Genomic DNA, 57,671 nt, shown 5'->3' on the forward strand with positions numbered 1-57,671 from the left:
CAGCGAGCCGGAGCCGCATCTCGGCGGTCGCGTGCTGGCGACGCCACGCGGCAAGGTGATCGGCGGCTCGTCCTCGATCAACGGCATGGTCTATGTGCGCGGCCATGCCCGCGATTTCGACCACTGGGCCGAAGAAGGTGCAACGGGCTGGGGCTTCGCCGACGTGCTCCCCTATTTCAAGCGCATGGAGGACAATGACGGCGGCGAGGACGGCTGGCGCGGTCACAGCGGGCCGCTGCATGTGCAGCGCGGCTCGCGCAAGAATCCGCTCTATGGCGCCTTCGTCGAAGCGGGCCGCCAGGCCGGTTTCGAACTGACCGACGACTACAACGGCGCCAAGCAGGAAGGCTTTGGGCCGATGGAACAAACCATCCATGGCGGCCGCCGCTGGTCGGCGGCATCGGCCTATCTGAAGCCGGCTCTCAAACGCGGGAATGTTAGCCTGCTCAAGGGTTTCGCCCGCCGGGTGATCATAGAGAATCAACGCGCCATCGGCGTCGAGATCGAAGCTCACAAACAGATTCAAATCGTTAAGGCGCGACGTGAGGTGATCATCGCCGCCTCGTCGATCAACTCGCCAAAAATCTTGATGCTGTCCGGCATTGGACCGTCCGAGCATTTGCGCGAAAACGGCATCGCCGTCGTCGCCGACCGGCCCGGCGTCGGCCGCAATTTGCAGGACCATATGGAGCTTTATATCCAGCAGGAATCGACCAAGCCGATCACGCTGAATTCGGTGCTGAATCCGTTCTCGAAAGCATTGATTGGCGCGCAGTGGCTGTTCTTCAAGTCGGGCCTTGGCGCCACCAACCATTTCGAGGCGGCCGCTTTCGTGCGCTCGCGCGCCGGCGTCGACTATCCTGATATCCAGTACCACTTCATCCCGGCGGCGGTGCGCTATGACGGCAAGGCGGCGGCCAAGTCGCATGGTTTCCAGGCGCATGTCGGGCCGATGCGGTCGAAATCGCGCGGATCGGTGACACTGCGCTCGCCGGACCCGAAAGCACAGCCGGTGATCCGCTTCAACTACATGTCGCATCCGGACGACTGGGTGGAGTTCCGCCACTGCATCCGGCTGACCCGCGAAATCTTCGGCCAGTCGGCGTTCGACGCCTATCGCGGGCAGGAAATCTCGCCGGGCAGCCATGTGCAGTCGGACGACGATCTCGATGTCTTCATTCGTGACCATGCCGAGAGCGCCTACCATCCCTGCGGCACCTGCAAGATGGGCCGCGCCGATGAGATGATGAGCGTCGTCGATCCGGAATGCCGGGTCATCGGCGTCGACGGCCTGCGGGTCGCCGATTCCTCGATCTTCCCGCGCGTCACCAATGGCAATCTCAACGCGCCTTCGATCATGACCGGCGAGAAGGCGTCCGACCACATCCTTGGCCGCACGCCGCTGGCGCCGTCCAACCAGGAACCATGGATCAATCCGCGCTGGCAGACCTCGGACAGATAGCGCATGATCGACACGACAAATCGAGCTGCCCGATAGATTGAGCCGCCCATTTGGGCGCCGGACCACTTGGAGACCCCCCCATGCGCGCCCAGCCCACGGCATCGCACTATGTCAACGGACGCTACATAGAGGACGAAGGCGGCGCGCCGCTGCCGGTGATCTATCCGGCAACTGGCGAGGTCATCGCCACCCTGCATTCGGCGACGCCGAACGTGCTGGAGCTCGCCATCGAGGCCGCGCGGGCCGCGCAGCCGGCCTGGGCGCGGCTGAAGCCGGTCGAGCGCGGCCGCATCCTGCGCCGCGCCGCCGACATTCTGCGTGCCCGCAACGCCGATCTCGCCCGCATCGAGACGCTCGATACCGGCAAGGCGATCCAGGAGACGCTGGTGGCGGACGCACCATCGGCGGCAGACTGCCTTGAATATTTCGGCGGCGCGGTCGCCGCTTACAATGGCGAGTCCGTCGACCTCGGCGGACCTTTCGCCTACACGCGGCGCGAGGCGCTTGGCGTCTGCGTCGGCATCGGCGCCTGGAACTACCCGATCCAGATCGCCGGCTGGAAATCGGCACCGGCGCTCGCCATGGGCAACGCCATGGTGTTCAAACCATCGGAAAACACGCCGCTGTCGGCGCTGGCGCTGGCCGAGATCTACAGCGAGGCCGGCCTGCCCGACGGGCTGTTCAACGTCGTGCAGGGCTATGGCGATGTCGGCGCCGGGCTTGTCGGCCATGATGTCGTTGCCAAGGTTTCGGTGACCGGCTCGGTGCCGACCGGCCGCAAGGTGCTGTCGCTGGCCGGCTCGAAGATGAAGCACGCGACGATGGAACTCGGCGGCAAGTCGCCGCTGATCGTCTTCGACGATGCCGACATCGAAAACGCCATCGGCGGCGCCATGCTCGGCAATTTCTACTCGACCGGCCAGATCTGCTCCAACGGCACGCGCGTCTTCGTCCAAAGCGGCATCCACGACCGCTTCGTCGACCGTCTGATCGAGCGGACGAAAAAGATCCGCATCGGCGATCCGCTCGATCCCGAAACCCAGATGGGGCCGCTGGTCTCAAAGGCGCAGCACGACAAGGTTGTCGGCTATATCGCGATCGGCAAGCAGGATGGCGCCACGCTGGCCTGCGGCGGCAATGTGCCTTCGCTGCAAGGTTTTGACGGCGGCTTCTTCGTCGAGCCCACGGTCTTCACCGGCGTCACCGATAATATGCGGATCGCGCGCGAGGAGATTTTCGGGCCGGTCATGAGCGTGCTGAAATTCGACGGCGAAGACGAGGTGATCGACCGCGCCAACGACACCGAATTCGGCCTTGCCGCCGGCGTATTCACCCGCGACCTGTCGCGCGCCCACCGTGTCATCGCCGAATTGCAAGCCGGCACGTGCTGGATCAACGCCTACAATCTGACGCCAGTGGAAATCCCGTTCGGCGGCTTCAAGCAATCCGGCATCGGCCGCGAGAATTCGCTTGCGGCACTGGCGCTCTATTCGCAGCTGAAGTCGATCTATGTCGAGACCGGGGATGTCGCGAGCCCATATTGAATTGGCGATAGGCGAAAGCCGACGTGACAGCTGATCTCCCCCTTGCGGGGGAGATGTCCGGCAGGACAGAGGGGGGTGTGAAGGATCGCCGACCTTGCTCTGATCCATTCACCCTGAACATGCGTGGTGATCGTGAATAGGTGAGAGGCCGGCGGGACAGCACCCCCCTCTGCCTTGCCAGGCATCTCCCCCGCAAGGGGGGAGATTGGCAGCTTCAGCCGCTCAACCTTGTCTTCTCCGCCGTCCCATCCAGATACTGCGTCAACGCGCAGACCAGGTGATAAAAGATACTGGCCGGAACATCCGATGCCAGCGAACGGCCGCGTTCGTCGATGCGGTCGATCCACAGGCCGAGCGGGGCCGGGTCGATGTGCCAGCGGAACAGCCGGCCGACACGTTCCTCGATCTCCGGCTTGAGATCGGGTCCGCCCGAGCCGTCCAGCGCAATCGCCGCCTTGACCGCTTCGGCCTGTGGCCAGCTGCGCGAGATCAGGTCGAGCGGAAGCCCCTGCCGCGAGACGGCGCCATAGGCAAGGCCGGTGGCGCGGTTGAGGCCGTTGGCGATGGCCGAGGCATAGAGTTTCCTGGCAAAGCCGCTCAACTCGGCCTGGCCGCTGCGGCCGGCGAAATCGACCAGCAGCGAAGCCCATTCGAAGTGATGGCCAGGCTCGGTCCACGCGCCCTTCTCGCCGGCTGACGGCTTCCACTCGTCATCGAAATATTCGCCCAGCGTCCAGCTTTCCCGGTCGAAGAAATGGCTGCGGAAGAGATCGATGATGCGCGCCGCGCGGCGCAGATGGGCACGCTCGCCGGTTGCCTGGTGCCAGGCCAGGAACGCTTCGAGCAGATGCATGTGCGGGTTGGAGCGCCGCTCGCCCTCGCCGTCCGATGTTTCGAGGAAGCCGGTCATGCGATGGTCCTCGAGATGGGCATCGAGGAAGGCGAAGGTTTCCTCGCCGAGCCGCAAGGCATCGGGATTGCCCGACATATGCGCATGCGCCAGCGCGAGCAGCACGCAGGAATGATCGTAGGCATCCTCGGTGGCGTCGGCAACGGAGCCGTCGACATGCAGGGTGCGCACCCAACCGCCTTTGTCGGTGCGGCCATTTCTGACCATGAACTCGATGCCGTGACTGATCAGCCGGTCGGCCGAACCGTCCCAGCCGCGCGCGCTGGCGACGGCGAAGGCATAGACCTGCCTGGCTTGGGTACGCATGCGCTTGGGCTTCATCAGCGGCGTGGCGTCGAAGCTGAGCGCTTCATGGAAACCGCCATGGCGCTGGTCGACACCCGATGTCGACCACAGCGGCAAGGTCTCCTGAAACAGCCAATGGTGCACACGCCGCCGCCAGGCGCCGCTTTCGATGACGCGGTCATGCGCGGGCGTGAACCTGGTTTCCAGCCGGCCCGACTTTTCGAGCTGCTCGACGATCTTCTTGACGTGCTGGCTGTGGCTGACCGGAGCGACGAAAGTGGCATCAGCGGTCGAAACGATGGCGACATCCTTCATGCCGATCGCCGACAGCAGGCGGCCGTCGCTGCGGATGTAGGAGTTCTCGCAATCGATGGCGACGACATCTCCGATGACGACATTGCCTCGGTCGTCGGCCGGGCCGACGTCGAGCAGCGACTGCCAGGAGCCGAGATCGTTCCAGCGGAAATCGGCCGGCACCATGGCAATGCCTTGCGCCCGCTCCATGATGGCATAGTCGACCGAGATCGAGGGGATGGCCTCATAGAGTTCCAGCGGCATGTAGAGGCCGGACAGGTCCGATATCGCCGCCTTGTAGGCAGCTTCGGTGGCCTGCCAGATGTCGGGCTCGAAGGCGGCGAAGGCATCACGCATGGCAGCGGCGCGAAACAGGAAGATGCCGGTGTTCCAGTAAAAGCTTTCCGCCTTGAGATAGGCCTGCGCCGTCGCCAGGTCCGGCTTCTCGACGAAACGCGTGACGTCGAAGATGCCGCCCTGCGCGCCCGCCACCTCGATATAGCCATAGCCGGTCTCGGGCTGTGTCGGTTTGATGCCGAACACCACGAGCCGGCCGGCGTGCGCCGCCTCGGCGCCTGCCTCGACGCTCTGCCAGAATTGCCCTGGGGTTGATATTTCGTGATCAGACGGCACGACCAGGACCAGGCTGTCGCCGAATTCGGACAGGGTGCGCAGCGTTGCGAGTGCGATCGCGGCGGCGGTGTTGCGCCCCGTGGGCTCGAACAATGGACCACCGCCCGCGAGATCGAGGCCGGCCAGGTCGGCATGGACACGATCGGCATGGCGCTCGGAGGCGATCAGGAAGATCGGCGTTTCACCGGCCGGCCTTGCCGTCAGCCGGCGCAAGGTCTTGGCCAGCATGGAGCCATCGCCGGACAGGTCGTGAAACTGCTTCGGATTGTCCTCGCGCGACAGCGGCCAGAGCCGCGAGCCGACGCCGCCGCTCATGACAAAACTGACGATCCGTTCGGTCATTCGGGGTCTCGCTCAGAAGGCCGTTGGTGGCCCGGTTGCTAGCACACAAGCCTCAAGCGGTGTTAGTCCGATCGGGAGCGCGGTGGGATGCCAGCCACGCGCGTGGCGAAAGCTGAAGAAATGCGACGGAAGTGCTGCCATTGCCGCTTGCAGGAACGGAGTGTGGCGGCTATAAGCCCGCCGACTGGTCACGGAGTGTAGCGCAGCCTGGTAGCGCACCTCGTTCGGGACGAGGGGGTCGCAGGTTCAAATCCTGCCACTCCGACCAGACAAATCAAATACTTAGCATTCCCGAAAAATGCAACCTACCTGAACTACTGCCAGTCCGCCTTGACGACATAGCGGATTAAGGCGTGCTCGACTTCAAGGACCGCTTTGCCCTTATCTTCGTCGGGCGGCGCGCCACCGTGAAACCAAAACTATATTCCAGCGAACGGGCCGTGCTGCTCTTTCGTGATGGGCTCGACACTGTCCTGAAGGAAGCTCCCGGTGAAGTCATACGCAGCCGTCCGGCCGCCTATGACAGTCCTGCTCCATTCAAGCCAGACGCGCACGACGCGATCGACGAGGAATTGGAGCGCCTCTTCCTTCGTCGCAGGGTGGCAGGGATCGCGCGCTCTTCACGACTTGAAAGCCCGCGGGCAGGAGAGACGGACCTTTGGCGACCGCCTGTCACAGGCGGAGCCTCACTGGCCTACGCCTGCCGAGTAGTAGCATCCATTCAGTCGCGTCATTTCTTCGCCCGGCACGTAGATCGCGTAGGAGGAATTAGCTGCTTCGCGAATTTCCACAGTGAACGCATCAAAGGCGCAACCGCCATCCAGTTGGCCGCCGCTCTTCTTTTCGAGCATGAAATAGCCCTCACTCTTGGCCGGGCCGATGAATGGGATCGCTGCCGTGATAGGAACCTTCACAAAGGCGACCTTCAGATTGTTTTTCGGCAAATTCTTGTCGAGCAATTGCTGCACCGTCTCCGGTACTGATTGCTTCATAGAAACATAAGAGAGTGCGACGAACCCGACCACACCAATGCACGCCAAAATAACCAGAGAAAAGATAGTCCGCATTGCTTCACCCCCACCAAGAGGTCAAGCGTTAGCCCGGCAGATGGGAGGCGTCAAATGCGCCCCAAAAATACCCCAGCGCGCTGGCTGGCTCCGAATCGAGACAGGAGGTGTCTACCGGCGCGTGCTTACGCGAAGCGAGGCCGCGAAATTGATCTTCGCCGCCCGGTACACGCATCCCGACTTTGGCGCTCAAACTGATGTCACAGCCGAAAATACGGCGAGATGAGCTGCCTGCTCGGCGCAGCCCTTCGCTTTGTCGCCAACGCGCTACACAGTGGGCTTGTTGAAAACGCGGAGACGTAGCCGGCTGCGGTTCATCGGTTATTGCGCGTGATTTTCATCTGTCGCGCGGCATTCAACAATGCCGCGCCATCTGTCTCGATCCTGTCGACAAGTTCGCTGGCCTGGTCGACGCTGATGCCTGTTTCATTGGACAGGAACCAGACGCGGAAGCTCCTGTCTTCCGATGGAAAAGGGGCGATGAACTCCCCGCCACCGTTTCGCTCTTCGGCTGGTAGCCTGCGACGCTTTCGTAGCGTCCGCTTCGGCTGGTCATCTTCCGATAAGGGGTCCATGGCCATAGCTAAAGTCGCGCTTATCGCAGGCCGAAGAAGCTCAATATCGCTACGACGATGACCACCGCTCCAACGAGCCAAATGATGTTGTTCATGATCTCTCTCCTTTCGGTTGGGGGAGCCCGCGCCTCTGGCGGAGAATGCGGGCCGACCAGCCTTCGCCGGCTGATCCTCAGCAGACACCGGGCATCTGCTGCGAGGGATAGAACCATTAGACACGCCTAATGTTCCGTCACGTGGCAAGGATCGAGAGAAATGGGTTTTTGGCCGCGGTGTTGCCTATGCGCGCACGACCGATGCGTCGGGATACATCGTTCTTGCAAGTACCCTGAGCGAGCGGCGGCTCCCTCTCAGCCTTGGGCACGCGACCGCCCGCCATTGTCTTCCTGCTGCCTTGGGAACCCGGAACCAAAGCGACCAGCCGCAGTTGTATCCAACGAAGGGCTCATCAAGATAATGGAGAAATTACAATGAAAACAATGATCATGTGCGCTTTGGCGCTTTCCATCGGAGTGCCGGCTATCGCTTCGGCGGCCGAAGCCGACGTCATCATCAAGACCCACCATCGTCACCACAGCAACGTCAAGGTCATCAACGAGGACGGCCAGCGCCTGCATCATCGTCACCATGGTACCGTTGCGTTCTACGACCATGGCCGCCGGCACCATCGTCCGGATGCCGTCATCGTGACAGGCTCCGTTTCCAAGCATCATCACCGCCATGTGGTGATCGAAAACAACGATTACTGATCGACGCCGAGGCCCGGCTCTTTGCAGCCGGGCCTGCCGGCAAATGGTCTGAAATGTGGCTGGTGATCCGGCGTGCCAATACAAAGGCATCATCACGAACTATCGTGTGAATACGACGCCATTCAGCCCTCCGAAAAGCTCGCGGAATTTCGCCTCACTGGCTTGAACACAGGCTGCTGGGTTGCTGAAATTTGAGGGTTCGCTCGCCACACGGGCGCGGCGAGCGAACCCTATCAGCGCAGGAAGGGACGTAGCTGCGCCAATCTGCAAATCATCCTGCTTGACCTCGCGGATGGTCAGCCAACGGCAATTCCAATCGCCATGAAAGTGATGGCCACCGCGAAGATCAGCGCGAGCAACCAGCGCGCTTGGTCAACACTCTTCTCCATCAGCTTCCTCCTGAACGTGCAGCGAACAACGGCTACGAATGGCGGCTGTTCCGAGCAACATCATGTGTAAGACCATTGCATTTCGCGGCCAGACCAAAGTCCTGCGCCATACCGGACTGAAGTCCAGCCAGGGAACGTTTGCGCTGCGGCCCTGTTCGATTGGCTGGGCGCGAGGACGATCAACGAGGAAGCGGAACTGGATGAACGTCACCATGCCTAACAGTGAGGCCACAAGATCCGATGCTTTGGGGACGCGCGTAGCGGACCTCAAGGCCAGAATGCAGCAGGCTCGGATTACGATGAGCGAAATGAAGACCTTCCAAAAGGTCGCTGTCATGATGGAGGATGGACGGGGCAGTATCGATGGCGACGATTTGATCGCCGCGTCCTTCGTTACCGACACGTTGCTCGACAAGAAGACGCCCTGAGACTATGCCAACAATCAGCAAGCTTTTTGAGTCCCATGCCGAAGCTGCCCGGGTTGCTGGAGCGCTGGTGGCGGTCGGTGTTCCTCGCGTTCAGATTGCGGTTATCGGGCCCTACCAGGACGAGGTCGGAGTTCTTATGTCTCCGCGTGTCATCCTTGGTGCAGTCGGTGCGGTGTTGGCCTGCCTGAGCGCCATGATCGTTTACGGCGGACTATCGGCACCAGCACTGATCTGCGCGGTCTGCGGCGGCGGTGCTGGCGGGTTGGTCGGCGCAACCATCGCCGCTACCCCAAAGCTGGATCGTCACACCGTTGCCGAGCGGATCGTCTTGGTGACGGCGCATGTCGATGACCATGAGACTGACATCGCGCAAGCAGTGCTCGGCGGTTGCGCTGCCACCGCATTCATCGCCGAAGCAGCATGACCGTTGGCCAGAGCCGACGAAAAGCCCGCCTCGGCGTCAACCGAGACGGGCCCTCTCCGTTACCAGTAATTGAATTAAGACACTCGACCGAGATCAACTTCGAGTGGCCGAAAACGTTCCCACTTTGGCCCGCAATCCACGTGATCATACAACGACGGGCACGGTTCAGCGGGAGGTTCCATCACGAGGGCAAATTGGCAAGGACTGCCAGCGCGAGCCGCCCAAGAAAACCGGGTGACGGCAATCAAAACAGGGTCCCGCCCTGTTTGACGCCATGGTCGGTCTCGGCATCATAATCGTCATTGGCCTTCTGCATTCTCTTGTAACCATCTTGGGTCACCGCAGCGGCATCGCGTAGGAAGATACCGCATGGCCGGGAGAGTGCCCCGAGACTTCTGTCGAGATCCTCCGCCGTCGATTTGTAGAGTTTTACGTGCCCATTCTCGTGGACGATCACGCCAGCCAGGAATTTGTCCCACCTCACTTGCACATCGGGCGGAACCTTCGTAGCGAGCTTCGGCAACAACACCGTCAACTTCAATGCAACGTCGACGCTTTTCATCCGGCATGTTTTGCCGGACCGCCTCCAGGTGTGATTGACAGAAGCGTCCCAGTGCGTCTCCGCGTCAAAATTTGAATGCGCGCGCCTCAGGCTGTCGAGCAACTCTGGAACGGACGTTCCAGAGACAGCAAAATATTTGGTCGTCTCCGTCACTCTCAAACGGGCATCGGCTTGCTCTGACCCCAATCCCAGCAGGGCTAGACTAATCAGAAGAACCATCGACGCATGCTTGTATCCCAAATGATTGCCCCTTCGATCGAACTCTTATCTGCTGCCCGAGCAAATCAGTATCGTCTCGACGGGGCAAGATACCAGGCGCGATGGGAACCCAGAGCCGGTCAGATCCAATCTCGTTGGCAAGGAATGTCGTTTGACGATGCGAGCGAGCCGCTCTACTTCCATGGAACAATCGGATGGCTAGAGCAGTTCACCGTTTCACGAAAACGGCAACCTGCTCTAACTCTTTGTTTTGACGCAATTCCCTAGGGAAAGCGCTACGCGCTTTTCCCGGGGAAACCGTTTCACACTTTTCCTGGAATTGCTCTAAGGGCGGCGCGGGAGCAAGGTTGGACGATGAAATTGCCTTCTACCGTTGCCTACCCGCTCACGCTGGTGCTCATACTGTTTGTCGTCGCGGGCTGCACTTCCCTCAGCGGGACGGCTGACCCGGCGAAGTACGACACGATGAGCTGCACCGAGCTTAACAGCGCGCTGGGGACCAATGCAGGCGAAATCTCGCAAACCGCGATAACCCGCGGCAAGGTCGCCAACACCAGTGTTCCGCGCTGGCTGCTTGGCGGTTCGCGTGTGAAAACCGCAGTGGCCAATCGTGAAACGGCAAGGATCGACCGGCTGAAACAGCAGCAGGATGCCATTGCCGCTGCGCGAGCGCGCAAATGTCCGAGGTCAGCGGGCTGAGCGAATAGTTGCCGCCGCGATGATTGAAGCGCGTCTCACGCGCTCAGCCGGAAGCGCGTGACATCGATCGCCGCGGCCATCAGCGTCTGCGTGTAAATATGCTGCGGGTTGCTGAAGATCGCCTCGGTCGGTCCCTCCTCGACGATCTTGCCCTGTTTCATGACGATGATGTAGTCGGCCATGGCGCGCACGACCGAGAGATCGTGGCTGATGAACAGGTAGGACAGTTCGTGATCGGCCTGCAGCTTGCGCAGCAGTTCGACGATCTGTTTCTGCACCGAACGGTCGAGCGCCGAGGTCGGCTCGTCCAGTACCACCATCTTTGGCTTCAGGATCATGGCGCGGGCAATGGCGATGCGCTGCCGCTGGCCGCCGGAGAATTCGTGCGGGTAGCGGTTGCGGGCGTTGGGATCGAGGCCGACCTCAAGCAAGGCCTCGACCGCGCGCTGGTCGCGCTGTTTGCCCGAAAGGTTTGGCTCATGCACCAGCAGGCCTTCGGTGATGACCTGGCCGACGGTCATGCGCGGCGACAGCGAGCCGAACGGATCCTGGAAGACGAGTTGCATCTGGCGCCGCAGCGGCCGCATCTGCTGCCGGTCGGCCTGGGAGATGTCGCGATCGCCGAAACGAATGAGCCCATCGCTCGGCAGCAGCCGCAGCAAGGCGCGGCCGAGCGTCGATTTGCCTGAACCGGATTCGCCGACAATGCCGATGGTCTGGTTGCGCTGCAGCCGGATCGAGATGTCATCGACGGCGCGCAGCATCAGCGGCTCGCCGGCCAGAAACCCGCCGCCGATCCTGAATGTAACTTCGACATTCCTGCCTTCGAGCACCACGGGTGCATTGGCGGGCGGAGGCGCCTTGGTTCCCGTCGGCTCGGCCGCCAGCAGCATCTTGGTGTAGGCGTGCTGCGGGTTGGCGAAGATCGCTTCGGCCTCGCCTTCCTCGACGACCTCGCCCTGGCGCATGACATAGACTCGGTCGGCGAAGCGCCGGACGATGCCGAGGTCGTGGGTGATGAAGACGATGGCCATGCCGAGCTTGCGCTGCAGTTCGGCGAGCAGCATCAGGATCTGCGCCTGGATGGTGACGTCGAGCGCGGTCGTCGGCTCGTCGGCGATCAGGATGTCGGGGGCATTGGCAAGCGCCATGGCGATCATCACGCGCTGGCGCTGGCCGCCCGACATTTCGTGCGGATAGGATTTCATCCGCCGCTCCGGATCGGGAATATGCACGAGCCGCAAAAGCTTGAGCGCCTCTTCGCGTGCGTCGGCGGCATTCAGGCCGCGATGCCGGCGGATCGGTTCGATCAGCTGGTTGCCGATCGAATAGAGCGGATCGAGCGAGGTCATCGGCTCCTGGAAGATCATGCTGATCTTGGCGCCGCGGACCTTGTTCAGGTCGGATTTGCTCAGTGTGAGCAGGTTGCGGCCGCGATAGTCGACGCTGCCGGTGGCTTCGCCGTTAGAAGCCAGCAGGCTCATCGCCGCCATCATGGTCTGGCTCTTGCCGGAGCCGGACTCGCCGACCACGGCAACGGTCTCGCCTGATTTGACGTGGATGTTTATGCCCTTCACCGCTTCGACGGCACCGTCGAGCGTGCGGAAGCGCACGCGCAGGTCCTTGACGCTGAGGATCGTTTCGGGAGTTTCCATCTCAGCGGTCCCTTGGATCGAGCGCATCGCGCAGGCCGTCGCCGACGAAATTCAGCGCAAACAGCGTCGAGACGAGGAAGAAGGCGGGGAACAGCAGCAGCCAGTTGGCGGTGCCGATGTTCTTGGCGCCGACCGAGATCAGTACGCCCCAGCTGGTCATCGGCTCCTGCACGCCGAGGCCGAGGAACGACAGGAAGCTTTCCAGGATGATGACCTGCGGCACCAGCAGCGTCATGTAGATCACCACCGGGCCGAGCAGATTGGGGATGACWTGGCGCAGCAGGATGCCGCGCTGGCCGACGCCCATGGCTTCCGCCGCCTGGACATATTCCTGGCGGCGGATCGACAGCGCCTGGCCGCGCACGATGCGCGCCATGTCGAGCCACAGCACCGCGCCGACCGCCAGGAACATCAGCACGAAGTTGCGGCCGAAGAACACCACCAGCATGATGACGAAGAAGATGAACGGCAAGGAATAGAGCACATCGACGATGCGCATCATCACCTCGTCGGTTTTGCCGCCGGAAAAGCCGGCGGCGGCGCCGTAGATCACCCCGATCACCACCGCCACGACGCCGGCGAGCAGGCCGATGGCCAGCGAGATGCGCCCGGCCATCAGCGTGCGCGAGAGAAGATCGCGGCCGGTGTTGTCGGTGCCGAACAGGAAATATTGCTGCTTGACCGATGTGCTCATCGTCACCTCGAGCCCGTCGGGCGATTTGTTCTCGATCTTGGTGTCGTCAAAGGCATCGGAGCGGTCGAGGTAGCGGATGTTGCGATCATCGATCGGTTTGGTCGAGGTGACGGTGACCGTGACGCGGCTGCCTTCCTGATGCCATTCCTTGAGGTCGACCCGCATGCGCTTGATGGCGTCCGTGAGTGCTCCCTGAATCATCTCGGGCTTCGGGTAGGCCGACAGGCTTGGCGGCATGCGGACATAGTCGGCATAGATGGTCGTGTATTGATGCGGCACGAACCAGGGGCCGAACACGCTGACGAGCCCGATCAAGGCAAGGTAATAGAGGCTGAACATGGCGGCGCGGTTGGCCTTGAGGCGCGCCCATGCATCGCCCCAGAGCGAACGGCCAACGATGGCGGGAGCTGCTGCGGCTGCGATGTCAGTCATAGCGCACCCTCGGGTCGACGACCGCGTACATGACGTCGACGATCAGGTTGAAGACGATGGTGAAGATGGCGATCACCACCACCGTTCCCATCACCAGCGTGTAGTCGCGGTTGAGCGCGGCATCGACGAAATAGCGGCCGACGCCAGGAATGGAGAAGATCGTCTCGACAATGACCGATCCGGTCAAAAGGGCCGCCGCCGCCGGGCCAGTGAATGAGACGATCGGCAGGATGGCGCCGCGCAGGGCGTGCTTGACCACCACCGACCAGTCGGAAAGGCCGAGCGCGCGTGCCGTGCGGATATGGTGGGAACGCAATGATTCGATCATCGAGCCGCGCATCAGGCGGGCAACGATGGCGATCTGCGGCAAGGCAAGGGTCAGCACCGGGCCGACTTTGTTGATGAAGGCGCCATCACCCCAGCCACCGATCGGCAGCAGCTTCCAGGTCAGCCCGAACAGCAGCTGGATCACGGGCGCGATGACGAAGGTGGGGATGGTGCTGCCCGCCGTCGCCAGCGCAATCACCGTATAGTCGCCAAGCTTGTTCTGGTTGAGGGCGGCAATGGTGCCGAGCACGGAACCGAGCAGGAGCGCCAGGATCAGCGCCGAGGCACCGAGCTGGATCGAAATGGGCAGGCCCTTGGCAAACAGTTCGGTGACGGTGAAATCCGGCATGTTGTAGCTCGGGCCGAAATTGCCGCGCAACAGATTGCCGAGATAGTGGACATATTGCAGCCAGAGCGGATCGTTGAGGCCGAACTGGGCTTCAAGGTTGGCCTTGATCTCGGGGCTCAGCCCCCGCTCCTGGTTGAATGGCCCGCCTGGCGCGACGCGCATCAGGAAGAACGCCATCGTCACGATGACGAACAGCGTCGGGATGGCGGTCAAAAGCCGCCGGAAGACGTATCGCAGCATCGGTGCCCCACTTGATCCGGAACACACCCGTCAAGTCGGACGATTGTGCTCCAGTCTTCAAATCTTCGCACCGGATTTTCCGAAAATCGATTGCGCTTCCCGGCCGATGCGATGGCAAACCAGCACCGCCGCGCCCTGAAGGACGCGGCGGCTTGGCCAGGGATCAGTCCTTGCTGACGAAACGCGACGGATGGACGTCCATCACGTTGTCGACGAAGCCATGCAGCTTCGAGGAAACGATGTCGTGGTAGCTGTAGTAGAGCAGCGGGATCTGGCCGACGTCGTCGACGAGAATGCGCTCGGCCTCGGAGAGCTCCTTCATGCGCTCCTCGGGCTTGCCGCCGGCGGCGGCCGCCTTGTCCATGGCCGCTTCGTATGGCGCGCTGTTGTAGTTCGAGTAGTTGTTGCCGCTCGCCTTGCGCGAGATGCCGAGGAAGGTCTCCGGATCCTTGTAGTCGGCGATCCAGGCGGCTCGCGCCACGTCGTAGTCGCCCTTCTGCTCAAGGAAGGAGTAGTGGGTCTTGGTGTCGGTGTTGAGCAGCGTGACGTCGACGCCGAGCGGCTTCAGCTGCTCCTGGATGGCAACCGCGGTGTTCTTATGGTTCTCCGAGGTGTTGTAGCGGATTTCCATCTTCAAGGGTTTTTCGGGCGTATAGCCGAGCTTCTCCAGGATTTTCTTGGCGGCATCCTCGCGGTCGATCTGCGGCATGTCGGCGTATTTGGCCATTGCGGGCGTGTAGCCCTCGATGCCGGGAGGCACCATCGAATAGCCGGGCAGCATCGAGTTCTGCCAGACCTTTTCGGCGATGAAGTCACGGTCGATCGCCATCGAAATGGCGTTGCGCAGCTCGGGGTTGTTCCACGGCGCCTTGTCGGTTTTGATCGCGTAATAGTAGGTACCGAGATACGGGCCGACGTGGATCTGGTCGCCGAACTTGGTCTTGAGATCGGCAAGCTGTTCGGTCGGCAGATCGTCATAGCTGTCGAGTTCGCCCGCCTCGAAGCGCTTCATCGCCGATGAACGGTCTTCGGTCGGGATGTAGTTGACCACGTCGAACTTGACGGTAGCGGCGTCCCAGAATTTCGGGTTCTTGACCAGTTTCATGTGGTCGTTGGGAACCCATTCGGCCAGCGTATAGGCGCCGTTCGAAACAAGATTGCCGGGCTTGATCCAGTCGGCGCCGAGCTTTTCAATCGAGGCCTTCGAGACCGGATAGGTCGCCTGATGGGTCAACATCTCCAGGAAGTACGGGGTCGGCGCCTTCAAGGTCACTTCCAGGGTGTTGGCGTCGATTGCCTTGACGCCCATGTCCTCGGGCTTGCCCTTCTTGGTGTTGACGTCCTCGGCACCCTTCACCGGGTACAGCATCGAGGCGTATTCGGCGCCGGTCGCCGGGTCTTCCAGCCGGTGGAAGGCGTAGACGAAGTCGTCCGCCGTCACCGGGCTGCCGTCCGACCATTGGCCGTCCTTGCGCAGCTTGAAGGTGTAGACGGTGCCGTCATCCGATACCGTCCAGCTTTCGGCGGCGCCCGGGATGAGGTTCGCCTTCTCGTCCTGCATGACCAGGCCCTGGAACAGGTCACGCAGCACATTCGCTTCATAGACCGTCGAGGTCTTGTGCGGGTCGACCGATTCCGATTCAGCGGCGGTGCCCCTGTTATAGACGGTCTCGGCGAAGGCCGGCGTGTAGAATGCCCCGGCGGCTACCGCCATGGTGGTGGCGAATACCGTCGCCTTCAGCATGTTTTTCAGCATGAAGTTCTCCCTGTCGGCGCTGCCGTCGGCGCGCCTTTTCGTGTTGACGCCCCGGAGCCGATATCTGGCCCCTTTGAGCGCGCCGCCGGTTCCCTCCGGCAGCTGGTGGCAGGAGACTAGACAGGAGGTAAGCTCTTTTCAACCGAGTACTGATTGACCCTAAGTCAATCCTCATAATCGAAGAAGCAACGGCTAAATTAGAGCCGCATTTTCAATCGCGCACATCCTCAGGTTGTGCCCGGAGTTTTCGCTTTCTGCATGCGAACTTTGGCATGCTAGTATCATGGTTCAGAACCTCATTTCCAGGGTCCGAAGGCTCGCGTTCCGGACAGACAGTTCGGGAACTTCAGCGGTCGAGTTCGCTCTGCTGTCGCCGCTCTTCATCCTTATTCTGCTCGGAATGGTTGCATATGGCATCTACTTTGGTGCCGCCAACTCGATCCAGCAGATCGCGGCCGATGCCGCCCGGACGGCCATAGCCGGTTTGAACCAGACCGAGCGCCAGACGCTGGTGGCCAGCTACCTGACCACAAATGCCGGTGGCTACCCGTTCGTGGACGCCAGCAAACTGACCTACCAGGCCAATGACAGCGTGGCTGATGGAAGCCAGTTCGTGGTGTCGATCTCGTACGATGCCCGCAACCTGCCGATCTGGAATCTTTTCCCGGGCATAGCGATGCCGGGAACCACGATCACGCGCCAGTCAACGATCAGGGTCGGAGGTATCTAAATGCTGCAGCGTGCGGGCAAGGGCATCGGCCGGCTTGCACGGTCGATGGTGGGAGACAGGAAAGCAAACTTCGCCGTCATGACCGCACTGAGCGCGCCGGTCGCGCTGGCGCTGGCCGCGGTGGCCATCGACGAAGCCTCCATCTACGGCGAGCGTCGGCAAGCCCAGGCGATGGTCGACCTGGCGGCGATCACCGCCGCCTCGAACATCAACAATGTCAACACGGCGGTCGTCACCACGCTCACCGACAACGGCATGCCTGGTGTCGTCGTTCAAGCTTCGGGCCAGACCATTGCCCCGGCTGTCGGAAAGACGGTGGTGACGGTCACGCAAGGCCGATATGCCTCGTCGACCACCAATGTCACCCAGCGCTTCCAGGCAGGCGTGACACCCTACAACGCGGTGCGTGTCACGCTGACGAAAATCCCCGCCCGCTATTTCGCCAGCTCGATCATCCCCAGTCCGGTCATCGGCACCCAAGCCACGGCGAGCATGACACCGCAGGCGACATTCTCGGTCGGATCGAGACTGCTCAGCGTCAATGGCGGCATCCTCAACGCTCTTCTGAGCGGGCTTCTCGGCGGCAACATCTCGCTCAGCGTCATGGACTATAACGGACTGATCTCAGCCGATGTCAGCGTGCTTTCCTTCATCAGTGCGCTCGGCACACAGCTGAACATCACGGCCGGTACCTATTCGGACGTGCTGGCCTCGAAGGCGACGGTCGGCCAGATCGCCACCGCCATGGCCAATGTTCCCGGCCTCGGCAACACGGCCAAGGTCGCCCTGCAGACCATCGCCTCCAAGTCGACGAGCACGGTCAAGATCCCGCTCAGCAGTCTCATCGACCTTGGTTCCGTCGGCAGCCTGGGCCTCGGGCAACAGCCGTCCGGCCTCGGCGTCGACGCAAGCGCCATGGGGATGCTGACCGCCGCCGCCGTGCTGGCGAACGGCACCAACCAGGCAGCGATCAATCTCGGCGCCGCCATCCCGGGGCTGCTCAACACCCAGCTCGCCATAGCCATTGGGGAGCCGGCGCAATCCTCGCCCTGGCTGGCGATCGACGGCATCGGCACCACCGTGCGGACGGCCCAGACGCGCATCAAACTGACGGCCTCCGTCGGTGTCGGCACGCCCGGCCTCGGCGGCGGCATCAGCCTTTTGGCCGTCAATCTGCCGCTCAATGTGGAAGTCGCCTACGCCGAGGCCAAGCTGACCGACATCACCTGTCCGACAGGGGCTTCCAGCATCAGCGTTTCCATCGCCGCACACCCCGGCATTGCCCAGCTGAACCTGGCCAACAGCAACAACCCCTCCGGCTTCGCCGATTTCAGCCAGCCACAGACCTTCACCAACGCCGAGATCGCCGATGTGAGCCTGAGGATCCTGCTGATCAACATCCCGCTGATCCAGGTGATGGGTTCGGCCGCGACGGCGATCACCAACAACAGCCCGCAGACCCTGACCTTCAACGCGACCGACATCGCCAACAAGACGATCAAGACCGTTTCGACGCGAAACATCTCGCAGTCGCTCACCACGTCGCTGGTCAACAACCTGTCGCTTTCGGTCAATGCGCTTGGTCTCGGCATCGATCTGACCGCCCTGCTCGGAACGGTCAAACCGGCAGTGGTGGCCCTGCTCAACACTGTAACGGCGCCCGTCGACGACTTGCTCTACAATGTGCTGTCGGCCCTCGGTGTCGGTGTCGGCCAGGCCGACGTGCGCGTCACCGGAGCGACCTGCGGACGCGCAGTGCTGGTTCAGTAGGGCATTCTACGGCCAAGCGGATCGCTTGGCCGTACGACTGCTGAACGCCGTCAATCGAGCCTACCAAGGAAGCGACCGAGGGCCGGCAACGAGAGCGCCTCTTCCTCGACAGCAACGCCGCCATCCAAGACAGGCGCGACAGCTCCGATATCCCCGGGCAACGGCCAATTCGCCGGCTCTCCAGCGAAATTGAAGACACAGAGCAGCCTTTCGCCGCTACCTTCGCGGATGAAGGCGAGCACGTCGCCTTCGGTGTCGAGAAATCGGATCGAACCGCTGACCAGTGCCGGATGGCGCTTTCGCAAGGCGAGCGTCGAACGGTAGGCGGACAGCACAGAATCATCGTTGCCGTTCTGCACATCCGCGGCACGGGCGCGGTGGCTGTCGGGGACCGGCAGCCAGGGCTTGCCCGTCGAGAAACCCGCATTGTCGGCGCCGGCTTCCCAGACCATCGGCGTGCGGCAGCCATCCCTCCCCTTCACGCCGGGCCAGAAGCGAATGCCGACGGGATCGCGCAGATCCTCATAGGCAAGCTCCGCTTCCTCCAGGCCGAGCTCCTCGCCCTGGTAGAGGCAGATCGAGCCGCGCAGGCAGGCGAGCAGCATGATCGAGAATCTGGCCACAGCTTCGGCATCGCCGTCCGGCCGCGTCCAGCGGCTGACATGGCGCACCACGTCATGGTTGGAAAACGCCCAGCAGACCCAGCCGTCGGCGACCGCATGTTCGAAGGCCTCGACGCAGCCGCGCACATGCGCCGCGGAAAACTGCGAACCAAGCAGGTCGAACGTGTAGCACATCTGCAGCTTGTCGCCGCCGGAGGTGTAGGCGGCCAGCGTCTGCAGCGAGCGGCCCTCATCGCCGACTTCGCCGACGGCGGCGCGGTCCTGATACTCGTCGAGCAGCGCTCGGAAGCGCCTGAGGAAAGCCAGGTTCTCCGGCTGTGTCTTGTCGAACAGATGCTCCTGGTAAAGGTAGGTGTTGGTCTCGCTGTTGGTGCCGGCGACACTCGACGCCAAAGGCGGATTGCTGCGCAGCCAGCGGTCGTGGACATAGTAGTTGACCGTGTCGAGCCGGAAACCGTCGACGCCGCGCTCGAGCCAGAAGCGCACCGTGTCCAGCAGCGCATCCTGGACCTCGCGATTGTGGAAATTCAGGTCGGGCTGCGAGGCAAGGAAATTGTGCATGTAATATTGGCGGCGGGTCGAATCCCACTCCCAGGACGGGCCACCGAATACGGACAGCCAGTTGTTGGGCGCGTTGCCATCGGGCTTGGTATCGGCCCAGACGTACCAATCAGCCCTAGGATTGTCGCGGCTGGCGCGGCTTTCGATGAACCATTCGTGCTTGTCGGATGAGTGCGACAGCACCTGGTCGATGACCACCTTCAGGCCCAGCCGATGAGCCTCGGCGACCAGAGCGTCGAAATCTTCCAGCGAACCGAACATTGGATCGACGTCGCGGTAATCCGACACGTCATAGCCCATGTCGGCCATAGGCGACTTGAAGAAGGGCGACAGCCAGACGGCATCGACGCCGAGCGAGGCGATGTGGGCAAGCCTTGCCGTGATCCCCTTGAGATCGCCGCTGCCGTTGCCGGTGGTGTCCTGGAAAGAGCGCGGATAGACCTGATAGATGACGCAGCCGCGCCACCATTCGGCTCCCTGCCCGGCCACCGGATCGGCCCAAGGGCTGGCATCGTTGTTGGCCATTACGACCCCTTCCCGGCGCGGCCCTTTGCGGCCCGACGTTCGATCATGAAATTGACGCTGCGACCCGGCAGCGGCCGTGCAAGGTCGACCGGCTGCGTTTCGATCGCCGGCTGCCATCGGAACCCATCCCGTACGGGCAAGGTGAAGACACATTGGCGGCGGTCGCCATTGACGATGACGGCAAGGCGGCCGCCGCCTGCATCGCTGAGCAGCATGACGAGGCGATGCCGGGCGGGGTCGTTCCAATCCGTCTCGGCAAGCGGCATGCCGGTCTCGGTCAGCCAGGCGACGTCGGGGATGCCTGTCGCATCGGCTGATTGTCCCGTCAGGAAAGGTGTGTCCGACAAAGCGGGGATGGCGCGGCGAAGCATGCCGAGCGCCGACGCGTAGCCCTCCAGCACCTGATCGCGACCGGCCCAGTCGAGCCAGGTGATGGCGTTGTCCTGCGCGTAGGCGTTGTTGTTGCCTTTCTGGCTGCGGCCGAATTCGTCGCCCGCGGTCAGCATGATGGTGCCGCGCGAGGCAAACAGCGTCGCAAGCAGCGCGCACTGGTCGTCGAAGCGGGCGAGGATGATCGCCGCGTCGTCCGCATCGCCCTCGACGCCGCTGTTCCACGACAGGTTCTCATTGTGGCCATCGCGGTTCTGCTCGCCATTGGCGGCGTTGTGCTTGCGCTCGTAGCGGGCGATGTCGGCCAGCGTCATGCCGTCATGGGCGGCGATGAAATTGACCGTGCGGCTGGTCTGTTGCCCTGCTTTGGCAAACACGTCGGACGAACCGGCAAGCCGTGTCGCCAGCGCTCCAAGCGCGCCGGCATCGCCGCGCCAGAAACGCCTGGCATCGTCGCGGTATCTATCGTTCCACTCGAGGAAGGGCGGCTGAAAATTGCCAAGCTGGTAGCCATCCGGCCCGATGTCCCAGGGCTCGGCGATCAACACGCGATTTGCCAGCAGCGTATCCTCGTGCATCGCCTTCAACAACGGCGCCTGGGTATCGAATGTTCCGTCGACCCGCCCCAGCACCGGCGCCAGATCGAAGCGAAAACCGTCGACGCCGGCATGGCGGACAAAGTGGCGAAGCGTGTCGAGCACCATGTCCCGCACCACCGGGTGATCGCAGGCGACCGTGTTGCCGGTGCCGGTGTCATTGACCAGCCTGCCATCCGGCAGATGCCGGTAGTAGGCCTGATTGTCGAGGCCGCGCAGCGACAGCGTCGGCCCCAGCCGGTCGCTCTCGCCTGTGTGGTTGAAGACGAGATCGAGGATGGTGCCGATGCCGGCCTGACGCAAAACCGCGACGGTGTCGCGCAATTCCGCCAGGCCGCCGGGGGCCAGGCGCGGGTCGAGCGCCATGAAGGTGACGGGGTTGTAGCCCCAGGCATTGCTCAAGCCCAGTGGCGGCAGATGCCGCTCGTCGATCGATGCCGTCACCGGCATCAGTTCGACGGCTGACACGCCGAGCTTTTTGAGATGTTCGATGATGACAGGATGAGCAAGTGCCGCGATCGTACCGCGCTGCGCTTCCGGAATGTCCGGATGCAGCTTGGTGAACGCGCGGATATTCAGCTCATAAATCAGTCCGCCCGGGCGAAACAGCGGCGGCAACACAGGCGCCGCAATGGGCAAGGCCTTGGCCACGGTCTTCGGCATCAGCGGCGCGGTGTCGGCGCCCTCGTTGCGCCGCGCGGCAAGCCGCCAGTGATAGGCATAGGGCCGGTCGATTTCGATGGCGTAGGGATCGGTGAGCAGCTTGTCGGGGTCGAACCACAGCCCACGCTCTGGCGCATAATCGCCATCGGCGCGAAAGCCGTAGCGAGTGCCGGCGGCAAGGCCGGAAACGAAGAGCGCATGGATGCCGTTGCCTTCCGGCTTCATCTCCAGCCGGTCGAGTTCACGGTTGCCCTGCCCGTCGAAGATCGACACCCAGAGGCGACGGGCCGACGCGGACCATGTGGCGAAGCGAATGCCTTCGGGGGTGACGGTGGCGCCGAGTTGGGTCACGGATGCGCCTTCCCTTCTCCCCTTGTGGGAGAAGGTGGATCGGCGCGCAGCGCCGAGACGGATGAGGGGTGCGTGACGGAACGAGGCGTTGGCAATCTGGATCGAAGAGCGCGCCAAGCTAGAGCACCCCTCATCCGACCTCGCTTCGCGAGGCCACCTTCTCCCACAAGGGGAGAAGGAAAGGCGCGCGGCACCACCCTCAAGTAATCACGCTCGGCTTATTGCGGCCGGTGTGGCTCTTGATACCGGCAATGTCGTCGGCGGCGGCGATGAGATCGGCGAGTGCAACCTGCGTGTCGAGATCGTGCCTCGCCTTGTCCGGCTCGTAGCGCTCGATATAGACGCGCAGAGTGGCGCCCGATGTGCCGGTGCCGGAAAGCCGGAAGACGACGCGCGAGCCGCCTTCGAACAGCACTCTGATGCCCTGATGCTCGCTGGTTGAGCCGTCGACCGGGTCGTGATAGGCAAAATCGTCGGCAGTGGCGATCTTCAGGCCGCGTACGCTGGTGCCTGGCAGCGAACCGAGCTTGGCACGCAGTTCATCGACCAGCGCGTTGGCACGGTCGCTCTCGACCTCTTCATAGTCGTGGCGGGAATAGTAGTTGCGCCCATAGGCGGCCCAATGCTCAGTGACGACCTGCTTGCAGCTTTCGCCGCGCACGGCAAGGATGTTGAGCCACAACAGCACGGCCCAAAGGCCGTCCTTTTCGCGGACATGGTTGGAGCCGGTGCCGGCGCTTTCCTCGCCGCAGATCGTCGCCATGCCGGCATCGAGCAGATTGCCGAAGAACTTCCAGCCGGTCGGCGTCTCATAGATGCCGATGCCGAGTTTTTCGGCGACGCGGTCAGCCGCGCCACTGGTCGGCATCGAACGGGCGATGCCTTTGAGGCCGTCCTTGTAGCCCGGCGCCAGCTGGGCATTGGCGGCCAGCATCGCAACCGAATCCGACGGGGTGACGAAGATGCCCTTGCCGATGATCAAATTGCGGTCGCCGTCGCCGTCCGAAGCCGCACCAAAATCCGGCGCGTCCGGTCCCATCATCTCATCATAGAGATGCTTGGCGTGGACCAGGTTCGGGTCGGGGTGATGGCCGCCGAAATCCGGCAGTGGCTTGTAGTTGCGGCAGGTGCCGTTCTCCGCGCCAAGCCGGCGCTCGAGGATCTCCTTGGCATAGGGACCGGTGACCGCATGCATCGCGTCGAAGCGCATGCGAAAACCGTATTTGAAATTGGCACGGATGGCGTCGAAGTCGAACAGGGTTTCCATGAGATCGGCATAGTCGGCGACCGGGTCGATGATCTCGACCGTCATGCCGCCGGCCTCGACGGTGCCGATCGTGTCGATGTCGATCTGGGCGATATCGGCAGTCTTGAAGCTCGAAATCGCCTTGGTCTTGGCGAAGATCGCATCAGTCAGCTTCTCCGGCGCCGGGCCGCCATTGCCGGCATTGTACTTGATGCCGAAATCCTCATGCGGGCCGCCGGGATTGTGGCTGGCCGACAGGATGATGCCGCCGAAGGTCTTGTATTTGCGGATGACATGCGAGGCGGCCGGCGTCGACAATATGCCGCCCTGCCCGACCATGACCTTGCCGAAGCCGTTGGCGGCGGCCATGGCGATCGCCTTCTGGATGACCTCGCGGTTGTAGAAGCGGCCGTCGCCGCCGATCACCAGCGTCTTGCCCTTGAAGCCGTCGAGCGCATCGAAGATCGACTGGATGAAGTTCTCGGCATAGTGCTCCTGCTGGAACACGGGCACCTTCTTGCGCAGGCCCGACGTGCCGGGCTTCTGGTCTGAGTAGGGTTTGGTGGGGACGGTCCGGATCATGCTTCAGGCAACCCTTTTCGAAAGCAGCAGGCGATAGAGTTCGACATATTTTTCCGCGCTCTTGTCCCATGACACATCGGCCTTCATGCCCTGGCGCTGCAGCGATTCCCAGATCACCGGATTGGCATGTGCGTCGACGAGGCGGCGGATGGCGTGCAGCATGGCAAGGCCATTGTTGGGCGCGAACTGAAAGCCGGTGGCGACGCCGGCGGAGACGGCGGCTTCATTGGCATCGATGACCGTGTCCGCCAGGCCGCCGGTGCGGGCAACGATCGGCACGCAGCCATAGCGCAGACCGTAAAGCTGGGTCAGCCCACAGGGTTCGAAGCGCGAAGGGACGATGATGGCGTCGCAGCCGCCCTGCATGGTGTGCGATAGCCCCTCGTCATAGCCAACGACCACGCCGATGCGGCCGCGGTGGCGTGCGGCGGCAGCAAGCAGCGCGCCTTCCAGTCCTGCATCGCCCGAGCCCAGTATGGCCAGCCGCGCACCGGTCGCCACGATGCCGTCAACCACCGTCGCCAATATGTCCATGCCCTTTTGCCAGGTCAGCCGGCTGATGACGCAGACGATCGGGCTGTCGTCGCGGTCGAGGCCGAAGCGGTCCTCCACCGCCGCCCTGTTGGGCGCCCGTGCCTTGAGCGTGGCGGCTGTATAGTTCGACACCAGATGCTTGTCCGTCTCCGGATCCCAAATGGCGGTGTCGATGCCGTTGACGATGCCGTAGAGATCACTGGAGCGCATGTTGATGAGGCCGTCGAGACCCATGCCGAATTCCGGCGAGCAGATTTCCTGCGCATAGGTCGGGCTCACCGTGGTGATCGCCCAGGCCGCCTGCAGGCCGGCCTTGAGGAAGCCGACGCCGCCATAATATTCGACGCCGTCGAGCGCCATCGCCACCGCCGGCAGACCGAGTTCGCCAAAGATGCCGGCGCCGAACTGGCCCTGGAAGGCGAGATTGTGGACCGTCATCATCGACGGGACGCCGACCGCCTTGCCGTAGCGCATATAGGCCAGCGTCATCGCCGACTGCCAGTCATGGGCGTGGACGATATCAGGCTGGTAGCCGGAGATGGCGCCGCCGGCGATATCGCCGCCAACCTGGCTCAGTGCCGCGAAGCGCCGCCAATTGTCCGGCCAATCCGCGCCCGCAGCATTGCCGTAGGGGCCGCCGGGGCGGTCGAACAGATGCGGCGCGTCGAGAACGAACAGCTCGAGCCCGGCAATCTGGACGGCATGGACCGAAGCCTTGCCGCCCTGCAGCAGCGGATATTGGTAGACAGCCTTCCTTTTCTTGAAGGCCGCCATCACGGTCGGAAAGCCCGGAATGAGCGTGCGCATTGTCACGCCCTTGGCTGCGAGCGCGATGGGCAGCGCGCCGGTCACGTCGGCAAGCCCGCCGGTCTTGATCAGCGGGAAAATCTCGGGCGTGACCGACAGAACCTGCATGCGTTTATGGTCCGATCCTGTCTAACTCTTGGTTCCAAGCAATTCCGGACGGAAACCGTCTCACACTTTCCTGGAATGCTCTACAGCTTCAACTTGTCGATCATATCCTGCGTGACCAGGCAGATGCCCTTTTCGGAAACACGAAAACGCTTGGCGTCGAGAACCGGATCTTCGCCAACGACCAGCCCTTCCGGTATCCTAACACCATGGTCGATGACCACGCGCTTCAACTTTGCGTTCCGGCCGACATGAACGTCGGGCAGCATGACGACCTCTTCCAGCGTCGAATAGGAATTGATGCGCGCGCCGGTGAAGATCAGGCTTTTCTTCAGCGAAGCACCGGATACGATGCAGTCGCCCGACACGAGTGAAGAAACGGCCGAGCCACGGCGGCCATCCTCGTCATGCACGAACTTTGCCGGCGGCTTCAATTCGGCATAGGTCCAGATCGGCCAGTCGCGGTCGTAGAGATCGAGTTCCGGGGTGATATCCGTCAGGTCGATATTGGCTTCCCAATAGGCATCGACAGTGCCGACGTCGCGCCAGTAGGCCTCGTTTTCCATCGTCGAGCGCACGCATGACTTGGTGAAGCGGTGGGCAATCGCCTTACCGTGCTGGACGATATAGGGGATGATGTCCTTGCCGAAGTCGCGGCTCGAGCCAGGCTCGGCGGCGTCGCGGCGCAGCTGTTCCATCAGGAACTTGGTTTTGAAGACATAGATGCCCATCGAGGCCAAAGCGAGTTCCGGATTGCCCGGAATGCCGGGCGGATCAGCAGGCTTTTCGACGAAGGCGATGATGTTGTCCTTGCCGTCGACATGCATGACGCCGAAGCCGGTCGCTTCCATGCGCGGCACTTCGAGGCAGCCGACGGTGACGTCGGCATTGGCGTCGACGTGCTGGCGAAGCATCAGCTCGTAATCCATCTTGTAGATGTGGTCGCCGGCCAGGATGACCATGTATTCCGGGCCATAGGCCTCGATGATGTCGATGTTCTGATAGACGGCATCGGCCGTGCCTTCATACCACTGCGTTTCAGAGACGCGCTGGCTGGCCGGCAGGATGTCGAAGCTTTCGTTTCGTTCCGGCCGCAGGAAGTTCCAGCCGCGCTGCAGATGGCGGATCAGCGAATGCGCCTTGTACTGGGTGGCGACGCCGAGGCGGCGGATACCCGAGTTGAGCGCGTTGGAGAGCGCGAAATCGATGATGCGCGTCTTGCCGCCGAAATAGACCGCCGGCTTGGCGCGACGGTCCGTCAGTTCCTTGAGGCGGCTGCCACGGCCGCCGGCCAGTACATAGGCCATGGCATCGCGTGCCAGCGGCTGGGTCCGTTTCAAGTCTGCCATTTCTACCCTCCCAAGTTACTCAAGTCTCGCCACGGTGCTCGGCCTTGCCGGCCTCAGTCGGCAATGAGTTCGAGCATGATCGTCGACAGCGGCGGCAGAAGCATCGTTGCCGAGATGCTCTTGCCCTCTGCCCTTGCCTCGACAATGCCGCCATTGCCCATGCCGGAGCCGCCATATTCGGATGCGTCGGTGTTGATGATCTCGCGCCACTTGCCAGCCTTGGGCAGCGGCACACGATAATTGTCGCGCGGCACCGGCGTGAAGTTGGAGATGACGGCCACCGGGCTGCCGCCCGGCGCGTTGCGCACCCAGGCAAAAACCGAATTCTGGCTGTCGTCGACGATCAGCCAGGAGAAGCCTTCCGGCTCGCAATCGCGGCCATGCAGCGCCGGGCGCGAACGATAGAGATAGTTGAGATCGCGCACCGTCTGCCAGACGCCGCGATGCGGGCGGAAATCAAGCAGGTTCCAGTCGAGCGCACGCGCCTCGCTCCATTCGCGGCGCTGCGCGAATTCCTGGCCCATGAACAAGAGCTTCTTGCCAGGATAGCCCCACATGAAGCCGTAATAGGCCCGCAGTGTTGCGAATTTCTGCCAGTCGTCGCCGGCCATCTTGCCCAGCAGCGTGCCTTTGCCGTGCACGACCTCGTCATGCGAGAGCGGCAGCACGAAATTCTCCGAAAAGGCGTAGGTCAGGCCAAAGGTCAGGTCGTTGTGGTGGTGCTTGCGGAAGATCGGCTCCTTGGCGAAATACTCCAGCGTGTCGTGCATGAAGCCCATGTTCCACTTGAAGCCGAAGCCCAGCCCGCCTTCGTGCACCGGCGCCGAGACTTTCGGCCATGAGGTCGATTCCTCGGCGATGGTCATGACGCCCGGATGGTGGCCGTAGACCTCCTTGTTCATCTTCTGCAGGAACGAGACCGCCTCGAGGTTCTCGCGGCCGCCCTTCTCGTTGGGGATCCATTCGCCGGCCTTGCGCGAATAGTCGAGGTAGAGCATCGAGGCGACCGCATCGACGCGCAAACCGTCGACATGGTATTTCTCGGCCCAGAACAATGCGTTGTTGACGAGGAACGACACCACCTCGCGGCGGCCGAAATTGTAGATCGCGGTGTTCCAGTCGGGATGGAAGCCCTTGCGCGGATCGGCATGCTCGTAGAGCGCGGTGCCGTCGAAATGGGCAAGGCCATGCGCGTCGACCGGAAAATGCGCCGGCACCCAGTCGAGGATGACGCCGACGCCGGCGCGATGCGCCCCATCGACAAAACGGGCAAAGCCGTCCGGATCGCCGAAACGGGCCGACGGCGCGTAAAGCCCGGTTGTCTGATAACCCCAGGACGGGTCATAGGGATGTTCGGAGATCGGCATGAACTCGATGTGGGTAAAGCCGGTCTCGACCGCATAGGGGATCAGCCGGTCGGCCAGTTCGTCCCATGACAGGAACGTGCCGTCGTCGCGAAGCTGCCAGGAACCGGCATGGACTTCGTAGATCGAGATGGCTTCGCGGCGGTGATCGGCATTGCGCCAGAAATTGCGGTGCGCCTCATCGCCCCACTCATGCGCCGGCGGCACGGCAACAACCGAAGCCGTGGCCGGACGCAGTTCGGACTTGAACGCAAACGGGTCCGCCTTCAGCGGCAGCCTGACGCCATCGGGTGCGATGATCTCGTATTTGTAGGGCCGCCCGGCACCGATGTCGGGCACGAACAATTCCCAGATGCCAGTGTCGCGGCGATCGCGCATCGTGTGGCGGCGGCCGTCCCAGTCGTTGAAATCGCCGACCACCGAGACGCGTTTTGCATTGGGAGCCCAGACGGCGAAATGCACGCCGGTGGCGCCTTCGTGCTCGATGACATGCGCGCCAAGCTTGTCGAACAGCCGGAGGTGCGAACCCTCGGCGATATAATAATCGTCCAGAGGCCCGAGCACCGGGCCGAATGAATAGGGATCGGTCAGCCACCAGTCGCCGCCGGCGTTCCTAGCGTGATAGCGCAGCGGCTGCCGCTTCTTGATCGACAGCTTGCCTTCGAAGAAGCCGGCATCGTCTCGCCTGGACAATTGACCAGCCTCGATGTCGGTCAGCGTATAGGCCGTTACGGTCTCGGCATGCGGAACGAAACAACGGGCAAACAGGCCCTTGCCGACCTCATGGACACCAAGGACCGCAAACGGATCTCCGTGCGTGCCGGCGACAATCGCCGCAACATCGCCGGCTGGCGCCAGTCCGTCCGGCCCGCTTGTCGTAGCGGTCGCGCGCGGTTTCCTCATCAGGCAGTGTCCCTCCCAGGGCACCAGGTGTTTGTTTCTGGCGATGCGAGTTGGCAGTCAACCCGCATCACCGGGACCACATTGTTCGTGGCCTCATGCAATCACATCAGACAGGCACGTTCCAGATTTCTTTCGCATATTGGCGGATCGTACGATCGGACGAGAACCAGCCGACGCGCGCGACATTGCGGATTGCCTTGGCATACCAGTCCGGGCTGTTGCGCCAGACAGCGTCGACATCACGCTGGGCGGCGGCGTAGGCGTCGAAATCGGCGGCAACCATGAACCAGTCGGTGTTGTAGAGGCCGTTCATCAGGTCGCGATAGCGATCGGGATCGTCGGGCGAGAAGACACCCGATGAAACGGCCGCGACCGCCTGCGCCAGTTCGGGGGAGCCCTCGATCACGGCGCGCGGGTTGTAGCCATTGTTGCGCCGCTCGGCGACCTCGGCCGTGGTGAGGCCGAAGATGAAGATGTTGTCGTCGCCGACGCAGTCCTTGATCTCGACATTGGCGCCGTCGAGCGTGCCGATGGTCAGTGCGCCGTTGAGCGCGAACTTCATGTTGCCGGTGCCCGACGCTTCCATGCCGGCGGTCGATATCTGCTCGGACAGGTCAGCGGCCGGCATCAGCACCTCGGCCAGGCTGACGTTGTAGTTCGGCACGAACACCACCTTCAGCAAACCGCGAACGGCCGGGTCGCGGTTGATGACCCTGGCGACGTCGTTGGCAAGTTTGATGATCAGCTTGGCGTTGTGATAGCTGGGCGCCGCCTTGCCGCCGAAGAATTTCACGCGCGGCATCCAGTCGCGCTCGGGATGCGAACGGATCTGGTCGTAAAGCGCGATCGCCTCGAGGATGTTGAGAAGCTGGCGCTTGTATTCGTGGATGCGCTTGACCTGGATGTCGAACAGCGCCGAGGGGTCGACCTTGATGCCGAGCCGGTCGGCGACGAGATTGGCCAGGCGCGCCTTGTTCTGCCGCTTGACGCCCGCGAACTTCTCCCGGAACGCGCTGTCATCGGCAAAGCCGTCGAGCCCCTTGATGGCGTCGATGTCGTCGAGAAAGCGGTCGCCGATCGCCTCGCGGGCGAGCGAGGTCAGCCCGGGGTTGCACTGGATCAGCCAGCGCCGCGGCGTGATGCCGTTGGTCTTGTTGTTGATGCGATCGGGATAGAGCTTGTGCAGGTCGGCGAACACCGTTTCCTTCATCAGCTCGGTGTGCAGCGCCGAGACGCCGTTGATCGAGTGCGAGCCAACAAAAGCCAGATTGCCCATACGCACGCGGCGGTCGCCATTCTCCTGGATCAGCGAGATGCGGCTGATCTGCTCATCCGAGAACAGGTTGGTGGCGCGCGCTTCCAGAAGCACCTGCGCGTTGATGGCGTAGACGATCTGCATGTGGCGCGGCAAAAGCCGCTCGAACAGCGGCACCGGCCAGCTTTCCAGCGCCTCGGGAAGAAGCGTGTGGTTGGTGTAGCCGAAGGTGCGTTTGGTGACATCCCAGGCAAGGTCGAAGTCCATGCCGTGGACATCCATCAAGAGCCGCATCAGCTCCGGCACCGCGATCGCCGGATGGGTGTCGTTCAAGTGGATCGCCGCCTTGTCGGGCAGCGACTTCAGGTCACCATATTGGCTGAGATGCCGCTGCACGATGTCCTGCAGCGAAGCCGTGGAGAAGAAGTACTCTTGCCTGAGCCGCAGCTCCTGCCCTGCCTTGTGGGAATCGGCGGGGTAAAGGACGCGCGACAGGGCGTCGGCCTTGTTGCTTTCGGCGAGCGCGCCGATGTGGTCGCCGGCATTGAACTTGTCGAGCAGGATCGGATCGATCGGCATGCCGGACCAGAGCCGCAGCGTGTTGACGCGGTTTGCCCGCCAGCCGACGACAGGCGTGTCGTAGGCAACAGCCAGGACATGCTCGGTCGGCTTCCAGACATGGCGCTCGAGCCGGCCGTCCTTCGACGTGATCGATTCCACCGAGCCGCCGAAGCCGACCTCGAAGGAGCGTTCGCGCCGTTCGAATTCCCAGGGGTTGCCGTGATCGAGCCAGGTCTCGGGCAATTCGACCTGCCAGCCTCCTTGAATCTCCTGGCGGAACATGCCGTTGGCGTAGCGGATGCCGTAGCCATGCGCAGGAATGTCGACCGTTGCCATGCTTTCCATGAAGCAGGCGGCGAGCCGGCCGAGGCCGCCATTGCCGAGCGCGGCATCGGGTTCTAGCGCCGCGATGAGATCGAGGTCGACGCCGAGCGACGACAGCGCCTCGCGCATATTGTCCATCAAGCCGAGATTGGAAAAGGCGTCGCGCATCAGGCGGCCGATGAGGAATTCCAGTGACAGGTAATAGACGCGCTTTTCCTGCTGGTCGTAGGCCTCTTTGGTCGCCTGCATCCAGTGATCGACGATACGGTCGCGCACGACCTTGATCGAAGCGGTGAGCCAGTCGTACTGGGTCGCAACGGTGGTGTCCTTGCCGACCCTGTATTTGAGGGCCATCAAGACTTCCCTTGCGAGGGTCTTCGGATCAGGATTTTCGAGCAGTGGGGGAAGGGTTTCGGATGTCATCGCGCGCGTCATGCTGCCTCTCGTGCGGTTGCAATGATCATACCGGCTTTCACCATTCATCCCAGCCCATGTTACCGCATCGCAACATATATTCAATCGATTTAGATGGGCGCGTGCCGGCTTACCCTGCGGCAATTTGACAAATCAGGCGGCCAATGCGGCTTCCGGAGGTGTCTTCGCACCGGTCATGAAGGCAACGGCATCGGACATCGTATACTGCTTGGGGTCTATGACGCAGAGGCGACGGCCCAGGCGGTGGATGTGGATGCGGTCGGCCACCTCGAAGACATGCGGCATGTTGTGCGAGATCAGCACGATCGGCAGGCCGCGCTTCTTGACGTCGAGGATCAGTTCGAGCACGCGGCGGCTCTCCTTGACGCCGAGGGCAGCCGTCGGCTCGTCCATGATCACCACCCGGCTGCCGAAGGCAGCGGCGCGCGCCACCGCCACGCCCTGGCGCTGGCCGCCCGAGAGCGTCTCCACCGCCTGGCTGATGTTCTGGATGGTCATCAGGCCAAGTTCGGTGAGCTTGTCGCGGGCACGCTTTTCCATCGCCGGGCGGTCGAGCATGCGCAACCACTGGCCGAGGAAGCCTGGTTTGCGGATCTCGCGGCCGAGGAACATGTTGTCGGCGATCGACAGGGCCGGCGACAGCGCCAGATTCTGGTAGACCGTCTCGATGCCGGCTTCGCGGGCTTCCATCGGCGACTTGAAGGCGACGGGTTTGCCTTCGAGCCTGATCTCGCCTTCGTCCGGCGCGGCCGCGCCGGAAATCGCCTTGATGAGCGACGACTTGCCGGCGCCATTGTCGCCGATGACGGCGAGGATTTCGCCGGGATAAAGGTCGAAGTCGGCATTGTCGAGCGCGGTGACGCGGCCATAACGTTTGACCAGCCCGCGCGCGGTGAGGATGGGTTCCTGGGTCATGACTATGCCGAAACCTTTCTGATCCATTGATCGATCGCCACGGCGCCGATGATCAGCACACCGGTTAGCAGCACTTTCCACTGCGGATCGGCGCCCATCATGTTGAGACCCATGGAGACGACGCCGACGATCATCGCACCAAACAGCGTGCCCAGGATCGAGCCGCGCCCGCCGAACAGGGAAATACCGCCAATCACCGTCGCGGTGATGGCCTGCAGATTGTAGTCGGTGACGGCGGCTGACGGCGAGATCGAGCCGTTGCGGCCGATGGAGACCCAGGCAGCGAAAGCGGCGATCAGCCCGGCAAGGGTGTAGACCGTCATCAGCACCTTCTTGGTCTGGATGCCCGAGAGCTTCGCCGCTTCCTGATCGTCACCAACAGCATAGACATGGCGACCCCATGCCGTGTGATTGAGCACGTACCAGAGGATCAGAACGAGCACGACCGTGGCGATGACGCCAAGCGTCAGCACCGCCGTGCCGATCTTGAAGCTCAGGGCGAAGAGATGCAGCAGCGGCGCCTGGGCGTCGACGTCGGTGTCGCGGATCGTCTCATTGGCCGAATAGATGAAGTTCGTGGCCATGACGATGTTCCAGGTGCCAAGCGTCACGATGAAGGGCGGCAGCTTCATGTAGGCGACCAGCAGCCCGTTGAGCAGCCCGCAGGCCGCACCGGCGGCGAGCCCGATCGTCACGGCGAGAATGGCCGGCATACCATAACTGACCGCGCAATTGCCCATGATCACGGCGGAAATAACCATGATCACGCCAATCGACAGGTCGATGCCGGCGGTCAGGATGACCAGCGTCTGCGCGGCACCGAGAATGCCGATGATGGCGATCTGCTGCAGGATCAGCGTCAGCGTGTAGGACGAAAAGAAACGTCCGCCGATGGCGATACCGAAGATGACGATCGACAGGACCAGCACGATCAGCGGCACAGCGGCCGGCGTCGAATGCAGGAAATGCTGGATGCGCTTGACGGCCGATTTGTGCTCGTCAAAAGCGGCGACGCTGGTGTCGCTGCTCGAGAGAACCTTCTCGAATTCCTGAGCTTGAGCCATGTTTCCTCCCCGTGAGCGGTCAGCCAAACGCTGACGCCCGTCCACGCCTTTCCGGTCTATCGCCGGGATTGTTCGCGGTCACGCGACCCATCGTCCACCCGAAGCGGCCGGGGATCAAGTCCCCCCGGCCGTTTCGGTTGTTTTGTTGCCAGTCAGACCGGCATCAGCCCCAGCACTTGGCGAGGCCTTCCTTGGTGTCGATGGACTTCACGCCGGTGGCCGGCTTGTCGGTGACCAGGTTGACGCCGGTGTCGAAGAAGTTCTTGCCTTCGGTCGGCTTCGGCTTGGTTCCGTCCTTGGCGAAGGCTGCGATCGCCTCGATGCCGAGCGCCGCCATCTGCAGCGGATACTGCTGCGAGGTCGCGCCGATCACGCCTTCTGTAACCGACTTCACGCCGGGGCAGCCACCGTCGACCGAGACGATCAGCACCTGCTTTTCAAGGCCGACGGCCTTGAGCGCCTGGTAGGCACCGACAGCGGCCGGCTCGTTGATGGTGTGGATGACGGTGATGCCGGAGTCCTTCTGAAGCAGGTTCTCCATCGCCTTGCGGCCGCCTTCCTCGTTGCCGTTGGTGACGTCGTGGCCGACGATGCGCGGATCGGTTTCGTCGCCGATCTTGTTGGGGTCCTTCACGTCGATGCCGTAGCCCATCATGAAGCCCTGGTCGCGCAGCACGTCCACGGTCGGCTGCGAGGGCGTCAGGTCGAGGAAGCCGATCTTGGCGTCCTTGGCCTTATCGCCGAGCGTCGCGGCGGCCCAGGCGCCGATCAGTTTGCCGGCCTCGAGATTGTCGGTGGCGAAGGTCGCATCGGCCGCGTCGATCGGGTCGAGCGGCGTGTCGAGCGCGATCACCAGCAGGCCGGCATCACGCGCCTTCTTCACGGTCGGCACGATGCCCTTGGTGTCGGATGCGGTGATCAGGATACCCTTGGCGCCGTCGGCAATGCAGCTTTCGATGGCCGCCACCTGGCTCTCGCTGTCGCCGTCGATCTTGCCGGCGTAGGTCTTGAGGTCGACGCCGAGTTCCTTGGCCTTTGCGGTCGCGCCTTCCTTCATCTTGACGAAGAAGGGGTTGGTGTCGGTCTTGGTGATCAGGCAGGCGCCGACACCGGCCGCGGATGCGGACGAGGCAAACGCCATCAGGCCCAGGGCCGCCGCCGCAAACACGGTGGACTTCAACAGTTTTGTATTGGTCACGATATTTCCTCCCAGTGGAACCAATTCCGGATGCCGGCCAACCGACATCCACAGCGCATCCAACGAATTTCTCCCAGCGTGGACGCGGCTCCAACAGACACCAGACCGGGACCTCTGTCAATAATTAAATCACTCTTATTTATTATTGACAGCCTTGCTTCGTTCACTCATTCTGGCCCAAAAGCATCGAGAAGAAACGACGGGAGGAACAGGGTGGAGACCGCCATTGCGAGGCACGGTTCGCCCGAAGCGAATGACAGCCTGATTCACCGCGGCACCAACCAGAGTGGCATGCGCGACCACAACGAGCGGTTGGTGCTCTCGCTGGTGCGCCAGCATGGCAGCCTGGCGAAATCCGACATCGCCCGCATGACCGGGCTTTCGGCGCAGACGGTTTCGGTCATCATGCGCGAACTCGAGGAAGAAGGCCTGCTCGTGCGTCAGGCGCCGCTGCGCGGCAAGATCGGCCAGCCGTCCATCCCGATGGCGCTCAACCCCGAGGGCGCTTTCTTCATCGGCCTCAAGATCGGCCGCCGCAGCGCGGAACTGGTGCTGATCGATTTTCTTGGCCATGTGCGCGCGATGCTGCAGCACTCCTATCGCTATCCGGCACCGCGCGAGACGGTGGAATTCGTCACATCAGGGATGAAGAAGATGCGTGGCGAACTGACACCGGCGCAGGACAAGCGCATCGCCGGCCTCGGCATCGCCATGCCGTTCGAACTGTGGAACTGGGCCGACACCGCTGGCGCGCCGCGCGACGTCATGGACGAATGGCGCCACCGCGACATCAAGGCCGACATTCAGGCGCAATGCGAGTTTCCGGTCTATCTGCAGAACGACGCCACCTCGGCCTGCGGCGCCGAGCTCGTCTTCGGCCAGGCGGGCGGCGCGCGTGACTTCGTCTATTTCTATATCGGCGCCTTCGCCGGCGGCGGCATCGTGCTCAACGGCCGGTTGTTCGGCGGCCCGACCGGCAATGCCGGCGCGCTCGGCTCCATGCCGGTGCCGGGACCGGACGGCAAGCCGACCCAGCTGATCGACGTGGCGTCCATCGCCATGCTGGAAAAAGCGCTCAATGCGCGGGGCGTCGAGGCCTCGCATCTGTGGACATCGCCGGAAGACTGGGGCGACATCGGTTCCGAACTCGACGACTGGATCGCCAGTGCCTCACAGGCGCTTGCCTATGCCATCGTCGCGGCGTCCTCGGTCATCGATTTCGAGGCGGCGGTGATCGACGGCTGGATGCCGAAGGCGGTGCGCCGCCGGCTGGTCGATGCCATCATCGCGGCCATCGCGACAATCGACGGCGAAGGTCTGAAACTTCCCGCCGTTCGCGAGGGAACCGTCGGCATCCATGCCCGAGCGCTCGGCGGCGCCAGCCTGCCGCTGTCCGAACGCTTCCTGATCGGTTCGACGACGATTTCCAGGAGCGCCTGAATGCTGATCGGGATCCCGACGCTGCTCGGTCCGGAACTTCTGGCGACACTGCGCGCCATGGGCCATGGCGACGAGATCGCCCTTGTCGATGGAAACTATCCGGCCGAGGAGCAGGCAAGGCGCCTGATCCGCGCCGACGGTCATCCGCTCATTCCGGTGCTCGACGCGATCCTGAGCATCCTGCCGGTCGACGACGCAGTTCCGGAGGCGCTGTTTCGCGCGTCCGTGAAAGGCGACCCGTCGCTCGCCGATCCAGTTCATCACGAGATCGAGGCGATCTGCGCCAAACACGCGCCGGGCCGCAAGGTGGTTGCACTGGCCGGAGCCGACTTCTATGCACGGGTCAAATCGGCGCATGCCATCGTCGCGACGAGCGAACCCAGGCTTTACGCCAACATCATCATCCGCAAGGGCGTGATCTATCCGCCGGAGACCAGGAAGCCATGATCCTCTGCTGCGGCGAAGCCCTGATCGACATGCTGCCGCGCACCACGACGCAGGGCGAGCCGGCCTTCGCCCCCTATGTCGGCGGCGCGGTGTTCAATTCGGCGATCGCTCTTGGCCGGCTTGGCGCACCGGCCGGTTTCTTTTCCGGCCTGTCGTCGGATCTGTTCGGCGGCCAGTTCAGGGACGCGCTGGGGGCGAGCAAGGTCAGTTCCACCTATGCCCACACCTCGCCAAGGCCAACGACGCTGGCCTTCGTGAAGCTCACCAACGGTCAGGCGACCTACACATTCTACGACGAGAACACAGCCGGACGCCTGTTGACCATCGATGACCTGCCAGCGCTTGGCAACGAGATCGAGGCCATGCTGTTCGGCGCGATCAGTCTGATCTCGGAGCCCGCCGGCAGTGCTTATGAAGAGTTCATGCGGCGCGAGCATGCAAGCCGCGTCATGATGCTCGATCCCAACATCCGGCCGAACTTCATCCCGGACAAGGCCAAGCACCTCAGACGCATCCGCGCCATGATGGCGATGGCCGACATCGTGAAGCTGTCGGACGAAGACCTCCATTGGTTCGGCGAAGCCGGCTCGCATGAGGATGTCATCCGCAACTGGCTCGACCGTGGCCCCAAGCTGATCGTCGTGACCCATGGCAGCGAAGGTGCTGTCGGCTATACCAAGGACCACGCAGTCACCGTGATGCCGGAAAAGGTCGAGGTGGTCGACACGGTCGGCGCCGGCGACACGTTCAATGCCGGCATCCTCGCCTCCCTGCATGAGCAGGGCCTGCTGACGAAGGCGGCCATAGGCGACCTCACGCAAGAGGCCATCCACAAGGCGCTGGCGCTTGGTGCAAAGGCTGCGGCGGTGACCGTGTCACGCGCGGGCGCCAATCCGCCGTGGCGGCATGAAATCGCCTGAACAGCGCTCAACTTAAGTTGAGACAGCCGATCACTTTATGTTTCGCAGGACCGCTCAGTGGGACTATAAAGGCCCGATTGCGCCCGACGAAGCCCGGATTTCCGGCATCTTGCTGATATACGCCGGAAATCAGCGGTAACAGACTGCGATATCTCGGCAATTGGCGGCTCTGGCTTCCCGGCTTTCTCGGCAGGCGCAACTCTGGTACCAGCGGGCCGTTATCTGGCTAAACCGCCTGGTTAGAACCGTTTTTGAGGCCGACATGCAGTTCATTGATCTTGGCGCGCAGCGCGAACGCATCCGCGACCGGCTGAAGGCCGCGATCGACCGTGTCGTCGAAGAAGGGCGCTATATCCTCGGCCCGCAGGTCACCGAATTCGAGAACAAGCTCGCCGCCTATATCGGCACCAAGCATGTCGTGGCCTGCGCCAACGGCACCGATGCGCTGCTGTTGCCGCTGTTTGCCGCCGGCATCGGCCCGGGCGACGCGGTGTTCGTGCCCAGCTTCACTTTCGCCGCCACCGCCGAAGTGGTGGCGCTGGCCAAGGCCGAACCTGTCTTCGTCGATGTCGATCCGGTGACCTACAACATCGACATCGCCAGCCTCGAGGCGGCCATCGCCATGATCAAGAAGGAAGGCCGGCTGAAGCCTAAGGCGATCATCCCGGTCGACCTGTTCGGCCTTGCCGCCGACTATGATGCCATCATGGCGATCGCCGACCGCGAAGGGCTGCTGGTGATCGAGGACGCCGCCCAGTCGATGGGCGGGTCGCTTGACGGCAAGATGTGCGGTGCCTTCGGCCATGTCGGCTCGACCAGCTTCTATCCGGCCAAGCCGCTCGGCTGCTACGGCGACGGCGGGGCGATGTTCACCAATGATGACGCGCTGGCCGACAAGCTGCGTTCCTTCGCCTTCCACGGCAAGGGCGAGACGCAATATGACAATGTCCGCGTCGGCATCAATTCACGGCTCGACACGATCCAGGCGGCGATCCTGATCGAAAAGCTTGCCATTCTCGAAGACGAGATGGTGGCGCGCCAGGTGGTGGCAAACCGCTATGCCGAAGGGCTTGGCGATATCGTCACAGCTGCCCGCAACCTAGACGGCAGCCGTTCGGCCTGGGCGCAGTACGCGATCGAGACGCCCAAGCGCGATGGTCTGAAGGCGCATCTGGGCGAAAAGGGCATCCCGTCCGTCATCTACTACGTCAAGCCGCTGCATGCCCAGGTCGCCTATCGCGACTACCTGCGCACGCCGACCGGTCTTGCCGTCTCGGAGGACCTGCCGAAGCGCATCCTGTGCCTGCCGATGCACCCATATCTCAGCGAAGCCGACCAAGACCGGATCATCGAGACGATCCGCAACTATATCGGCTCGAACTCGGCGCAGGCCGCAGCCGAGTAATCGGTAACCGGTCTCAGGCGGGGCTGGCCCCTGCCCTGCCGCTGGCGATGAAATGCGGATTGGCGAAATCCTCGTCATCGGCCTGGTCGCGCTTGCCGTAGGCCAAGGGTTTGCCATCCAGCGTGCGTGTCGTGCCGCCCGCCGCGCGCAGCACCGCGTCGCCCGCCGCGGTGTCCCATTCCATGGTGCGGCCGAAGCGCGGATAGACATCCGCCTCGGCGCTGGCCAGAAGGCAGAATTTCAAGGACGATCCGACCGAGACGATCTCGGCGGCGCCGAGGTCACGAATATAGGCTTCGGTTTCCGGCGTGTTGTGGGAGCGGCTGGCAACGACGGCCAGCGGCACCGCTGCCGTTCTCACCGAAATCGGTCGGCGGGCGACGATCTGGTAGTCACCATCGATTTCGAGGCTCTCCGCCCTGCCCGGCAAGCCGGAAAAGAAGCGACCTATGCAAGGTGCGAAGACGACGCCGACTTCCGGCACGCCATGGCGGACAAGCGCGATGTTGACGGTGAAGTCGGTGCGGCGGTTGACGAATTCCTTGGTGCCGTCGAGCGGATCGATGAGGAAGAAGGCGTCACCGAGATCAGCCGGCATGATTCCGGCCGCGGCTTCCTCTTCGGCCACGCAGGGAATGTCGGGAAATGCGGCGCGCAGGCCGGCGAGGATGATCTTCTCGCTCTCGCGGTCCGCTTCGGTGACCGGCGAGGAGTCCGATTTGCGGTCGACCGCACAGCCGGCGTGGAACACGCGCATGACTTCGCGTCCGGCGGCCAGGGCCAGCCGCTCGAAGATGTCTAGCATCGACCTGTCAGATACCGCCGCCATTGTCATATTGGTCTTCGGCAATGTCACGCTCGTTCAGCCAGTGTTCAAGGGCATCTACCATCTCTTCGGCCGATTTGCCGAGTGTCTTCAGATGGATTTCCGGGTTTTCCGGCGCCTCGTAAGGTGAATCGACACCGGTGAAGTTCTTGATCTCGCCGTTCAGCGCGCGGGCATAGAGGCCCTTCGGGTCACGCCTGGCGCACTCCTCGAAGGGCGTGTCGACAAACACCTCGATGAATTCGCCATCGGCCATCAACTCGCGCGCCATGCGCCGCTCGGCGCTGAACGGCGAAATGAACGAAACAATGACGATCAACCCGGCATCGGCCATCAGCTTGGCCACTTCGGCCACGCGGCGGATGTTCTCGACGCGGTCGGCATCGGTGAAGCCGAGATCACGGTTGAGACCGTGGCGGACATTGTCGCCATCCAGAATGTAGGTGTGCCGGCCGGTGGCGAACAGCTTCTTCTCAAACAAATTGGCGATGGTCGACTTGCCGGAGCCTGACAGCCCGGTGAACCAGAACACGGCGGGCCGCTGGTTCTTCATGTCGGCGCGCACGCGCTTGCCGACGTCGAGCGATTGCCAGTGGATGTTTTCGGCACGACGCAGCGAGTGCACGATCATGCCGGCGCCGACCGTGGCATTGCTGATGCGATCGATCAGGATGAAGGCGCCGGTGGTGCGGTTCTCGGCGAAGGGATCGAAGGCAATCGGCGCCCGCGTCGAGATGTTGCAGATGCCGACTTCGTTCATTTCAAGCGACTTGGCCGCCTCGTGGGCGAAGTCGTTGACGTTGATGCGGTATTTCAGGTCGGTGACGGTGGCGCTGGTCTGGTCGGTTTCGGTGCGCAGGATGTAGGAACGGCCGGGCAGCAGCGCATGCTCGTCGAACCAGACGATGTTGGCGGCGAACTGATCGGCGACCTGCGGCCTGGCGGCCGGCGAAACCAGCATGTTGCCGCGTGAGACCTCAACCTCGTCGTCAAGAACGAGCGTGATGGCCTGACCGGCGACCGCCTGTTTGAGATCGCCGCCATAGGCGACAATGCGTTTGACATGCGACGACTTGCCGGATTTGGCGACGACGACCTCGTCGCCTTGCGCGATGGCGCCCGACGCGATCGTGCCGGCAAAGCCGCGGAAATCGAGATTGGGGCGATTGACGTATTGAACCGGAAACCGGAACGGCTGCTCGACAGCGGCCTCTTCGACCGAAACGGTCTCGAGGTGCTCGATCAGCGTCGGACCGGAATACCATTGCATCTTGTCAGAACGGCTGCTGACATTGTCGCCATAGCGGGCCGACATCGGGATCGGCACGATGGTCTGGAAGCCGAGATCGCGCGAGAATTGTCCGTAGTCTTCGACGATCCGATCGAAAACCGCCTGGTCGAAATCGACGAGATCGATCTTGTTGACGGCCAGCACGACATGGCGGATGCCGAGCAGCGAGGCGATGATCGAATGGCGCCGGGTCTGGCGCAGCACCCCTTGCCGCGCATCGATCAGCACGATCGCCAGGTCGGCGGTCGAGGCGCCGGTTGCCATGTTGCGCGTATACTGCTCGTGGCCGGGCGTGTCGGCGACGATGAACTTGCGCTTCGGTGTGGCGAAGAAGCGGTAGGCGACGTCGATGGTGATGCCTTGCTCGCGTTCGGCCTCGAGACCGTCGACGAGCAATGCGAAATCGATGTCATCGCCGGTGGTGCCGTGCTTGCGCGAATCGCGTTCGAGCGCGGCAAGCTGGTCCTCGAAGATCTGTTTGGTGTCGGATAGCAAACGCCCGATCAGCGTCGACTTGCCGTCATCGACCGAACCGCAGGTCAGAAAGCGCAGCAGCGACTTCTTCTCCTGCGCCGCCAGATAGTCGCGGACGCCGTCGGTGGGGGCGAGGCTCTTTGCCATGATGTGGCGCATGGTCAGAAATACCCCTCGCGCTTCTTCTTTTCCATCGAGCCTGCCTCATCGCGGTCGATCAGGCGGCCCTGGCGCTCGGAGGTGCGCGCGGTCAGCATCTCGCCGACGATGGCTTCGAGCGTGTCGGCATCGGATTCGATGGCGCCGGTCAGCGGATAGCAGCCCAAAGTGCGGAACCGGACCAGCCGGTTCTCGACTGTCTCGCCGGGGCGCAGTTTCATGCGATCGTCGTCCTTGAGGATCAGCATCCCGTCGCGTTCCACCACCGGCCGTTCCTTGGCGAAATAGAGCGGCACGATCGGGATGTTCTCCTGCAGGATGTACTGCCAGATATCGAGCTCGGTCCAGTTCGACAGCGGGAAGACGCGGATCGATTCGCCCGATGCGATGCGGGTGTTGAAGATCTTCCACATTTCGGGGCGCTGGTTCTTCGGATCCCAGACATGCTGGGCATTGCGGAAGGAGAATATGCGCTCCTTGGCGCGCGACTTCTCCTCGTCGCGACGGGCACCGCCAAAGGCGGCATCGAAACCGTATTTGTCGAGGGCCTGGCGCAGCGCCACGGTCTTCATCACATGGGTGTGGGTGTTCGAGCCATGGTCGAACGGATTGATGTTGTCGCGCACGCCGTCTTCGTTGACATGAACCAAAAGGTCGAAGCCGAGTTTCTGCGCCATCTGATCGCGAAAAGCGATCATTTCGCGGAACTTCCAGGTGGTGTCGACGTGAAGGAACGGGAACGGCGGCTTGGCGGGATAGAACGCCTTCATTGCCAGATGCATCAGCACGGATGAATCCTTGCCGACGGAGTAGAGCATGACCGGCTTGGAGAAGGCGGCCGCCACCTCGCGGAATATGTGGATGGATTCGGCTTCAAGCCGCTGCAGATGCGTAAGCGCTATGGTCATAGACTGTGAGCGTTCTCTCGTGCCTTGCGCCAGAAGACCTTGCGTCAAATCATCGGGCTTTTTGCGCCCGGTTCAAGCATCGCTTCTGGACAAACTTGTTTCGTGCGGGCGTTCTAGCAGATCGTTGCAGAGCAGAACAATGCAAGACGAGCCCGGCAACGGCCAGTTTGAGAACGAATTTTCCACGCTTTCGCCATAACCCGGAAATTTCTGTTCGCAAGGCCTCCAGCCGGGAAAAGGCAGGAAAAATATTGCTCGGAAGACCATGGCGGTAAATGCTCCTGGAGCCCTTTCCCAATCGACGGCCGCCGGTCGCCGATTTTCGGTGACAACGAGCCGCGGCGCACTATCGAAAAGGCAGCCCAGCCGCTATACAAGCCCCGGAAGCGGGCAAGATGCGTCATCAGGCATGGGCAATTTCGAGGCGAGCACATTCGGTTCGGCTGAACAGGATGTGCCGCACAAAGCCACTCGAGAATAGCGAGCCCGAAACTTGAACCGGCTTTCGTCTGCAAGACAGCAACTCACGCCTTCGCGGATCAATATCTACTTCTCCACCCTTTGCTTCTTTTTTCCACCGGTTCTGGGATCGGTGGTCAGCTTCGTGTTCAATGGCGGCGGTCTGTGGTCCGTTCTGCTGATCGCCTTCAAGAAGAGGCGCTTCAACACCGACCGGGCGATGATGGCGCTGACGATCGCGATCTATGCCTATTGTGCGGCCAATCTCGTGGCGTCCATCGTCAACAACGCGCTCGTCCAGGATGCGCCACGCCTTATTCCGCTCATAACCTTCCTGTTTTTTCCCGCCTCCTATTCGACCTGGAGCATCTCGCGGAAGACCACGCTGGTTCGCATCATCGTGCTCAGCAGCTTGGCGGCCTGTTTCGCCGCACTGCTGCTGGCCGTTGCGCAGCAATATTGGGTGGGGATGAGGGCCAAGGGCGGGGCGGGCAATGCGATCGTGTTCGCGGAGGTCCTGTGCCTTGCCGTGATGGTCTGTGTGGCTGGCGCCTTGTCGGGCATCGAGAGACACAGGATTGCCCTCCTTTGCGCAGCGCTTGGCGGAACGATCGCCATCATCTATTCCGAGACGCGCATCGTCTGGCTAGCCCTGCTGATTGCCGGCATCGCCGTTCTGTTGATCAACCAGCGCAGGCTGAGAGGCAGGAATGCCGTTCGGCTGCTCTTGTTGCTGGTCGCGGTCGGCGTCGTGGTCGGCGCTGTCGGCTTCCAGACGATATCCGGGCGCATCGACTTTCTGCGCGCCGACTGGAATGCGCTTGGGGCACAAAGCCACTACGACACCTCGTTGGGATTCCGTGTTGCCCTTTGGGAGATAGGCCTCAAGGCGTTCCGTGAGACCCCATTGTTTGGACATGGCGTGGGTGCCACCCAGTTCTTGATAAGACAAGGCTTCCGGGATCAGTTCGGGATGGATGCCGGCTTCAATCATTTTCACAACGGCATCCTGACCGCCCTGGTGCAGGCAGGGCTCCTGGGCGCGTTGACGCTGGCGGCGATCTTTGTCGTGGCCGCCACAAATGCCGCCCGGGTCCTGCGAAACAGCACCGATCCGATCGAGCGTTTTGGCGCCACGATGATTGTCATCGTGGTGATCACCTATCTCACATCCGGGATGACGGGCATCCTGGTTGGTCACGACATTCTGGACTCGGTGCTGATGGTCTTCCTGGTGTCGGGAACGTATCTTGCGTCAGGACGTCAGGCGCAAGACCAGGCGCTTCCATCCACCCAATAGCCGTTCAGGGCAAAGGCCATGAAAGTCCTGGTCACAGGCGCGACAGGCTTCATCGGCCGTCAGGTGGTGCATCAGCTTCGTGATGCGGGCGCGGAGCTTCGTCTCGCGTCACGCTATCCTGAGAGGATTGGTCCGGGACAGGATGCCATGCAGATGCCCGGTTTCGATGCGCCGGCGGCTGCCTTCCTGGCGCTTACCAGGGACGTTACGGATGTCGTGCATTGCGCGGGCCTGAACAATGATGAAGGCAATGCCACCGAAGCCGATTTTCGGGCGGCCAATACGGAATTGAGTGCACGGCTGGCGCAAGCCGCCGCCGAGCAGGCAAGCGGACGCTTCATCCAGCTCTCCTCGATCCGGGCCGTGATCGGTGCGCGCGTCAGTGCTGCGATCGACGCGGACACGATACCCGATCCGCAATGCGCCTATGGGCGCTCGAAGCGCGAAGCAGAGATCATGGTGCTGGACGCCTATGCGTCGCATGGCCGTTCCGACGCCACCGTATTGCGGCTGCCTCCGGTCTACGGAACCGGCATGAAAGGAAACCTGGCGACGCTGATGCGACTGGCCGATACCGGCCTGCCGCTGCCGGCAGGCGCGTTGACAGGAACCCGCTCGCTGCTGTCATCGCAAGCGGCGGCAGGCGCGGTGTGGCATCTGCTGAACCGTCCGGGGCGACTGCGCCCGATCTATGTTGCCAGCGATGTGCCGCCGGTTTCGGTCGCGGCCATTGTCGGCGCTTTTCGCAACGGTTTTGGACGGCCTCCGCGGCTGATGGCTGTGCCAGCCGGGCCATTGCGGGCAGCCGCGGTTCTGCTGGGCAAGCGGACGTCCTGGGACAGCATGACGGCGACACAGATATGCGACCCTTCCCTGCTGGTATCCGAAGGCTGGCTGCCGGAAACCACGACGCTGGAGCGGCTGGCCGAGATAGTGCGGCTCGGAAACACTCAGTCGCCTCCTTTGCGATAGAGCGTTGCAAACAGGATGCGCAGGTCGAGCCAGAACGACGCCGTCCTGAGATAGGCGGCATCCGTTTCGGCCAGAAGCTGCGGGTTCGACATGTCGATGCCCCTGACCTGGGCCATGCCGGTAATGCCCGGAAGTGCCGCCAAGACGCCCAAGCGCCTGCGACTCTCGATCAGTTCCGTCTGTGTCGGCAGGCAAGGGCGTGGCCCGACCAGGCTCATCTCGCCCCGCAGGACGTTCCAGAATTGCGGCAGCTCATCAAGCTTGAACTTCCGCAAGGTCCTTCCGACCGCGGTCACGGCATTCGCCGGCGCTTCGTGCGAGGGCAAGGACGGCGTTCCCTGGACCATCGTCCGCAACTTGTGGCAGCGAAACAACACGCCATCGCGACCGACCCGCGTTTGCGAAAAGATCACCGGACCGGGCGACGATGCCCGCACCGCAAGCGCGCAGAGCAACAGAACAGGCGACGTCACCAACAGCAGCAGGGTTGTCGCGACGAGATCGAAGGCCCGCTTCAGTCCCTTCACGGCCATCCCCTGATCACGAGAGCAATTCCAGGAAAAGTGTGAACCGGTTTTCCCGGGAAAAGCGCGTAGCGTTTTGCCTTGGGAATTGCTCTGACAACGCCTCGGTATCGATATCCAGGCAAGATCTCGTCATTCAACCGTCAGCTGCAACGTATCTAACCTGCCTGCCCGACTGTTCTCGAGCCCGTTTCCTGCCGCGTGTCGGGCGCTGGCGTCGTGTCGGGCCCTGATGTCTCCGGCCGATGCAGTTCCGCCAGCACCGCAAGGGCGGAAGCCTTGTCCTGGTTCTTCATTGCCGCCTGCAGCGCAGCCAGCGCGGCCTGAACCGCCGGCCACGCCACGACATCGGTCCTGAGGCCGAAGATCTTGGCGATGTCGAGCGTGACGATCTCTTCATTGGCGCCCTGCAGCGTCTCATGCAGCTTCTCGCCGGGCCTGATGCCTGTGAAGCGGATCGGGATATCCGCATAGGGCGTCTTGCCGGCCATGCGGATCATGGTTTCCGCGACTTCGAGAATCGGCACGGGTTTGCCCATGTCCAGCATGTAGATGGCATAGTCGTCCTTGCCGTCACGCGACTGTGCGTCGGCGGCCGCCATGATGACCAGGTCGACAGCTTCCGCCACCGTCATGAAATACCGCGTCATGCGTCGATCGGTAATCGTGACCGGGCCGCCGGCTTCGATCTGTGCCTGGAAGATGGTCGCCACCGAACCGTTGGAGCCAAACACGTTGCCGAACCGCACGGCTATGAACTTGGTGCCAGAACGGCGCCCGTCGGGCGCGACTGCGTGGCTTTCATGCAGGGAACTGACGAGCTGCTCGGCCGCTCTCTTGGTGATGCCAAGCACCGAGGTCGGATCCACGGCCTTGTCGCTCGAGATGAGCAGGAACTGCGGAACGCCACATTTGGCGGCAACCTCAGCGCAGACAAGCGTGCCGAAAACATTGGTCTGAATGGCCGATTCCCAGTTCTCCTCGAGCAGCGGAACGTGCTTGAGCGCCGCGGCATGAAAGATGATGTCCGGTTTGAATTCCGTGACGACACGCGTCATCTGACGCCGGTCCGCGACATCGACAATGCGGACCTTGAGGCGATCGTGGTCCTTCTCGTCGACATACTGGCTCAACTGGAAGATGCCGAACTCGGAATTGTCGGCGACGAGCACCGCCCCTGCCCCCAGCTCCAGTGACCGCTTGACCAGCGTGCGGCCGATAGACCCGGCGCCTCCCGTCACCAGGACGCGCCTGCCGCCGACAAAGGCACCAATGCGTTCGATATCGGACGGCACCGTCGGGCGGCGCAGGATCGTTTCCATCTCGACTTCGTCGAGAACGATCTTTCCCTCCTGCCCCAGTTGCGAAAGCCGCGAGAACTGTACGACGGCTATGCCGCCATGGCGGGCGACACGCACAAGCTCGGAATATTCCTCGATTTCATGCTCGACGCCGCTGCCGAAAATAAGCAGGTCGATGCTTTTGGTACCGGCGGCGTAGTCCTCCAGAACATCGATCAGGCGCGGCCGCGACGCCACCACGGGAACACCTTGAATCCGTGTGCCCAACGGTGCACCGCGCTCGGTCGCCATGATGCCGGCGATGGAATAGTCGGCCGGCTCCGCCGTGCGCGTGAAGCGGATGATCAGGTCGGCCTCGCCAAGCCGACCGACGAACAGCGCCCGCTTGGCCTGCGTTTTATTGCCCTTCTGGGTGAGGATGCCCCAGCTCGCGCCGTCGCGAAGGAATCGGTAGAACAGCCGAGGCGCCGATATGATGGTGAAGGAAACGAGGAAGAAGACGATGAATTGGCGCTCATTGAGGCCGGCCACGGGCTGGAAGAGGCGAGACATCAGCGAGACGCCGTAAAGCACGACCGTCAGAATCCCACAGCTCTTCAAAATGTTGAAAAAGTCCGGGGTCGAGGCAAAGCGCCAGATCGTCGTGTAGAGGCCACAATATCTGAACAGCAGGTGGCTGATGAGAATGACCCCCGCCCAGGTGACAAAGCCTTCGTAGGAGAATGCATCGAACGAAAGGTCTGACCTGGAGAGGACGAGACTAAGTGCCACCGCGACCAGGACCATGGCCATATCCTGGACCATGATGAAGGCGCGCCGCATCTTCGGCCGACTTCCGGATACGGCTTTTACATAGGAAGTCATTGGCCAGTACTATACTCCGGGCAGAGGACTTGAACATTACAGCCTCGAGCGATCGAATGACATCCCTCATCGATCGCTCGTTCCGTAGCTCTGTCCTCAGCCCCCGCTGCAATCATCGCATAGCGTGGAGTTGCGGCCATCGCCAGAGTTTTTTTGGGCTGAGCGTCAGACGCCTCATACCGCCGTGCATCGATGACCAGCTTTTCGGTCTGAAACACAGATCGTGCAGGGTGAAGACGATGAGCCACGCGATCAATCACATGGAATCGGCGGAGGATTTGCGCGGATCCGCAAATCCTGCGCAGTCGCCACCATCGACCAGATCCAAGGAAGCAGACGCATCCCCATGTCCAGGGCAATGAAAGGGATTATCTCGGTCGTCAGCTCCGAAGTGAAGTCAGATGCCCTGCGTCCTCGCTGCCGACTTGCCTGTTAGAGAGGCGGTCAAATGGCGAGCCGTCTGCTTTTCCGTGCTCTGCGGTTAAACGATTTCGCGAAGACGCTCGTCGTCGATAGAAAAGTTCGGATTGTGAAATGGATCTTTCGTTAGATATGCATGCCCCCAACGCTCCGTGAAGATGTCGCGTTCGCGTTTCCGCGTGAACTCAATACTCGCGTCTGCGAGAATTTCTCTCACGGAGGGAGATTCCACATGCAGGAGAACAGCCGAGGGTGTCCAAGCTATGTCGTAACCACGTTCGCGCACCCGCAGGCAAAGGTCGACATCTTGTATGTACGTCGCGAAGGTTTCATCAAATCCATTCAGATCCTCGAAAACATCGCGCTTAATCATCTGGCATGCCCCTGTCGTGCAGCTGACGTTGCGCGGTGCAGACAGCAGCCCGCAATAATCCTCTTCTGGCAATGCAGCATGCCTGAAGGTGTGGCCACAAATCCCATCGAAGCCGAGAAACATACCGGCATGCTGCACCCGTTCATTCGGGTAAAGCAGCAACGCTCCAGCCATTGCAATGCGTTCGCTTTCAAGCGGCCGCAACAATTCACCCACCCAATCTTCCGTGACAGGCACGATGTCATCATTCAGGAAGAGGAGGGTATTCCCCTTCGCGTTCCTGGCGCCAAGGTTGCTCTGGGCAGAGAAATTAAACGGCTGCGGAAATTCTAAAAATTTGACTTTTGTATTTTTTGAAAGAAGCCGATGTCTCTCAATCGCCAGCGGATTATCCGTGTTGTTGGCAACAATGATGACGTCCTCAATGAAACTGTTTTTCTGGTTGAGGATGCCATTCACCAGCTGAAAGAGAAGCTGTCCTTTGTTCCGCGTACAGATGACGACCGACACCGACGGTATCCGCTCCTCCTCCGACTTGCTCACGCCATGTTTTTTGGCGCCGGGAAAGCGATAACGGAACGGTTCCGACAACGCCAAAGGCGCCGAGACCGCTTCTTCCCCAGGAAGACAAATGACGGGAAACGGCAAATGCCCGTATTTTTGAAATTTCTTCGCCTCGTATGCTTTTCCGAGCACGCCAAGAGCCAGGTCATAGGGCGTTTTGACCTCCGCATTCGCGGATTCTTGCTTTATTGCAGAGATGGAGATCAAGAACCGGGAATGAAAATAATCCTTATTCAAAGCAAGTATCGGATTTACGCCCGGCAAAAAAATTGGAAGGACCTTGTCATTCGATCGCTGCCACATATCGAATAACAACAGGTCCTTGTCGTCGCTCAGCCCATAAGCAAGCACAGCGGAGAACTTATCGGACACTTCGTCGCCGGCCTTCAGGAAGAGAACGTAGGTACGCCCGCCTGAAATTTTCTCTGCAAGTTCCTTGGCAGAAGAGTAGCACTCCAGCTTCTTGGAAGCGGACTCCCCCAGCATTACCGGCTGAATGTCGACCAACTCATGGGAACCAGCGGCTCGAATAGAGGTCAGCGTGGCCTCAACGCAGCTATCTTGCTCCTGTTCACTCTGGCCCGGCGTAAGGACGATCGCCACATAAACGGTGATCAAAGCCTGCAATTCTCCCGCATCGTCCGGGACGGCCGAATGGATATGATCCAAATAAGCTGACCATGTTGCGGCAGGCAGACGATATCGATCATCAAGCGCGAACTTGAGCGACCCCGATCGGACATCACCAGCTGCAGCGGATGCCATATCGGGCGTATCAGGAGCCGGCGCCACGCTCTGTTCCGCAAGCGGTGTCAAATCGACAGCGGCAGCGAGCGCGGTCTCGAGTGCATCAGGAGCCGGCGACTCAATCGGTTCAGCAGGCGGTGTCAGACCGACAAAAGCTGACGCGCGCGCCAAAGCCGCACTGCCGCGCACGAAGTATGGCCTTGCGTTGCGGATCATGAACTGACGAAGACCTTCCAGAATGCGCTTCTCCAGACTGCGCCTTTGGTCATGCGAAATGCGCGAATGAAACATTCGCCGTGCGACCTTATGCGTTCTTATCCCCCATGGTTTCGCCCTCAATTATGAGCGATCCCGATCGTATATCAACAGCGGCAGCGGACGCGCACATCTGTCAAACCAACAAAAGCTGATTTCGGGCGCGCTGTCACGCCCCCACATTCCACCCGCTCGATACGCGCGCGCCGTGCCGCCTTATGAGTTCCAAATCAGGCGGCATTTGGAGCTTCAACAGTTTGTCGCCTATGCACGAAATAGCCTATGGCCTGAAGAGCTCGAACAATCCGTGCTTGAAGTTGTCGTAGGCGAACTTCCGGGACGAAAGTTGCCTGGCGCCTTCCTGCCGGCGCACCACCGCCGAGCGATCCGCGAGGATCGACATAACCCGGTTCGCGAATCCCTCGCAGTCGCCGACATCGACCAAATCCAGGGAGGCCGATGCATCCTCCATCTCCAAGGTAATGAGAGGGATGTTCGTTGCAACCACCGGCACGCCCAAGTGCAGCGCCTCGGTTATCTGGGTTGGAAAGTTCCCTTCCATTTCAGATGTAAACAGCAGACAGAGCGCGTTCTTGTACAAATATCCGAGTTCCGCGTCCGTCAGCTCCGAAAGCGAAATCAGATGCTCACCCGCCCCGGCTGCCGCCTGGCCTGTCAAGGGCGTGGTCAAAATCCCAACGAGCTGATCCTTGCCTCCGGCCGCCTTCAGCCGTTCGTTGACGATCGCCACGGTCTTTGCGAAATCTGCGAGCCGCTTTGAGGGCCGGTTCCTCGTGGGGTAAAATACATAGTGCGCGGGCAGCGCTCCAAACCGATCGAGGGATTCCACGCTGCTTGCACCGTCATTCAGGAACGGCAAGGGAATGTGGGCGATAGTCTCGGGCCTTGGCGCCAAGGCGGTCTTGGGCAGATAAGACGCGGTGAACGCGGAGTTCGTCAAAATGCGGCGGGCCTTGGCGACCATCTTTTTGCCGATCATGGCCGATTGCCGTGTAGCCCCCATCTCAGCCGATCCCTGGTAGAAATGAGGCATGTAGTCGGGAAGATACAGAACAACATTCTTACCATTCAGATGGGCAAGCTCAGGGAACATGTAATAATGTGAGATCAGTACATGCGCGATGTTCGGGTCTGCATTTATCAAATCGACATATTTGGCGCGCGGTATGGTTCCGTTCGCGAGTCTTATATTATTTACTTTCTGCTCCACCTTGGCCAAAATCTTGAAAATTGCCAACAATGCCGTGGATGCCAGCGCGCGCGGCATCTTCCTGAAATCTCTCGTTCGGTAGAGCGTCCTGAGATGATCGAGGTTGGCGGAGAATGGCCGCGTCCTTGCAAGCTGGCGAAGGCGGCCTAGCGCCTTCATGGCGTTTCCTCCACCGGCAACCTCTTCTTCCACAACCATGATCCTCAGATCGCGCCCGGCGGCGGAACTGAGGAAGCCATGAACGCGGCCGATGTCCTGCTTGCGGCTCGTGACGACAATCTTGAAACCAAGATCGCTTAACGCACGAATGATTTGACGGACAACGCGCGCGATCCCCTCTGAGCAGTGGTATTCGCCATTGTGGCGAACGACCAGCGGACCGAAACCGTGGAAGGCTACAAGAACAGTTTCAGCGGCAGGCGCTTCCACCTTCACGGTAGGCGTATAAATCAATTCCTGTGCCCGGTTCGATCCTGCTTCACCAAGCGCCATCTCTATCGCCCGGTCGAATACGGGCCACACAAATTCCGGCTGGTAGAGTTTGCGTACCTCGGCCTGGCTTTCGATCAGTTCGCGGGAGAGAGCGTGGTCACCCTTCCTCAACTGCTCCGACCGCCTCACCAGATCTTCAATGCTGTCCGTCCTGCCGGGCGCGTCGGCGGGGAAATACCGGCTGAGCAAAGATTCCTTTTTGAAAAGCACCGGACCGCCAAGCGTCATGAATTCTATCGGCGGCAGATAGCAGACGGTCGGCTCCTCATAGTGATAGGCAAAGCCACGCATCTCTGCGAATCGTCTCAGGAACTCGGGACGCTCGACGGTGCCAATCACCTGTTCATCCCGGACGGGCACGTTCTGCGCACCGAAGATCCTGTAACCTTTGGCAGGGAAATAGTGCTTAAGGTGACGGTAGTTGGCGGAGTAATAAGGGATGTCCGCCGCTCTTGGACATAGCAACCCCATCTCTGCCGTCGTCGCCCCGACATCCCATGTATCGCGCAGATCGACGACGTCCTGCGTAAGGCAATAGGGAACGATCGTCATGCGCGATCGCAGCCAATCGTCCTCTATGTCGGCAACCTTTTCGGAGTGCGGCATGAACCAGAAATCGTCCCGCTCTGTGACAAGCGGCAGCCCTCCAATATTGATGAGCTCATCCGACAGACTGTAGGGCTGACCATAGGTGCGATAGATGACCCGGCCACGGTAGGCTTTCAGGAAATGTACCAGCCATAGCGGGTTGATGGTAACGATAGCCGCATCGAAATATGCATTCAGAATCTCAGCTGCTTCCGGCGGAACCTCATCGTAGAAGAAGTTGGTCCTCTCCAGGATCTCCAGTGCCTCTTTGGGCAGGCTGGAAGCTGATGGAGCCCAATCGTAGACAGCGGACTGATCATAAACGTCGCTCAGATAGGGCGGATTGAACACCTCGTAGCCCAGCGCCCGCAGGTGAGGAAGTTCGGTCTGCGACAGCACCTTGTGCATGCCCAGCCAAAAAATTCGTTTCTTCTTGATCATCCGCTCGATCATCCGCTTTCCGGCCCCCGGAAGGCTGTGTCTGGTATTGCAGTGCACCATCGCTTGTCAAATGAGAGATCGGAAGCTTGGCCGGCTTCGGTCGCCAAGTGTGATATCGACCTTCGCGCTCATCGCGGACGATGTTGCAATGGAGTTCGACTCTGCTATGCGAAAGGAAGTGCCGGCGATAGGCATGAAAAGTCGGCGGCAACCCTGATATGACAGCAGAAGTGCTCGCTACCTGCACCGCACGCAGTTCATTATACCCAGATCGTAAATGAAAATCGCAATCGACGCACGCAACCTAGTGCCTGGCCTCACGGGTATCGGAAGATATGTCGTCGAGATGACGCGGGAGCTCGTCGCGGCCGGACACCGGCCAATTCTCTATCTGCCGGAGCCGCCGGCCAAGGCACTTGGCGAATTGGTTGGAGCCGACATGCGCGTCGCGGCTTTTCCAGGCGCTCTCGCTCGCATGATCTGGTCGCAAACGGCACTACCACGCGCTGCGGTCAACGACGCGGTCGACATCTTTTGGGGTCCCGCCCACAGGCTCCCCTTCCGTCTACCGGCGCCGATGCCGCGGGTGGTCACCATTCATGATCTGGTCTGGGCCTATGCGCCCGAAACCATGCGTTGGCAGACATGGGGCGCGGAGCGCGCCTTTGTCGGCTCGGCAGTGCGCCGGGCTGACGCAATTGTCGTTGACTCCAATTCAACGAAGGGGGCGCTCCGTGAGAGATACCCTGGCCTGGAAGCTCCCGTGACAACGATCTATCCCGGTTACACCCACCTCGTGCCGGGCGATATTGCGGCCGTGCGCACGCGTTTTGGAATTGACCGGCCCTATCTGCTGTTTGTGGGGACCCTTGAGCCACGCAAGAACCTCATTCGCCTCTTGGAGGCCTGGGCCGGCCTCGGCCCGGAGGTCCGCTCCGGACATCTGCTGGTTATCGCCGGAGGACAGGGTTGGCGCCTCGGCGATCTCCGATCTCGCCTGACGGATCTCGGCATTTCCGATCAAGTGCGGCTCACCGGGTACCTGGATGACACCGATCTGGCATCGCTCTATGCTGGGGCCCGGGCGCTTACGATGCCGTCGCTCTATGAAGGGTTCGGCTTGCCCATTCTGGAGGCAAACGGTTTTGGGGTACCGGTTCTGACCTCCAACGTCTCTTCAATGCCCGAAGTTGCCGGCGAAGGCGCCCTGCTGGTCGATCCGCTGTCAGTGAGCGACCTCACCGCAAAGCTGAAGCAACTGCTTACCGACGATCGCGACCTTGCACGACGGGCCGCGGTCGCCAAGGCCAATGCGGCGCGTTTCGACTGGCATCTCAGCGCAAAGCGTTTGATCGCGGTTTTCGACCAGGCCATTGCCAAGCGGAAAAGCCGCTGACATGCGCGTCCTCCATTTTTTCAAGACGTACTGGCCTGACACGTTCGGCGGCATGGAACGAGCGATCCATGCGATCGCCTGTGGAACGTCGAAACTGGGCGTTGAGCCAACGGTGCTTTCACTCAGCCGCAAGCCGGACGAGAACAGCGTCTTCTTCGACGGGCATTGGGCCTACAAGGCACGGCTCGATCTGGAGATCGCCTCGACGGGTTTTTCGCTTGGCGCCTTCAAGCGCTTCGGCGAACTGGCGGCGCAAGCCGACATCATTCACTATCACTTCCCCTGGCCCTTCATGGACCTGGTTCATTTCGGCATGCGGGTGCGAAAGCCGACCGTGGTCACCTATCAGTCTGACATAGTCAAGCAGAGCATGCTCCTGCAGGTCTATCGTCCGCTGATGCACCTCTTCCTCAACAGCGTTGACCGCATTGTCGTGGCCTCGCCCAATTATCTGGAAACGAGCGCTGTCCTGCGAGGACGGCGTGCCAAGACAGTCGTCATTCCGAACGGCCTGGATGCGAAGACTTATCCGGCTCCCCCCGAAGCACGGCTGCAACAATGGCGCGCGCGGTTTCCCGGCAGGTTTTTCCTGTTCACCGGTGTGCTGCGTTATTACAAAGGCCTGCATGTGCTGATCGAGGCGGCGCGCCTGAGCGGCTATCCGGTGGTTATCGTCGGTTCAGGTCCGATGGAGCAGGCCCTGCACGCGCAAGCTGACGCAAGCCGGCTGTCGAATGTGCATTTCGTCGGTGCGCTCGAAGAAGAAGACAAGATCGCGCTTCTGACCCTGTGCAGCGGAGTCGTCTTCCCGTCCCATCTGCGCTCGGAAGCTTTCGGGTTGTCTCTTGTCGAGGCAGCGATGTTCGGCAAACCGATGATCTCCTGCGAGATCGGCACGGGCACGAGCTTTGTCAACCTGGACAAGGTGACGGGATTGGTCGTCCCACCCGCCGATGCGCCGGCCCTGGCCGCCGCCATGGCTCAGATGTGGAACGACACGGACATGGCGCAACGCTTCGGGCAAAATGCAGTAGAGCGATACGAGAGCCTGTTCACGTCCGAGAAAATGGCAATCTCCTATATGAATCTCTACCGGGATCTCATCACGAATATCTAATACTTCCTCGGCAACAGCAAATAAGTCCCACGTCACCGGGCCTTTTACGTCACGCGGCCAAAGCGATAGCCAAGCTTCTTCTCGACCATTATATTAATCAGGACTAATCATCGAATCGATTTCCGGGTGGCCTCTTCCCATAGGCGCGATATCCCAGGCCCTTTTCGCTTGTCATCTTCCGTTTGCAGCGAGTAGGAAGTGAGCTACGACGGGTTGGGTTGCGGCATGGACAATTGCGAAATTGTATTCGATTTGAGATGCCTGCAAGACCCTTCCTATAAGGATCGCGGCGTCGGCAAGCTGTCGGCGAATCTGGTCAGGGCTGTCGGCCACCTTCGCGAAAGAGTTGATGTGTCGACTGTAGGGCTGGTTGATCCCGCCTTGCCACCGCTTGAGGATCGTTTCCTACATCTCGTCGATCAGGTTCGCAGCAACGCCTATCTAGGCGCCAAAGCATGTTCGACGGTGTTCTTCGAACTGTCCCCTATGACCCATGACCCTTTCTTCCTGGGTCGCATCGTGAACGACCCCGACATTCTCAAGCTCGCGATTGTCTACGACTTCATCCCGCTCATGAAGCCGGAACGTTACCTGCCGACGGCTTCCAATCGCCTCGACTATCACACCCAGCTCATTTGGCTTTCTCGCTACGATCATTTCTTTCCCATCTCGCAGCATACATCCGACGAACTCCGGCGCATTCTCGGCGTAAGCCCGATGCGCATTACGAAGACCGGGGCGCCGATAGACAGCGCGTTCGAGCGCGCCGACACTTCCGGGCGGCGGGAAAGACTTTCCAAGCGCTATGTTCTTGCCTGCGGCGGAGCCGAACCGCGCAAGAATGTCGAGTGCCCTATCCTCGCTCACGCCGGAAGTGCCGTGATGCAAGACGCCGGCATTCAGCTCGTGGTCACCGGGAATTACCCGCCGATTTGGCAGACAATCTTGCGCGACCTGTACACCGGCAATGGCGGCAGGTCCGAGCTTCTTGTTTTCCCGGGTTTTGTCGACGAAGACGAACTCGTATCGATCTACCGTGGCGCGCTCTGCACGGTCGTTGCAACGTACATGGAAGGGTTCTCGATTCCGGTCGTCGAGGCAATGGCGGCTGGCTCACCGGTAATCGCGTCTTCCATCCCTGCTCACAGGGAACTGATCGAGCGCGACGATTTGACGTTTTCTCCAGACAGCGCCGAGGAACTCAGACAGAAGCTCGAAGCGATTGCCGTCGATCAAGCGGAGCGCGGCAAGATTATCCAGGATCAGTCGACACGGTGGCAGCGGTTTCGGGCCGACCAAATCGCGGGGGAGTTCTGGTCGACGGTGGGCGATTTGGTGGCGCGTCGCCATCCGAAGCCCACCGGCATCCTCAGAGGCGCGCGACCACAAATTGCATTCCTCAGTCCGATGCCGCCTGACCAATCCGGTGTCGCTGACTATTCCGCCGCAACAATCAGGGAACTGGGCAAACTGGCCGATGTCCATGTGTTCTCGAAACATGCGCCTGTAACCACACCTGATGGAGCAGCATCGGCGCAGCAGATCACCACCCTTCCGTGCTTGTCTTCGGGCTTTGATCGAGTGGTCGGGGTGGTGGGGAACTCATATTTTCATCTGGAGGTGTTCCAGCTGCTTGAACGGTATGGCGGAGCTTGCATCGAGCACGACAATCGCCTCCTCGGCTTCTACGGAAGTCTGCTCGGTTCGCCGCGCGCTTGCGCGGTTGCGGAGCGTGAACTCGGACGATCCGTGACTGCGCAAGAGGTCGGCTCCTGGCTGCAAGATGAATCGAGGCTTCCAGCAACGTTTCTCGGCGAAATCGCCGAGTGGGCTTCGCCGATGTTCGTGCACTCGCGCGTGACGGCTCGGAT

Annotated in this window: 42 protein-coding genes and 1 tRNA gene (2 of these 43 cut by a window edge); 18 read left to right on the top strand and 25 right to left on the bottom strand. The window is 61.6% G+C overall.

Annotated elements, in window-relative coordinates; all coding sequences use genetic code 11:
• Both betA and betB read left to right on the top strand, forming a co-directional pair.
• Positions 1 to 1,462, top strand: the 3' portion of a protein-coding gene (gene betA, locus AC1DX4_RS06635) for a choline dehydrogenase (protein WP_477219551.1). The gene continues 191 nt to the left of window position 1, outside the view; only the last 1,462 of its 1,653 coding nucleotides appear in the window; the start codon falls outside the window, past its left edge; the stop codon is at positions 1,460 to 1,462.
• An 80-nt stretch (positions 1,463 to 1,542) separates the two neighbouring features.
• Positions 1,543 to 3,006: a betaine-aldehyde dehydrogenase gene (gene betB / locus AC1DX4_RS06640; protein ID WP_477219552.1), complete on the top strand. Its 1,464-nt coding sequence runs from the start codon at positions 1,543 to 1,545 to the stop codon at positions 3,004 to 3,006.
• A gap of 214 nt (positions 3,007 to 3,220) precedes the next feature.
• Here betB and AC1DX4_RS06645 read toward each other — a convergent pair whose 3' ends face one another.
• A complete protein-coding gene (locus AC1DX4_RS06645; RefSeq protein ID WP_477219553.1) occupies positions 3,221 to 5,470 on the bottom strand; it encodes an AGE family epimerase/isomerase in 2,250 nt (749 codons plus the stop codon).
• Between the two features lie 191 nt (positions 5,471 to 5,661).
• Between AC1DX4_RS06645 and AC1DX4_RS06650 the strand changes: the two genes are divergently transcribed.
• Positions 5,662 to 5,738, top strand: a tRNA-Pro gene (locus AC1DX4_RS06650).
• 418 nt (positions 5,739 to 6,156) lie between these two features.
• On the opposite strand, the gene AC1DX4_RS06655 is transcribed toward AC1DX4_RS06650, so the two are convergent.
• Positions 6,157 to 6,537 carry a hypothetical protein gene (locus tag AC1DX4_RS06655; RefSeq protein WP_477219554.1) on the bottom strand — a complete coding sequence of 127 codons (381 nt, stop codon included), beginning with the start codon at positions 6,535 to 6,537 and terminating at the stop codon, positions 6,157 to 6,159.
• Between the two features lie 314 nt (positions 6,538 to 6,851).
• The gene (locus AC1DX4_RS06660; protein ID WP_477219555.1) at positions 6,852 to 7,118 is read right to left on the bottom strand and encodes a hypothetical protein; all 267 of its coding nucleotides are present in this window, start codon (positions 7,116 to 7,118) and stop codon (positions 6,852 to 6,854) included.
• Positions 7,119 to 7,582: 464 nt separating this feature from the next.
• Between AC1DX4_RS06660 and AC1DX4_RS06665 the strand changes: the two genes are divergently transcribed.
• From AC1DX4_RS06665 to AC1DX4_RS06675, 3 genes are all read left to right on the top strand, one after another.
• On the top strand, positions 7,583 to 7,861 hold the full coding sequence (locus AC1DX4_RS06665; protein ID WP_477219556.1) for a hypothetical protein: 279 nt from the start codon (positions 7,583 to 7,585) through the stop codon (positions 7,859 to 7,861).
• A 601-nt stretch (positions 7,862 to 8,462) separates the two neighbouring features.
• Positions 8,463 to 8,678 carry a hypothetical protein gene (locus AC1DX4_RS06670; RefSeq protein WP_477219785.1) on the top strand — a complete coding sequence of 72 codons (216 nt, stop codon included), beginning with the start codon at positions 8,463 to 8,465 and terminating at the stop codon, positions 8,676 to 8,678.
• Positions 8,679 to 8,814: 136 nt separating this feature from the next.
• Complete coding sequence (locus AC1DX4_RS06675) at positions 8,815 to 9,102, top strand: hypothetical protein (protein ID WP_477219557.1); 288 nt, start codon at positions 8,815 to 8,817, stop codon at positions 9,100 to 9,102.
• A 244-nt stretch (positions 9,103 to 9,346) separates the two neighbouring features.
• Here the strand turns inward: AC1DX4_RS06675 and AC1DX4_RS06680 are convergent, their stop codons facing one another.
• Positions 9,347 to 9,883 carry a DUF922 domain-containing protein gene (locus AC1DX4_RS06680; protein WP_477219558.1) on the bottom strand — a complete coding sequence of 179 codons (537 nt, stop codon included), beginning with the start codon at positions 9,881 to 9,883 and terminating at the stop codon, positions 9,347 to 9,349.
• 354 nt (positions 9,884 to 10,237) lie between these two features.
• Here AC1DX4_RS06680 and AC1DX4_RS06685 point away from each other — a divergent pair, with 354 nt between their 5' ends.
• Complete coding sequence (locus AC1DX4_RS06685; RefSeq protein WP_475451739.1) at positions 10,238 to 10,582, top strand: hypothetical protein; 345 nt, start codon at positions 10,238 to 10,240, stop codon at positions 10,580 to 10,582.
• A gap of 35 nt (positions 10,583 to 10,617) precedes the next feature.
• On the opposite strand, the gene AC1DX4_RS06690 is transcribed toward AC1DX4_RS06685, so the two are convergent.
• The 4 genes from AC1DX4_RS06690 to AC1DX4_RS06705 all read right to left on the bottom strand — a co-directional run bounded on the left by AC1DX4_RS06690 (position 10,618) and on the right by AC1DX4_RS06705 (position 16,035).
• The gene (locus AC1DX4_RS06690; RefSeq protein ID WP_477219559.1) at positions 10,618 to 12,237 is read right to left on the bottom strand and encodes an ABC transporter ATP-binding protein; all 1,620 of its coding nucleotides are present in this window, start codon (positions 12,235 to 12,237) and stop codon (positions 10,618 to 10,620) included.
• A 1-nt stretch (position 12,238) separates the two neighbouring features.
• Complete coding sequence (locus AC1DX4_RS06695; protein ID WP_477219560.1) at positions 12,239 to 13,363, bottom strand: ABC transporter permease; 1,125 nt, start codon at positions 13,361 to 13,363, stop codon at positions 12,239 to 12,241.
• Positions 13,356 to 14,279 (bottom strand): ABC transporter permease subunit, encoded by a 924-nt coding sequence (locus AC1DX4_RS06700; RefSeq protein ID WP_477219561.1) that lies wholly within the window; start codon positions 14,277 to 14,279, stop codon positions 13,356 to 13,358. Before AC1DX4_RS06700 ends, AC1DX4_RS06695 begins: the two co-directional genes overlap by 8 nt.
• Positions 14,280 to 14,442: 163 nt before the next feature.
• A complete protein-coding gene (locus AC1DX4_RS06705) occupies positions 14,443 to 16,035 on the bottom strand; it encodes a peptide ABC transporter substrate-binding protein (protein ID WP_477219562.1) in 1,593 nt (530 codons plus the stop codon).
• A 283-nt stretch (positions 16,036 to 16,318) separates the two neighbouring features.
• On the opposite strand from AC1DX4_RS06705, the gene AC1DX4_RS06710 reads away from it, so the two are divergent.
• Complete coding sequence (locus AC1DX4_RS06710) at positions 16,319 to 16,765, top strand: TadE family protein (RefSeq protein WP_477219563.1); 447 nt, start codon at positions 16,319 to 16,321, stop codon at positions 16,763 to 16,765.
• Positions 16,766 to 18,535 carry a hypothetical protein gene (locus AC1DX4_RS06715; RefSeq protein WP_477219564.1) on the top strand — a complete coding sequence of 590 codons (1,770 nt, stop codon included), beginning with the start codon at positions 16,766 to 16,768 and terminating at the stop codon, positions 18,533 to 18,535.
• 50 nt (positions 18,536 to 18,585) lie between these two features.
• Here AC1DX4_RS06715 and bglA read toward each other — a convergent pair whose 3' ends face one another.
• From bglA to AC1DX4_RS06765, 10 genes are all read right to left on the bottom strand, one after another.
• Positions 18,586 to 20,244: a beta-galactosidase BglA gene (gene bglA / locus AC1DX4_RS06720; protein ID WP_477219565.1), complete on the bottom strand. Its 1,659-nt coding sequence runs from the start codon at positions 20,242 to 20,244 to the stop codon at positions 18,586 to 18,588.
• Positions 20,244 to 22,244, bottom strand: a complete 2,001-nt coding sequence (gene glgX, locus AC1DX4_RS06725; protein ID WP_477219566.1) for a glycogen debranching protein GlgX — start codon at positions 22,242 to 22,244, stop codon at positions 20,244 to 20,246. The genes bglA and glgX overlap by 1 nt, the downstream gene beginning before the upstream one ends.
• 199 nt (positions 22,245 to 22,443) lie before the next feature.
• Positions 22,444 to 24,072, bottom strand: coding sequence for an alpha-D-glucose phosphate-specific phosphoglucomutase (locus AC1DX4_RS06730; RefSeq protein WP_477219567.1), 1,629 nt, complete (start codon positions 24,070 to 24,072; stop codon positions 22,444 to 22,446).
• A gap of 3 nt (positions 24,073 to 24,075) precedes the next feature.
• Positions 24,076 to 25,521 (bottom strand): glycogen synthase GlgA, encoded by a 1,446-nt coding sequence (gene glgA / locus AC1DX4_RS06735; RefSeq protein ID WP_477219568.1) that lies wholly within the window; start codon positions 25,519 to 25,521, stop codon positions 24,076 to 24,078.
• A gap of 80 nt (positions 25,522 to 25,601) precedes the next feature.
• Positions 25,602 to 26,867 carry a glucose-1-phosphate adenylyltransferase gene (gene glgC, locus AC1DX4_RS06740; RefSeq protein ID WP_477219569.1) on the bottom strand — a complete coding sequence of 422 codons (1,266 nt, stop codon included), beginning with the start codon at positions 26,865 to 26,867 and terminating at the stop codon, positions 25,602 to 25,604.
• Between the two features lie 53 nt (positions 26,868 to 26,920).
• Positions 26,921 to 29,134: a 1,4-alpha-glucan branching protein GlgB gene (gene glgB / locus AC1DX4_RS06745; RefSeq protein WP_477219570.1), complete on the bottom strand. Its 2,214-nt coding sequence runs from the start codon at positions 29,132 to 29,134 to the stop codon at positions 26,921 to 26,923.
• Positions 29,135 to 29,240: 106 nt separating this feature from the next.
• Positions 29,241 to 31,709, bottom strand: a complete 2,469-nt coding sequence (locus AC1DX4_RS06750; protein WP_477219571.1) for a glycogen/starch/alpha-glucan phosphorylase — start codon at positions 31,707 to 31,709, stop codon at positions 29,241 to 29,243.
• A gap of 132 nt (positions 31,710 to 31,841) precedes the next feature.
• Positions 31,842 to 32,624, bottom strand: coding sequence for an ATP-binding cassette domain-containing protein (locus AC1DX4_RS06755; protein WP_172231191.1), 783 nt, complete (start codon positions 32,622 to 32,624; stop codon positions 31,842 to 31,844).
• Between the two features lie 2 nt (positions 32,625 to 32,626).
• Positions 32,627 to 33,688 (bottom strand): ABC transporter permease, encoded by a 1,062-nt coding sequence (locus tag AC1DX4_RS06760; RefSeq protein WP_477219572.1) that lies wholly within the window; start codon positions 33,686 to 33,688, stop codon positions 32,627 to 32,629.
• A gap of 163 nt (positions 33,689 to 33,851) precedes the next feature.
• Positions 33,852 to 34,829 (bottom strand): sugar ABC transporter substrate-binding protein, encoded by a 978-nt coding sequence (locus tag AC1DX4_RS06765; RefSeq protein WP_430515894.1) that lies wholly within the window; start codon positions 34,827 to 34,829, stop codon positions 33,852 to 33,854.
• A 270-nt stretch (positions 34,830 to 35,099) separates the two neighbouring features.
• Here AC1DX4_RS06765 and AC1DX4_RS06770 point away from each other — a divergent pair, with 270 nt between their 5' ends.
• The 4 genes from AC1DX4_RS06770 (at position 35,100) to AC1DX4_RS06785 (ending at position 39,098) form a co-directional block, all read left to right on the top strand.
• Entirely contained in the window at positions 35,100 to 36,326 is a 1,227-nt protein-coding gene (locus tag AC1DX4_RS06770; protein ID WP_477219573.1) for an ROK family transcriptional regulator, read from the top strand.
• Positions 36,327 to 36,773: an RbsD/FucU family protein gene (locus tag AC1DX4_RS06775; protein WP_477219574.1), complete on the top strand. Its 447-nt coding sequence runs from the start codon at positions 36,327 to 36,329 to the stop codon at positions 36,771 to 36,773.
• Positions 36,770 to 37,693 (top strand): carbohydrate kinase family protein, encoded by a 924-nt coding sequence (locus tag AC1DX4_RS06780; protein ID WP_477219575.1) that lies wholly within the window; start codon positions 36,770 to 36,772, stop codon positions 37,691 to 37,693. The genes AC1DX4_RS06775 and AC1DX4_RS06780 overlap by 4 nt, the downstream gene beginning before the upstream one ends.
• A gap of 262 nt (positions 37,694 to 37,955) precedes the next feature.
• Positions 37,956 to 39,098, top strand: a complete 1,143-nt coding sequence (locus tag AC1DX4_RS06785; RefSeq protein WP_477219576.1) for a DegT/DnrJ/EryC1/StrS family aminotransferase — start codon at positions 37,956 to 37,958, stop codon at positions 39,096 to 39,098.
• A 13-nt stretch (positions 39,099 to 39,111) separates the two neighbouring features.
• On the opposite strand, the gene cysQ is transcribed toward AC1DX4_RS06785, so the two are convergent.
• The 3 genes from cysQ to cysD are packed head-to-tail and all read right to left on the bottom strand — an operon-like array spanning position 39,112 to position 42,756.
• Complete coding sequence (gene cysQ / locus AC1DX4_RS06790; RefSeq protein ID WP_477219786.1) at positions 39,112 to 39,903, bottom strand: 3'(2'),5'-bisphosphate nucleotidase CysQ; 792 nt, start codon at positions 39,901 to 39,903, stop codon at positions 39,112 to 39,114.
• Positions 39,904 to 39,910: 7 nt separating this feature from the next.
• Positions 39,911 to 41,848 carry a sulfate adenylyltransferase subunit CysN gene (cysN, locus tag AC1DX4_RS06795; protein ID WP_477219577.1) on the bottom strand — a complete coding sequence of 646 codons (1,938 nt, stop codon included), beginning with the start codon at positions 41,846 to 41,848 and terminating at the stop codon, positions 39,911 to 39,913.
• Between the two features lie 2 nt (positions 41,849 to 41,850).
• The gene (cysD, locus tag AC1DX4_RS06800) at positions 41,851 to 42,756 is read right to left on the bottom strand and encodes a sulfate adenylyltransferase subunit CysD (protein ID WP_095198602.1); all 906 of its coding nucleotides are present in this window, start codon (positions 42,754 to 42,756) and stop codon (positions 41,851 to 41,853) included.
• A 592-nt stretch (positions 42,757 to 43,348) separates the two neighbouring features.
• Here cysD and AC1DX4_RS06805 point away from each other — a divergent pair.
• Positions 43,349 to 44,515 carry an O-antigen ligase family protein gene (locus AC1DX4_RS06805; RefSeq protein ID WP_477219578.1) on the top strand — a complete coding sequence of 389 codons (1,167 nt, stop codon included), beginning with the start codon at positions 43,349 to 43,351 and terminating at the stop codon, positions 44,513 to 44,515.
• Between the two features lie 18 nt (positions 44,516 to 44,533).
• The gene (locus AC1DX4_RS06810) at positions 44,534 to 45,487 is read left to right on the top strand and encodes a UDP-glucose 4-epimerase family protein (RefSeq protein WP_477219579.1); all 954 of its coding nucleotides are present in this window, start codon (positions 44,534 to 44,536) and stop codon (positions 45,485 to 45,487) included.
• Here the strand turns inward: AC1DX4_RS06810 and AC1DX4_RS06815 are convergent.
• The 4 genes from AC1DX4_RS06815 to AC1DX4_RS06830 all read right to left on the bottom strand — a co-directional run bounded on the left by AC1DX4_RS06815 (position 45,466) and on the right by AC1DX4_RS06830 (position 53,299).
• Positions 45,466 to 46,020 carry a sugar transferase gene (locus tag AC1DX4_RS06815; RefSeq protein ID WP_477219580.1) on the bottom strand — a complete coding sequence of 185 codons (555 nt, stop codon included), beginning with the start codon at positions 46,018 to 46,020 and terminating at the stop codon, positions 45,466 to 45,468. The genes AC1DX4_RS06810 and AC1DX4_RS06815 overlap by 22 nt on opposite strands.
• Before the next feature lie 149 nt (positions 46,021 to 46,169).
• Positions 46,170 to 48,176, bottom strand: a complete 2,007-nt coding sequence (locus AC1DX4_RS06820; protein ID WP_477219581.1) for an SDR family NAD(P)-dependent oxidoreductase — start codon at positions 48,174 to 48,176, stop codon at positions 46,170 to 46,172.
• Between the two features lie 481 nt (positions 48,177 to 48,657).
• Positions 48,658 to 50,571, bottom strand: a complete 1,914-nt coding sequence (locus tag AC1DX4_RS06825) for a glycosyltransferase family 2 protein (protein WP_477219582.1) — start codon at positions 50,569 to 50,571, stop codon at positions 48,658 to 48,660.
• A gap of 244 nt (positions 50,572 to 50,815) precedes the next feature.
• Positions 50,816 to 53,299, bottom strand: coding sequence for a glycosyltransferase (locus AC1DX4_RS06830; RefSeq protein ID WP_477219583.1), 2,484 nt, complete (start codon positions 53,297 to 53,299; stop codon positions 50,816 to 50,818).
• Positions 53,300 to 53,564: 265 nt separating this feature from the next.
• Between AC1DX4_RS06830 and AC1DX4_RS06835 the strand changes: the two genes are divergently transcribed.
• The 3 genes from AC1DX4_RS06835 to AC1DX4_RS06845 form a co-directional block, all read left to right on the top strand.
• Complete coding sequence (locus tag AC1DX4_RS06835; protein WP_477219584.1) at positions 53,565 to 54,683, top strand: glycosyltransferase family 4 protein; 1,119 nt, start codon at positions 53,565 to 53,567, stop codon at positions 54,681 to 54,683.
• Position 54,684: 1 nt separating this feature from the next.
• A complete protein-coding gene (locus tag AC1DX4_RS06840; protein WP_477219585.1) occupies positions 54,685 to 55,800 on the top strand; it encodes a glycosyltransferase in 1,116 nt (371 codons plus the stop codon).
• Between the two features lie 198 nt (positions 55,801 to 55,998).
• On the top strand, positions 55,999 to 57,671 hold the 5' portion of the coding sequence (locus tag AC1DX4_RS06845; RefSeq protein WP_477219586.1) for a glycosyltransferase. The gene runs 667 nt beyond the window's last position; 1,673 of the gene's 2,340 nt are visible here — the first part of the coding sequence; it begins with the start codon at positions 55,999 to 56,001; its stop codon lies beyond the right edge, outside the window.

It is taken from the genome of Mesorhizobium sp. P3_A8 (genome assembly GCF_056402995.1).

What these genes read in the sequence shown, in the direction of transcription:
- glgB (WP_477219570.1), bottom strand. Translation starts at nt 29,134, where the DNA reads ATGAGGAAACCGCGCGCGACCGCTACGACAAGCGGGCCGGACGGACTG.
- AC1DX4_RS06645 (WP_477219553.1), bottom strand. Translation starts at nt 5,470, where the DNA reads ATGACCGAACGGATCGTCAGTTTTGTCATGAGCGGCGGCGTCGGCTCG.
- AC1DX4_RS06675 (WP_477219557.1), top strand. Translation starts at nt 8,815, where the DNA reads ATGTCTCCGCGTGTCATCCTTGGTGCAGTCGGTGCGGTGTTGGCCTGC.
- cysQ (WP_477219786.1), bottom strand. Translation starts at nt 39,903, where the DNA reads ATGCTAGACATCTTCGAGCGGCTGGCCCTGGCCGCCGGACGCGAAGTC.
- AC1DX4_RS06670 (WP_477219785.1), top strand. Translation starts at nt 8,463, where the DNA reads ATGCCTAACAGTGAGGCCACAAGATCCGATGCTTTGGGGACGCGCGTA.
- AC1DX4_RS06685 (WP_475451739.1), top strand. Translation starts at nt 10,238, where the DNA reads ATGAAATTGCCTTCTACCGTTGCCTACCCGCTCACGCTGGTGCTCATA.
- AC1DX4_RS06835 (WP_477219584.1), top strand. Translation starts at nt 53,565, where the DNA reads ATGAAAATCGCAATCGACGCACGCAACCTAGTGCCTGGCCTCACGGGT.
- glgA (WP_477219568.1), bottom strand. Translation starts at nt 25,521, where the DNA reads ATGCAGGTTCTGTCGGTCACGCCCGAGATTTTCCCGCTGATCAAGACC.
- AC1DX4_RS06680 (WP_477219558.1), bottom strand. Translation starts at nt 9,883, where the DNA reads ATGGTTCTTCTGATTAGTCTAGCCCTGCTGGGATTGGGGTCAGAGCAA.
- AC1DX4_RS06830 (WP_477219583.1), bottom strand. Translation starts at nt 53,299, where the DNA reads ATGATCGAGCGGATGATCAAGAAGAAACGAATTTTTTGGCTGGGCATG.
- AC1DX4_RS06765 (WP_430515894.1), bottom strand. Translation starts at nt 34,829, where the DNA reads ATGGCGTTTGCCTCGTCCGCATCCGCGGCCGGTGTCGGCGCCTGCCTG.
- cysN (WP_477219577.1), bottom strand. Translation starts at nt 41,848, where the DNA reads ATGCGCCACATCATGGCAAAGAGCCTCGCCCCCACCGACGGCGTCCGC.
- AC1DX4_RS06710 (WP_477219563.1), top strand. Translation starts at nt 16,319, where the DNA reads ATGGTTCAGAACCTCATTTCCAGGGTCCGAAGGCTCGCGTTCCGGACA.
- betB (WP_477219552.1), top strand. Translation starts at nt 1,543, where the DNA reads ATGCGCGCCCAGCCCACGGCATCGCACTATGTCAACGGACGCTACATA.
- AC1DX4_RS06665 (WP_477219556.1), top strand. Translation starts at nt 7,583, where the DNA reads ATGAAAACAATGATCATGTGCGCTTTGGCGCTTTCCATCGGAGTGCCG.
- AC1DX4_RS06775 (WP_477219574.1), top strand. Translation starts at nt 36,327, where the DNA reads ATGCTGATCGGGATCCCGACGCTGCTCGGTCCGGAACTTCTGGCGACA.
- AC1DX4_RS06705 (WP_477219562.1), bottom strand. Translation starts at nt 16,035, where the DNA reads ATGCTGAAAAACATGCTGAAGGCGACGGTATTCGCCACCACCATGGCG.
- AC1DX4_RS06785 (WP_477219576.1), top strand. Translation starts at nt 37,956, where the DNA reads ATGCAGTTCATTGATCTTGGCGCGCAGCGCGAACGCATCCGCGACCGG.
- AC1DX4_RS06730 (WP_477219567.1), bottom strand. Translation starts at nt 24,072, where the DNA reads ATGATCCGGACCGTCCCCACCAAACCCTACTCAGACCAGAAGCCCGGC.
- glgC (WP_477219569.1), bottom strand. Translation starts at nt 26,867, where the DNA reads ATGGCAGACTTGAAACGGACCCAGCCGCTGGCACGCGATGCCATGGCC.
- AC1DX4_RS06840 (WP_477219585.1), top strand. Translation starts at nt 54,685, where the DNA reads ATGCGCGTCCTCCATTTTTTCAAGACGTACTGGCCTGACACGTTCGGC.
- AC1DX4_RS06815 (WP_477219580.1), bottom strand. Translation starts at nt 46,020, where the DNA reads ATGGCCGTGAAGGGACTGAAGCGGGCCTTCGATCTCGTCGCGACAACC.
- AC1DX4_RS06820 (WP_477219581.1), bottom strand. Translation starts at nt 48,176, where the DNA reads ATGACTTCCTATGTAAAAGCCGTATCCGGAAGTCGGCCGAAGATGCGG.
- bglA (WP_477219565.1), bottom strand. Translation starts at nt 20,244, where the DNA reads ATGGCCAACAACGATGCCAGCCCTTGGGCCGATCCGGTGGCCGGGCAG.
- AC1DX4_RS06655 (WP_477219554.1), bottom strand. Translation starts at nt 6,537, where the DNA reads ATGCGGACTATCTTTTCTCTGGTTATTTTGGCGTGCATTGGTGTGGTC.
- AC1DX4_RS06715 (WP_477219564.1), top strand. Translation starts at nt 16,766, where the DNA reads ATGCTGCAGCGTGCGGGCAAGGGCATCGGCCGGCTTGCACGGTCGATG.
- AC1DX4_RS06700 (WP_477219561.1), bottom strand. Translation starts at nt 14,279, where the DNA reads ATGCTGCGATACGTCTTCCGGCGGCTTTTGACCGCCATCCCGACGCTG.
- AC1DX4_RS06825 (WP_477219582.1), bottom strand. Translation starts at nt 50,571, where the DNA reads ATGTTTCATTCGCGCATTTCGCATGACCAAAGGCGCAGTCTGGAGAAG.
- AC1DX4_RS06660 (WP_477219555.1), bottom strand. Translation starts at nt 7,118, where the DNA reads ATGGCCATGGACCCCTTATCGGAAGATGACCAGCCGAAGCGGACGCTA.
- AC1DX4_RS06810 (WP_477219579.1), top strand. Translation starts at nt 44,534, where the DNA reads ATGAAAGTCCTGGTCACAGGCGCGACAGGCTTCATCGGCCGTCAGGTG.
- AC1DX4_RS06755 (WP_172231191.1), bottom strand. Translation starts at nt 32,624, where the DNA reads ATGACCCAGGAACCCATCCTCACCGCGCGCGGGCTGGTCAAACGTTAT.
- AC1DX4_RS06750 (WP_477219571.1), bottom strand. Translation starts at nt 31,709, where the DNA reads ATGACGCGCGCGATGACATCCGAAACCCTTCCCCCACTGCTCGAAAAT.
- AC1DX4_RS06690 (WP_477219559.1), bottom strand. Translation starts at nt 12,237, where the DNA reads ATGGAAACTCCCGAAACGATCCTCAGCGTCAAGGACCTGCGCGTGCGC.
- AC1DX4_RS06760 (WP_477219572.1), bottom strand. Translation starts at nt 33,688, where the DNA reads ATGGCTCAAGCTCAGGAATTCGAGAAGGTTCTCTCGAGCAGCGACACC.
- cysD (WP_095198602.1), bottom strand. Translation starts at nt 42,756, where the DNA reads ATGACCATAGCGCTTACGCATCTGCAGCGGCTTGAAGCCGAATCCATC.
- AC1DX4_RS06780 (WP_477219575.1), top strand. Translation starts at nt 36,770, where the DNA reads ATGATCCTCTGCTGCGGCGAAGCCCTGATCGACATGCTGCCGCGCACC.